Annotated in this window: 58 protein-coding genes (1 of these 58 cut by a window edge); 31 read left to right on the forward strand and 27 right to left on the reverse strand. The window is 66.6% G+C overall.

What is annotated here, in order from left to right; translation table 11 throughout:
- Positions 1 to 702 carry the 5' portion of an SAM-dependent methyltransferase gene (locus tag OU998_RS12895; protein WP_267513995.1) on the reverse strand. 324 nt of this gene lie to the left of the window's left edge, so the window shows 702 of its 1026 coding nt (coding positions 1-702); it begins with the start codon at positions 700 to 702; the stop codon falls past the left edge of the window.
- Positions 703 to 1022: 320 nt separating this feature from the next.
- Between OU998_RS12895 and OU998_RS12900 the strand changes: the two genes are divergently transcribed.
- From OU998_RS12900 to OU998_RS12915, 4 genes are all read left to right on the forward strand, one after another.
- Positions 1023 to 1742 (forward strand): CoA transferase subunit A, encoded by a 720-nt coding sequence (locus OU998_RS12900; protein WP_267513996.1) that lies wholly within the window; start codon positions 1023 to 1025, stop codon positions 1740 to 1742.
- Entirely contained in the window at positions 1742 to 1909 is a 168-nt protein-coding gene (locus OU998_RS12905; protein ID WP_267513998.1) for a hypothetical protein, read from the forward strand. Before OU998_RS12900 ends, OU998_RS12905 begins: the two co-directional genes overlap by 1 nt.
- Positions 1909 to 2565, forward strand: a complete 657-nt coding sequence (locus OU998_RS12910; protein ID WP_267513999.1) for a 3-oxoacid CoA-transferase subunit B — start codon at positions 1909 to 1911, stop codon at positions 2563 to 2565. Before OU998_RS12905 ends, OU998_RS12910 begins: the two co-directional genes overlap by 1 nt.
- Positions 2566 to 2721: 156 nt before the next feature.
- A complete protein-coding gene (locus OU998_RS12915; RefSeq protein ID WP_267514000.1) occupies positions 2722 to 3678 on the forward strand; it encodes a hypothetical protein in 957 nt (318 codons plus the stop codon).
- A gap of 6 nt (positions 3679 to 3684) precedes the next feature.
- On the opposite strand, the gene OU998_RS12920 is transcribed toward OU998_RS12915, so the two are convergent.
- The 6 genes from OU998_RS12920 to flgK all read right to left on the reverse strand — a co-directional run bounded on the left by OU998_RS12920 (position 3685) and on the right by flgK (position 10718).
- Positions 3685 to 4332, reverse strand: a complete 648-nt coding sequence (locus tag OU998_RS12920; protein WP_267514001.1) for an ABC-type transport auxiliary lipoprotein family protein — start codon at positions 4330 to 4332, stop codon at positions 3685 to 3687.
- Entirely contained in the window at positions 4329 to 5267 is a 939-nt protein-coding gene (locus OU998_RS12925; protein ID WP_267514003.1) for an MlaD family protein, read from the reverse strand. Before OU998_RS12925 ends, OU998_RS12920 begins: the two co-directional genes overlap by 4 nt.
- A gap of 12 nt (positions 5268 to 5279) precedes the next feature.
- Complete coding sequence (locus tag OU998_RS12930; RefSeq protein WP_267514004.1) at positions 5280 to 6083, reverse strand: ABC transporter ATP-binding protein; 804 nt, start codon at positions 6081 to 6083, stop codon at positions 5280 to 5282.
- Positions 6080 to 7198, reverse strand: a complete 1119-nt coding sequence (locus OU998_RS12935; protein WP_267514006.1) for an MlaE family ABC transporter permease — start codon at positions 7196 to 7198, stop codon at positions 6080 to 6082. The genes OU998_RS12930 and OU998_RS12935 overlap by 4 nt, the downstream gene beginning before the upstream one ends.
- A 440-nt stretch (positions 7199 to 7638) precedes the next feature.
- Positions 7639 to 8604: a flagellin gene (locus tag OU998_RS12940; protein ID WP_267514007.1), complete on the reverse strand. Its 966-nt coding sequence runs from the start codon at positions 8602 to 8604 to the stop codon at positions 7639 to 7641.
- Positions 8604 to 10718, reverse strand: coding sequence for a flagellar hook-associated protein FlgK (flgK, locus tag OU998_RS12945; protein ID WP_267514008.1), 2115 nt, complete (start codon positions 10716 to 10718; stop codon positions 8604 to 8606). The genes OU998_RS12940 and flgK overlap by 1 nt, the downstream gene beginning before the upstream one ends.
- 405 nt (positions 10719 to 11123) lie before the next feature.
- On the opposite strand from flgK, the gene OU998_RS12950 reads away from it, so the two are divergent.
- The 7 genes from OU998_RS12950 (at position 11124) to mnmA (ending at position 18037) form a co-directional block, all read left to right on the forward strand.
- Positions 11124 to 13073, forward strand: a complete 1950-nt coding sequence (locus OU998_RS12950; RefSeq protein ID WP_267514009.1) for a flagellar hook-length control protein FliK — start codon at positions 11124 to 11126, stop codon at positions 13071 to 13073.
- A gap of 4 nt (positions 13074 to 13077) precedes the next feature.
- Positions 13078 to 13800 carry a flagellar hook assembly protein FlgD gene (locus OU998_RS12955; protein ID WP_267514011.1) on the forward strand — a complete coding sequence of 241 codons (723 nt, stop codon included), beginning with the start codon at positions 13078 to 13080 and terminating at the stop codon, positions 13798 to 13800.
- A gap of 46 nt (positions 13801 to 13846) precedes the next feature.
- Positions 13847 to 15625 carry a flagellar hook protein FlgE gene (flgE, locus tag OU998_RS12960; RefSeq protein ID WP_267514012.1) on the forward strand — a complete coding sequence of 593 codons (1779 nt, stop codon included), beginning with the start codon at positions 13847 to 13849 and terminating at the stop codon, positions 15623 to 15625.
- Positions 15626 to 15797: 172 nt separating this feature from the next.
- On the forward strand, positions 15798 to 16082 hold the full coding sequence (locus OU998_RS12965) for a DUF1153 domain-containing protein (RefSeq protein ID WP_026108337.1): 285 nt from the start codon (positions 15798 to 15800) through the stop codon (positions 16080 to 16082).
- Between the two features lie 120 nt (positions 16083 to 16202).
- Entirely contained in the window at positions 16203 to 16445 is a 243-nt protein-coding gene (locus tag OU998_RS12970; protein ID WP_267514017.1) for a type II toxin-antitoxin system ParD family antitoxin, read from the forward strand.
- On the forward strand, positions 16421 to 16795 hold the full coding sequence (locus OU998_RS12975) for a type II toxin-antitoxin system RelE/ParE family toxin (protein WP_267514018.1): 375 nt from the start codon (positions 16421 to 16423) through the stop codon (positions 16793 to 16795). The genes OU998_RS12970 and OU998_RS12975 overlap by 25 nt, the downstream gene beginning before the upstream one ends.
- 39 nt (positions 16796 to 16834) lie before the next feature.
- Positions 16835 to 18037: a tRNA 2-thiouridine(34) synthase MnmA gene (mnmA, locus tag OU998_RS12980; protein ID WP_267514020.1), complete on the forward strand. Its 1203-nt coding sequence runs from the start codon at positions 16835 to 16837 to the stop codon at positions 18035 to 18037.
- Between the two features lie 3 nt (positions 18038 to 18040).
- Here the strand turns inward: mnmA and OU998_RS12985 are convergent, their stop codons facing one another.
- Entirely contained in the window at positions 18041 to 18805 is a 765-nt protein-coding gene (locus OU998_RS12985) for an energy transducer TonB family protein (protein ID WP_267514021.1), read from the reverse strand.
- A 113-nt stretch (positions 18806 to 18918) separates the two neighbouring features.
- Between OU998_RS12985 and OU998_RS12990 the strand changes: the two genes are divergently transcribed.
- Entirely contained in the window at positions 18919 to 21426 is a 2508-nt protein-coding gene (locus OU998_RS12990; protein WP_267514023.1) for a TonB-dependent receptor plug domain-containing protein, read from the forward strand.
- Between the two features lie 5 nt (positions 21427 to 21431).
- Positions 21432 to 22532, forward strand: a complete 1101-nt coding sequence (locus tag OU998_RS12995; protein WP_267514024.1) for a cytochrome-c peroxidase — start codon at positions 21432 to 21434, stop codon at positions 22530 to 22532.
- A 1-nt stretch (position 22533) separates the two neighbouring features.
- Here OU998_RS12995 and OU998_RS13000 read toward each other — a convergent pair whose 3' ends face one another.
- The 3 genes from OU998_RS13000 to OU998_RS13010 are packed head-to-tail and all read right to left on the reverse strand — an operon-like array spanning position 22534 to position 24363.
- On the reverse strand, positions 22534 to 22884 hold the full coding sequence (locus tag OU998_RS13000; RefSeq protein WP_267514025.1) for a VOC family protein: 351 nt from the start codon (positions 22882 to 22884) through the stop codon (positions 22534 to 22536).
- Positions 22885 to 22940: 56 nt separating this feature from the next.
- Entirely contained in the window at positions 22941 to 23642 is a 702-nt protein-coding gene (locus OU998_RS13005) for a helix-turn-helix transcriptional regulator (protein WP_267514026.1), read from the reverse strand.
- Between the two features lie 49 nt (positions 23643 to 23691).
- Positions 23692 to 24363 carry an MBL fold metallo-hydrolase gene (locus OU998_RS13010; RefSeq protein WP_267514027.1) on the reverse strand — a complete coding sequence of 224 codons (672 nt, stop codon included), beginning with the start codon at positions 24361 to 24363 and terminating at the stop codon, positions 23692 to 23694.
- Positions 24364 to 24555: 192 nt separating this feature from the next.
- Between OU998_RS13010 and OU998_RS13015 the strand changes: the two genes are divergently transcribed.
- The 4 genes from OU998_RS13015 (at position 24556) to OU998_RS13030 (ending at position 27127) form a co-directional block, all read left to right on the forward strand.
- Positions 24556 to 25494 carry an IS110 family transposase gene (locus OU998_RS13015; protein WP_267514029.1) on the forward strand — a complete coding sequence of 313 codons (939 nt, stop codon included), beginning with the start codon at positions 24556 to 24558 and terminating at the stop codon, positions 25492 to 25494.
- Between the two features lie 360 nt (positions 25495 to 25854).
- Positions 25855 to 26457, forward strand: coding sequence for a DUF2975 domain-containing protein (locus tag OU998_RS13020; RefSeq protein ID WP_267514030.1), 603 nt, complete (start codon positions 25855 to 25857; stop codon positions 26455 to 26457).
- A complete protein-coding gene (locus OU998_RS13025; RefSeq protein WP_267514031.1) occupies positions 26457 to 26732 on the forward strand; it encodes a helix-turn-helix domain-containing protein in 276 nt (91 codons plus the stop codon). The genes OU998_RS13020 and OU998_RS13025 overlap by 1 nt, the downstream gene beginning before the upstream one ends.
- Before the next feature lie 170 nt (positions 26733 to 26902).
- Positions 26903 to 27127 (forward strand): hypothetical protein, encoded by a 225-nt coding sequence (locus OU998_RS13030; protein ID WP_267514032.1) that lies wholly within the window; start codon positions 26903 to 26905, stop codon positions 27125 to 27127.
- On the opposite strand, the gene OU998_RS13035 is transcribed toward OU998_RS13030, so the two are convergent.
- Complete coding sequence (locus OU998_RS13035) at positions 27124 to 27615, reverse strand: winged helix-turn-helix transcriptional regulator (protein ID WP_267514033.1); 492 nt, start codon at positions 27613 to 27615, stop codon at positions 27124 to 27126. The genes OU998_RS13030 and OU998_RS13035 overlap by 4 nt on opposite strands.
- Before the next feature lie 179 nt (positions 27616 to 27794).
- On the opposite strand from OU998_RS13035, the gene OU998_RS13040 reads away from it, so the two are divergent.
- The 3 genes from OU998_RS13040 (at position 27795) to OU998_RS13050 (ending at position 29770) form a co-directional block, all read left to right on the forward strand.
- Positions 27795 to 28652, forward strand: coding sequence for an acyl-CoA thioesterase (locus tag OU998_RS13040; RefSeq protein WP_267514034.1), 858 nt, complete (start codon positions 27795 to 27797; stop codon positions 28650 to 28652).
- A 67-nt stretch (positions 28653 to 28719) separates the two neighbouring features.
- Positions 28720 to 28995: a hypothetical protein gene (locus OU998_RS13045; protein ID WP_267514035.1), complete on the forward strand. Its 276-nt coding sequence runs from the start codon at positions 28720 to 28722 to the stop codon at positions 28993 to 28995.
- A gap of 70 nt (positions 28996 to 29065) precedes the next feature.
- On the forward strand, positions 29066 to 29770 hold the full coding sequence (locus OU998_RS13050; RefSeq protein WP_267514036.1) for an alpha/beta fold hydrolase: 705 nt from the start codon (positions 29066 to 29068) through the stop codon (positions 29768 to 29770).
- A gap of 127 nt (positions 29771 to 29897) precedes the next feature.
- Here the strand turns inward: OU998_RS13050 and OU998_RS13055 are convergent, their stop codons facing one another.
- Genes OU998_RS13055 through queC form a run of 3 tightly spaced genes read right to left on the reverse strand, consistent with a single transcriptional unit; the run spans position 29898 to position 31641 of the window.
- A complete protein-coding gene (locus tag OU998_RS13055) occupies positions 29898 to 30266 on the reverse strand; it encodes a 6-pyruvoyl trahydropterin synthase family protein (RefSeq protein WP_267514037.1) in 369 nt (122 codons plus the stop codon).
- The gene (gene queE / locus OU998_RS13060; protein WP_267514038.1) at positions 30266 to 30901 is read right to left on the reverse strand and encodes a 7-carboxy-7-deazaguanine synthase; all 636 of its coding nucleotides are present in this window, start codon (positions 30899 to 30901) and stop codon (positions 30266 to 30268) included. The genes OU998_RS13055 and queE overlap by 1 nt, the downstream gene beginning before the upstream one ends.
- On the reverse strand, positions 30898 to 31641 hold the full coding sequence (queC, locus tag OU998_RS13065) for a 7-cyano-7-deazaguanine synthase QueC (RefSeq protein WP_267514039.1): 744 nt from the start codon (positions 31639 to 31641) through the stop codon (positions 30898 to 30900). Before queC ends, queE begins: the two co-directional genes overlap by 4 nt.
- Positions 31642 to 31851: 210 nt before the next feature.
- Between queC and OU998_RS13070 the strand changes: the two genes are divergently transcribed.
- Complete coding sequence (locus OU998_RS13070) at positions 31852 to 33480, forward strand: response regulator (protein ID WP_267514040.1); 1629 nt, start codon at positions 31852 to 31854, stop codon at positions 33478 to 33480.
- 7 nt (positions 33481 to 33487) lie between these two features.
- Here the strand turns inward: OU998_RS13070 and OU998_RS13075 are convergent, their stop codons facing one another.
- Entirely contained in the window at positions 33488 to 34519 is a 1032-nt protein-coding gene (locus tag OU998_RS13075; RefSeq protein ID WP_267514042.1) for a ligase-associated DNA damage response exonuclease, read from the reverse strand.
- A 79-nt stretch (positions 34520 to 34598) separates the two neighbouring features.
- On the opposite strand from OU998_RS13075, the gene OU998_RS13080 reads away from it, so the two are divergent.
- The 5 genes from OU998_RS13080 to OU998_RS13100 all read left to right on the forward strand — a co-directional run bounded on the left by OU998_RS13080 (position 34599) and on the right by OU998_RS13100 (position 37177).
- On the forward strand, positions 34599 to 35051 hold the full coding sequence (locus OU998_RS13080; protein WP_267514043.1) for a PaaI family thioesterase: 453 nt from the start codon (positions 34599 to 34601) through the stop codon (positions 35049 to 35051).
- On the forward strand, positions 35048 to 35440 hold the full coding sequence (locus tag OU998_RS13085; RefSeq protein ID WP_267514044.1) for a PaaI family thioesterase: 393 nt from the start codon (positions 35048 to 35050) through the stop codon (positions 35438 to 35440). The genes OU998_RS13080 and OU998_RS13085 overlap by 4 nt, the downstream gene beginning before the upstream one ends.
- Positions 35441 to 35608: 168 nt before the next feature.
- On the forward strand, positions 35609 to 35959 hold the full coding sequence (locus OU998_RS13090) for a hypothetical protein (protein ID WP_267514045.1): 351 nt from the start codon (positions 35609 to 35611) through the stop codon (positions 35957 to 35959).
- An 89-nt stretch (positions 35960 to 36048) separates the two neighbouring features.
- Entirely contained in the window at positions 36049 to 36495 is a 447-nt protein-coding gene (locus tag OU998_RS13095) for a hypothetical protein (RefSeq protein ID WP_267514047.1), read from the forward strand.
- A 52-nt stretch (positions 36496 to 36547) separates the two neighbouring features.
- Entirely contained in the window at positions 36548 to 37177 is a 630-nt protein-coding gene (locus OU998_RS13100; protein WP_267514050.1) for a S24 family peptidase, read from the forward strand.
- A 135-nt stretch (positions 37178 to 37312) separates the two neighbouring features.
- On the opposite strand, the gene OU998_RS13105 is transcribed toward OU998_RS13100, so the two are convergent.
- The 5 genes from OU998_RS13105 to OU998_RS13125 form a co-directional block, all read right to left on the reverse strand.
- On the reverse strand, positions 37313 to 37783 hold the full coding sequence (locus tag OU998_RS13105; RefSeq protein WP_267514052.1) for an SH3 domain-containing protein: 471 nt from the start codon (positions 37781 to 37783) through the stop codon (positions 37313 to 37315).
- An 89-nt stretch (positions 37784 to 37872) separates the two neighbouring features.
- Positions 37873 to 38250, reverse strand: coding sequence for a hypothetical protein (locus OU998_RS13110; protein WP_267514054.1), 378 nt, complete (start codon positions 38248 to 38250; stop codon positions 37873 to 37875).
- Positions 38251 to 38310: 60 nt separating this feature from the next.
- Complete coding sequence (locus OU998_RS13115; protein ID WP_267514055.1) at positions 38311 to 39984, reverse strand: lysine--tRNA ligase; 1674 nt, start codon at positions 39982 to 39984, stop codon at positions 38311 to 38313.
- A gap of 55 nt (positions 39985 to 40039) precedes the next feature.
- Positions 40040 to 40384 carry a RidA family protein gene (locus tag OU998_RS13120; RefSeq protein ID WP_267514057.1) on the reverse strand — a complete coding sequence of 115 codons (345 nt, stop codon included), beginning with the start codon at positions 40382 to 40384 and terminating at the stop codon, positions 40040 to 40042.
- 41 nt (positions 40385 to 40425) lie between these two features.
- Entirely contained in the window at positions 40426 to 40905 is a 480-nt protein-coding gene (locus tag OU998_RS13125; RefSeq protein WP_267514059.1) for a hypothetical protein, read from the reverse strand.
- Positions 40906 to 41035: 130 nt separating this feature from the next.
- Between OU998_RS13125 and OU998_RS13130 the strand changes: the two genes are divergently transcribed.
- The 4 genes from OU998_RS13130 to OU998_RS13145 all read left to right on the forward strand — a co-directional run bounded on the left by OU998_RS13130 (position 41036) and on the right by OU998_RS13145 (position 46456).
- A complete protein-coding gene (locus tag OU998_RS13130; RefSeq protein ID WP_267514061.1) occupies positions 41036 to 41548 on the forward strand; it encodes a hypothetical protein in 513 nt (170 codons plus the stop codon).
- 211 nt (positions 41549 to 41759) lie between these two features.
- Complete coding sequence (queA, locus tag OU998_RS13135; protein WP_267514063.1) at positions 41760 to 42839, forward strand: tRNA preQ1(34) S-adenosylmethionine ribosyltransferase-isomerase QueA; 1080 nt, start codon at positions 41760 to 41762, stop codon at positions 42837 to 42839.
- 180 nt (positions 42840 to 43019) lie between these two features.
- The gene (gene ppdK / locus OU998_RS13140) at positions 43020 to 45698 is read left to right on the forward strand and encodes a pyruvate, phosphate dikinase (protein WP_267514064.1); all 2679 of its coding nucleotides are present in this window, start codon (positions 43020 to 43022) and stop codon (positions 45696 to 45698) included.
- A gap of 230 nt (positions 45699 to 45928) precedes the next feature.
- Positions 45929 to 46456, forward strand: a complete 528-nt coding sequence (locus OU998_RS13145; RefSeq protein WP_267514065.1) for a porin family protein — start codon at positions 45929 to 45931, stop codon at positions 46454 to 46456.
- Between the two features lie 64 nt (positions 46457 to 46520).
- Here the strand turns inward: OU998_RS13145 and OU998_RS13150 are convergent, their stop codons facing one another.
- Entirely contained in the window at positions 46521 to 46781 is a 261-nt protein-coding gene (locus tag OU998_RS13150; protein ID WP_267514068.1) for a hypothetical protein, read from the reverse strand.
- Positions 46782 to 46928: 147 nt separating this feature from the next.
- Between OU998_RS13150 and OU998_RS13155 the strand changes: the two genes are divergently transcribed.
- Entirely contained in the window at positions 46929 to 48122 is a 1194-nt protein-coding gene (locus tag OU998_RS13155; RefSeq protein WP_267514070.1) for a M48 family metallopeptidase, read from the forward strand.
- Here OU998_RS13155 and OU998_RS13160 read toward each other — a convergent pair.
- The 5 genes from OU998_RS13160 to OU998_RS13180 all read right to left on the reverse strand — a co-directional run bounded on the left by OU998_RS13160 (position 48119) and on the right by OU998_RS13180 (position 55749).
- The gene (locus OU998_RS13160) at positions 48119 to 49270 is read right to left on the reverse strand and encodes a beta-ketoacyl-ACP synthase III (protein WP_267514072.1); all 1152 of its coding nucleotides are present in this window, start codon (positions 49268 to 49270) and stop codon (positions 48119 to 48121) included. The genes OU998_RS13155 and OU998_RS13160 overlap by 4 nt on opposite strands.
- A 28-nt stretch (positions 49271 to 49298) precedes the next feature.
- Entirely contained in the window at positions 49299 to 51353 is a 2055-nt protein-coding gene (locus tag OU998_RS13165; protein WP_267514073.1) for a capsular polysaccharide biosynthesis protein, read from the reverse strand.
- A 214-nt stretch (positions 51354 to 51567) separates the two neighbouring features.
- Positions 51568 to 53898 (reverse strand): glycine--tRNA ligase subunit beta, encoded by a 2331-nt coding sequence (gene glyS / locus OU998_RS13170; RefSeq protein WP_267514075.1) that lies wholly within the window; start codon positions 53896 to 53898, stop codon positions 51568 to 51570.
- Positions 53898 to 54791 carry a glycine--tRNA ligase subunit alpha gene (locus OU998_RS13175; protein WP_267514077.1) on the reverse strand — a complete coding sequence of 298 codons (894 nt, stop codon included), beginning with the start codon at positions 54789 to 54791 and terminating at the stop codon, positions 53898 to 53900. Before OU998_RS13175 ends, glyS begins: the two co-directional genes overlap by 1 nt.
- A gap of 85 nt (positions 54792 to 54876) precedes the next feature.
- Complete coding sequence (locus OU998_RS13180; protein WP_267514079.1) at positions 54877 to 55749, reverse strand: 4-(cytidine 5'-diphospho)-2-C-methyl-D-erythritol kinase; 873 nt, start codon at positions 55747 to 55749, stop codon at positions 54877 to 54879.
- Positions 55750 to 55779 lie beyond the last annotated feature (30 nt).

Genomic DNA, 55779 nt, shown 5'->3' on the forward strand with positions numbered 1-55779 from the left:
GTCGGTGTGGTCGAACCGATAGGGGGCGTCGCGGTGGGTGAAGACATGGATGAACATCCGCCCCTCCGGCTTCAGCCAGGACTTCGCCTTGGTCAGCAGGGCGCGCCAGTTGGCCATATGCTCGAACATCTCGACCGAGACGATCCGGTCGAACCTCTGGTCGGTGTCGAACAGGTTCATGTCCTGGGTCACGACCGTCAGATTGCTCAGCCCCCGCGCCCTGGCCTGGGCCTCGATATGGCCCCGCTGGCCGTGGCTGTTCGACACGGCCGTGATCCGCGCGCGTGGATAGGTCTCGGCCATCCACAGCGACAGCGAACCCCAGCCGCAGCCCATTTCCAGAATGGTCTGACCGTCGGCCAGATCGGCGTGGGCGCAGGTCTCCAACAAGGCCGCGACCTCGGCCTGGTCCAGCGTCTCCGTTCCCGTCGGATACAGACAGCAGGAGTATTTCAGCCGCTCGCCCAGGCACAGGCGGAAGAACTCGGGCGGCAGTTCGTAGTGCTGCCGGTTCGCCGCATCCGCATGTTCGGCGATGACCCGCTCGGCCATCTCGCGCGCAAAGGCCGCCTGATCGTGGGGACCGTCGCGATCCAGCCGCTTGCGCGCCTCCGTCACCAGGCTGTCGATCGCCGGGCGGGTCACGAAGTCGGGAAAGGGCGCATCCTGCAACTGGCGAATGGCGACATTGGTCAGGCTCATGGGGCGTCCGTGGTCAGGCTTGTCCTCTCAATACGCCCGACCGTCATTTACGGATGCACGGACCTTGAACGGCGGGCGGCAGAGCCCACATCCGGGATCACGCGAACAAGGTTCTATGAGGCAGGCCCCACGCAGATTTCCGACACGTCCGTCCCCGGCTCCGCATGTCGGAAAATACACGAAAATAGACTCAAAAATTATCGAGTGGATTCCGTGTAAAATGCAGCGCCTCCCCCGCCTCCCGACTTGCCCCCCGCCCCCCTCCGCGTTACGCGTGGTCAAACGCGCCAATATTCATCAGGCAGTGAAAAGGGAGAGCGATGGGTAAGATCTACGCTGACGTCACATCCGCGCTGGAGGGTCTGACCTTCGACGGCATGACGGTCATGTCCGGCGGCTTCGGCCTGTGCGGCATCCCCGAAAACCTGATCGCCGCTCTACGCGACAGCGGCGTCAAGGGCCTGACGGTCATCTCCAACAACGCCGGGGTCGACGGCTTCGGCCTGGGCCAGCTGCTTGGCACCCACCAGATCGCCAAGATGATCTCGTCCTACGTCGGCGAGAACAAGGAGTTCGAGCGCCAGTATCTGGCCGGCGAGCTGGAGCTGGAGTTCAACCCCCAGGGCACCCTGGCCGAGCGCATCCGCGCGGGCGGCGCCGGCATCCCCGCCTTCTTCACCGCCACCGGCGTCGGCACCCTGGTCGCCGAGGGCAAGGAGGTCCGCAACTTCAACGGCCGCGACTACGTCATGGAGACCGGCCTGATCGCCGACCTCTCCATCGTCAAGGCCTGGAAGGCCGACGAACGCGGCAACCTCGTCTTCCGCAAGACCGCCCGCAACTTCAACCCGATGATGGCCACGGCCGGCAAGGTCACGGTCGTCGAGGTCGAGGAAATCGTCCCCGTCGGCTCGCTCGATCCCGACCAAATCCACACGCCGGGCGTCTACGTCGACCGCCTGGTCCAGACCGTGTCCGAAAAGCGCATCGAACAGCAGACGGTGCGTCAGCGTCCAGAAACTGTCGGAGCCGTTGGCTGATGACCAAGCTGAACATCATCGCCATCGTGGCCGTCTGCCTGTGCGGCATTGCGGGTCTGGCCTTAGCCGTCCTGTCGAGCATGAGCCTGGACAAGGTGGCTGTTGGGGTCGGCCTTTTTGGGCTGCTCCTGACCTATTCCGCTCGTCTCATCGCGAGGAAGAACTGATGCCCCGTAGTCGCGAACAACTCGCCGAACGCGCCGCTCAAGAGCTGCAGGACGGTTTCTATGTGAACCTCGGGATCGGCATCCCGACCCTGGTGGCGAACTACATCCCCGAAGGCATCACTGTAACGCTACAGAGCGAGAACGGTATGCTCGGCATGGGTCCGTTTCCTTATGAAGACCAGATCGACCCCGACCTGGTCAACGCCGGGAAACAGACGATCACCGAGATCCCGGAGTCGTCCTACTTCAGCAGCGCCGACAGCTTCGCCATGATCCGCGGCGGCCACATCAACCTGTCCATTCTGGGCGCCATGGAAGTGGCCCAGAACGGCGACATCGCCAACTGGATGATCCCCGGCAAGCTGGTGAAGGGCATGGGCGGCGCCATGGACCTGGTCGCGGGCGTCAAGCGCGTGGTGGTGGTCATGGAGCACGCCAACAAGCACGGCCAGTCCAAGGTATTGAAATCCTGCACCCTTCCTCTGACCGGAACGGGCGTGGTCAGCCGCATCATCACCGACCTGGCCACCTTCGACGTCAAGCCGAACGGCGGGGGGCTTGAACTGATCGAACTGGCCGACGGCGTCACCCTGGACGAAGTCGCCGCCAAGACCGAGGCCGCCTACATCGTGGCGGAGAGGCTCAAGGGGGGCTAATCGCCGCAGTCGGGGCGGCCCAATCGAACCTTGTTGGGTCACGACGCGCCCGCTAGGGTCGAATGGCCGCACGATTCCGTGATCGATGGGGCGCGACCCCGGGGCGCCAGACCCCCGTTCCCGACGCCTCCGACGGCGAGAACAGGCCCCCGTCACATGCCGACCCTGCTCCAGACGCGGCCAGCAGACTCCGACGGGCCTGTCTCGCCAGAGCCCCTGCTTGACCTCGGCGCGCGTCTGATGGCGCGCCAGCCCGGCGACCGCCGCTTCGGCGCGCCGATCCACGCCTGGTACCCCGTACGCGCCGCACGGGTCCGCACAGCCTCTCGGGCTCAGCTTCACGGCGAGTGGATCGACCTGCCCGCCACGGTGGCCCCGGACGCCGTCCAGACCACGGCCTGCGGCGGCTGGCGACTGATCAACCGCCTGGGACTGATCTGGGCCTGCCCCGCCGGTTCAGTCGCGCCGCCGGACCTGCCTCCGACGCCCGAGGCGCCCCTGGCCCTGATCGCCTACTCCAAGGCCCCCGCGCGTGCGGACTATGACCAGGCGGTCCTGGGCCTGCTGGACCCGGCCCATGTGCCGATGATCCATAACGCCTGGTGGTGGCGCAGCCAGGCGCGTCGCACCAAGACCAAGAGCTACAGCCCCTCGCCCTTCGGCTTCACCGCCGTCGCGGCGGACGCCTTCGCCTCCACCCCCGCCTATGATCTGGTGTCCGAGGACCGCAAGGTCAGTATCGAGTTCCGCCTGCCGTCGATCCGGCTGGAGCGCGTCACCGCCCGCGGGTTCGAACTGATCAACTTGACCACCGTCACGCCTCAAGCTGAAGGCGATGTCGTGATCCGCAACCTGATCCTCTGCTCGGTCGCCGCCTTGCGGTTCGGCAGCCCGCTGCTGTCGGCCTGGGGCCGGACCTTCCTGCGTCAGGACGTGGCCATACTGGAGCGGCTGGAAGGCCGCAGTCCGCACCTGCCCCTGGTCTTCGCCGGCGACCCGGATCGCCCGTCCGCCTTCTACTTCGCCTCCAAGGCCGCCCTTCTCCGCGCCCAGCGCGAAGATGCCCCCTACAGGAACCCGGTCGAGGCCGAGTCCCTCCAGTGGGTCACCTGAGAGCCCTTACTTCGCCGACTGAATCGTCCAGTCGGCGATCTGGGTGTTGATGTCCCGCGTCGCCGTATCGAAGGCGGCGACGATGGCCGAGACCCGGTTCTCGCCCGCCGGCTGGGTCACCGTGAAGACGCGCTCCACCGACCGCGCCTGTTCGGGACGGATCGCAGCGCCGCTCGCCTGGCGTTCCGGCGTCGAACGCAACTGGGCCCGGGCCGTGATCACCACGTCCGGCGTCGCCCCCGGCGCAGCATAGCGCGCTTCGAACGTCGTCACCGACACCTGGAGCACCAACGGCGGCGTGCCGGGCTCGCGCCGGCCCAGGACGCGGATCTGGTCCGCCCGATTGGCGAAGGCCGCCTTGAGGCTATCGTCGAACAGGGTCGAGGCCGGCGACACCCAGCGCGCGCCGCCGATATAGGCGGTCTCGGTCCCGGTGACGCCCAGGATCCGGTCGTCGCCGCTCGCGGCCGGAAACTCGATCCGCCGGATCGACACCGACAGGGGCGCGGGCGTGTCGCCCTCGGCCGAGGGCGCGTCCAGCGGCAGGCCGAACCGATAGTTCTGCACCGGATCCGGCGTGGACAGCAGCGAACAACCGCTCAGCGACACGACGACGCCGGCGACGGCGCCCAGTTGAACCAGGGAACGGATCACGGCTGCACCTCCAGCTCTTTCGATTGCGGTTTCCCGATGAAGTCGCGCGGGCTGGCGCGGACATCGTCGATCAGGGCCTGAAGCGACTGGGTCGCCTCCTGTAGCTCTTCTATGGTGCCACTCAGTTGCGGCAGGCTGTTGCTGGTGAAATCACCCAGCGGCTGCTCCAGACCCGAGATAGAGCGGTTAGCCGAGGCGATGGCGACCCGCGCCTCCGCCGTGGCCTGGTTGATATTGGCGATGGCCGCGCGGCCGTCGGTGTTGACGACGGCGCGCAGATCCGCAGCCAGTCCCTGGTATTCCAGGATGGTGGCGTTGGCGTTCTTCACCGCCGCTTCCAACTCGGCGAAGATGGCCTTGCGCGCCTCCAGCTCGGTCGTCAGCGCCTCGACGTTCTTCACGCTGGTCGAGAAGCTGCGGATATTGTCGTCGGACATGACCCGGTTGATCCGGTTCAGCGCATCCACAGTCTGGGCCAGCACCGTGCCCGACCCGCTCAGCAGTTCGGCGATCGGCGACGGCTGGCTTTGCAGCACCGGCACCACATTGTCCGGATACTGGTCCTTCAGCAGGGCGCTGTTGGGCGAACCGGCGGTGATCTGGATATAGTTCAGGCCCGTGATGCCCTGCGGCTCCAGCTGGGCGCGCGAGGTCACGCGGACCGGCGTCGTGCCGTCCACCCGCACCCGGGCGATGACCTGGTCGCCGCGCTTGGTGTCGATGTTAAGGTCCGTCACCTCTCCGACGCGGATGCCGTTGAAGTGCACCTCCCCGCCTTCAGACAGCCCGTTGACCGGCCCATAGAAGACGATGTCGTACAGGTCGTAGTCGCTGTTGAACTGTAACCGGGCCAGCCAGATGGTGAACACCGCCAGCGCCGCCAAAAGGCAGACTGTGGCGATGCCGACAGCGGCGTAGTGTGCGTCTCTTTCCATACGTGGCTCTCCTCAAGCCGCCTTGGTGGCCGCGCGACCGCGCGGCCCCAGGAAGTATTCCTTGATCCACGGATGGTCGGAGCGTTCCAGCTCCTGCACCGTGGCTTTTTCCACGACCCGCTTGTCCGCCAGCACCGCCACCTTGTCGCAGATGGCGTACAGGCTATCGAGGTCGTGTGTGATCATGAAGACGGACAGGCCCAGGTCGTCCGACAGTTGCCGGATCAGTTCGTCGAAGGCCGCCGCCCCGATCGGGTCCAGCCCCGCCGTCGGCTCGTCCAGAAACACCAGTTCGGGATCAAGCGCCAAGGCCCGCGCCAAGCCCGCCCGTTTCTTCATCCCGCCCGACAGTTCGGCCGGCTTCAGATGGTGATGTTCGGGCTTCAAACCCACCATCGAGATCTTCAGCTCGGCCAGCTCATAGATGGCCGTCTTGGGCAGTTTGGTATGCTCCACCAGCGGCGAAGCCACATTCTCCAGCACGCTCAACGACGAGAACAACGCCCCCTGCTGAAACAGGATACCCGTCCTCTGCTCGATGTCCGCCGCCTCATCGCTGGTCAGGGTGGCGCGGTCATAGCCCAGCACCTTCACCGACCCGCCCTCGGGCTCCTTCAAACCGATGATGGTGTTCAACAGCACCGTCTTGCCCGCGCCCGACCCGCCGACCACGCCCATGACCTCGCCCCTCTTGAGGTCGATATCCAGGTTCTCATGGATGGTCCGGTCGCCGAACTGGCTCAGCAGACCGCGCACCTCGATCAGGTTCTCGACCTTGTCTTCCGGCGCGGCGGCCGGCATCGTCGCATCGGTCATATGTCCAGCTCCAGGAAGACCAGGGCGAAGACCGCGTCCAACAAGATGATGGCGAAGATCGCCTGCACCACCGCCGCCGTCACACGCCGGCCCAGGCTTTCGACATCGCCCGCCACCGACATGCCCTGACGGCAGCCGATGGCCGCGATCACCAGAGCGAAGACCGGCGCCTTCACCAGGCCCACCATCATATGCTGGGCCATGGTCCCGTCCTCGACCAGGCGCTGGAAGAAGAAGGCCGGCCCTAAGTTCAGCGAGCTCCAGCACACGACCAAACCGCCCATCAGCCCGCCGATCATGCCCATGAAGGTCAGCAACGGCAGCATCAGCACCAGGGCCGCCACGCGCGGCACCACCAGGGCCTGGAACGGGTTGACGCCCATCACCTGCATGGCGTCGACCTCCTGGTTCATCCGCATCGAGCCGATCTCGGCTGCAAAGGCCGAGGCCGAACGCCCCGCCAGCAGAACCGAGGCGATCACCACCGCGAACTCGCGGAACATGGCCACGCCGATCAGCTGGACCGCAAACACCTGGGCGCCGAAGTCGGTCAGCAGGTCCACGCCGATGAAGGCCACGACCGCGCCGATGAAGAAGTTGGTGACCATGACGATCGGGATCGCGTCCAGACCCGCCCGCTCGCCCTGACTGACCCAGGCGGGCCAGCGGATGCCGCGGGGGTGTTTCGCCGCCTCGACCACGGCCGTCATCAGCCGACCCAGAAACGCCAGGGACAACATGGCCTCGGCGCCGAAATCATAGACGCCCCGGCCGATCTTGGCGAAGCTTCGGGTGAAGGCGTCCGCCCGTTGGGGTGGCGGCGCGCTCCTGCGCTCAAGCGCCTCGATCATCGTGTAGATGCGGCCGGCTTCGGGCCGATCCTTCCAGGCCGACTTGGGCACGCCGCACTGCGACGCCTGGACCAGAGCCAAGGCCCCGGCCGTATCAAACCTGCCCAAACGGCTGGTGTCGATGCTGTCGACCTTGCGCCCGTTCAGTTCCTTGTCCAGCCGCTGCGGCACCCGCCCCAGGGCCGTCGTCGTCCAATCGCCGATAAGGCGCAGCTTCGCCGCGCCTTGGCCGGCGTCCGTGATTTCGTAACCGGTCTGGCTCATTGCGCCCCGAAAGTCAGAACGGGCCTCGGACAATCCCCTTCTACGCGGGGATCAGCCGAAATCCAGACTCGCCTAATGGTCAAGCCTCCGAATGAAGTCAACGCACGATGACATTCGTGCGCCGCTTTAGTCTCGCACTGTGTCGAACCTGCGCGGCTCATCTCATCTCCCCGAACCGCCACGCTGGCGGCCTATCCAAACGCCATCGACCGGGATTCGTTCGGCCATCAGCCTATAAGGCGCCGCGCAGCGATCAGATCAGCGATAAATCCACGGCGCGCCTCGGCTTTCGCCGCCGCGTCGGGCAGACGCAGCAGATAGGCGGGTTGGACGGTCACCATGCCGACCGACCCGTCGTCCCGAGGGCCAGAACCACCTTCGGCCGGATCAGCCGTCGCTCGGCGTCTTGTGCAGCCTTCGCTTGCCGCCACACCGACCGCTTAGCGAAGAATATCCAGCAGCGACGTATTGCGGAGCGAGTTGATCACCTGGGCCGACGCCTCGATCGCCACCTGGGCCGCCTGTAGGTCGGTGATGGCTTGCGCGGGATCGTATCCCGCCTTGTCGGTCATCAGCTTGTCGAGGGCCAGCTTCTGGGATTCGTGCGCATCCAGCGCCGACTCGACCTGATTTTGAACCAGTCCGTTCTTGGCCGTCTGGTTCGTCAGCCCCTCGTTCGCGTTGCCGAACTCCCCCATCTGGGCGGTCAGGAAGGCGACGACATTCGCACCCGGCTGGCCGGTCAGAGTGCCCGCTCCAGTCGGCGTATAGGTGACGCTGCCGATCGTGACCGGGATTCCGTTCTGATAGGCCTGCATGTTCCGGAACACCTCGGTCAGAGGCCCGCCGATCTCGTTGGCCAAAAAGCCCGTCTCGACCATGGTGTTTTCGTCGATGCGCGACTTCTGCTTCAGGTCGTCATTGGCGAAGGTCGAGGCGGTCGAAGGCGCGGCGGCCAGGGCCGCCATTGTCGCGGCTGTCGCCGGCGGCGCATCGCCGCGTCCGCCACCAAACAGATAGGCCCCCTGGTGTTCGGCGTTCAGCCCGCTCTGAACAGTCTGATACTGAAGACCCAGCTCAGTCATCATATTGGTGATGTTGCCCGCCGCGATGCCGTTGGCGATGGCCTCCCGCGCCGCCACGCCGGCGTCGTAGATGCGGTTCATGGCTAGGTCCTGCGCGCTCAGCCGCGCCGCAGCACTCTCTCCGGCGCCGATGAACCCCTCCAGCCGCGCCTGGGTCGAAGTCAGACTGGTCAGTTGCTCGGCGCCCCGGCCATAGCCGGACATGTCGGTGGCGATGGTGCCGCTGTCGATCCGTTCCTGAGCCTGCTCGGCGCGGTTCTGGGCGCTCATCAGATTCAGAAGCGCCGACTGATAATTTCCGAAGGTGGCGACACGCGTCATTATAGGATCCCGATCAGCACGTCGTACATGTCCTTGCTCGCCTGGATCAGACGGGCGGAGGCGTTGTAGGCCTGTTGGAAGGTGGTCATGTTGACCAGTTCCTCGTCCATATTGACCCCCTCGGAGGCGTTGCGACGATTATCGGCTTCCTGGGCGATGGCCGTGGCAGTCTCGCTGGCGGTCTTCGCCGCCGAGGCCTTGCCCCCGATGTCGCCCGCGAAGTCCGCCGCATAGGCCGACAGGCTCTTGGTCCCGCCGCTGTTGCCGCCGGCGGCGGCGAAGCTGACGTTCTTGCGGCCAGCGTCCGCCAGCAGTAGTCCGCCGCGGCCGTCGTTCTTGCTCAAGGCCGAGGTTCCCGCCGCCGCCGACAGGTTCAACTGGGCCAGGGCCAGCTTTTCCGGATCACTCTGGATGTCGCTGCGGACAGAATAGGCGCCCGCCCGCGTCGCCCCCGTCTCGCCCAGGCCGAACAGTTGCGACATCGACACCCCCGAAGGGGTTTGGGTCGTATTGTCCTTAACCACGCTCAGGGTCGTGGAGGCCGAGTCATAGGCCTTGAAGCTCAGCGTCCCGGCCGCGTTCAGGCTGAAGGCGCCGTAGCGCCCCACGCCGCCGACCGGATCGTTCAGCGCCGTCAGCAGTTCGCCCATGGTGCCGGTGCCCGTCGGGACGGCGATGGTGACATCCCGCAACCGGGCGCCGGAAGCGCTGCCGATGCGGAAGGTCAAGCTTTCTCCCGTGTCGAAGCCATGCTGCGACGTCAGGGTCAGGCCGGTGTCATAGAAGGTGGGCGTCGTGGTGCTGACCAGGTCGTTCAACCCGAACCAGTGGGAAAAGCCCCGCCCGCCCTTGCTGCTGGGGCTTGTCGCGTCGTCGGCCACCGCGACGCCGTTGCCGCCCTGCCCCTCAATCCGCAGCTGCCCGTCGAAGAACCCGACCGTGGCCTCGCCCCCCAGTTGCGCATTGACCGTGGCGAGGAAGGTGGTCGGATCGGCGGCGACGCCGTTCACGGTCATGGTGGCGCCCGAGAAGACGATCTCGGCCGAGGCCTGGATCACACCTGCGCTGTCCACCGCCGTGATCGTCGTCGTGCCGGTAAAGCCCGTCAGGGCCGTCGTCAGCGACTGACCGGTGTTTCGACCGCTCAGCAGGGTCGGGGCCGGCACGCTGCTGTTGGCGTTGTGCGCCCGGTTCAGCTCGTCCGCCAGCTTGGCCGTCAGTTCGCCCAGGCGGGCCGCCGCCGCCGGGGCGTCGGTGTCGCGCAGCTCGATGAGGCCGCGAATTTCACCCGACGACACCCCGTCCAGCAGGGGCCAGCGCGTACCGTTCGGCTCGGTCACCATGATGTCCGAGAAGGCCGTCATGGAATCGACGGTCCCTGCGGCCTTGTAGGACAGCACCGCATGCCCGTCGCCGACCAGGGTCATGCCCGTGCCGGTGCGCAACGTCACGCCGCCGTTCGCCCGCGTCTCGATCTTGACGTCCATGTACTGGGACAGTTCGTTGATCAACGTCTGCTGCGCGTTCTGGGCCCCGGTCACATCCTGACTGATGATCGAGCCGGCGGCGATCGTCTTGTTCAGCTTGTCGATCTGCTCCAGCAGCGGATTGACCGTGTCGACGGCGCTCAGCAGACGACTGTCCGCCTCCTGCCGCGCCGTCTGGATCTGCGCCGCGATGTTCGCCGCTTCGTTGAACATCGCTTGGGTCTTGTAGACCGTGTCCTGCCGCGCCGCAGACGACGTCGGGCTTTCGCCCAGGGTCGCATAGCTGGCGAACAGTTTGTCGATCTTGGCGAAGAAGCCGCCGTCGCCGCTGGGGTCGCCGAACTGGGTCTGGATCTGGTCGTACAGTTCGTACCGCACATTCTGGCGGGCGGCGTCGGCATTGGCGCTCATGCCCGCGGCTTGCAGGAAGCGATTGGTGGCTAGACGAACGCGCGAGACATCCACGCCCGCGCCATAGCCTTCGGTCACCGCGGCGGTCTGATCGGCGATCTTGCGGACGTAGCCGGCGGTATTGACGTTGGCGAGGTTGTCCGACGTCACGCGCAACTGGGTCTGCGCGGCCTGCAGACCCGTCGTCGCGATGTTCATGATGGACGTCAGCGACATGGAACCGTCTCCCTCGCCTCACCCGGCAGGCCCTGCCCTGCAGCGCGCAAATCTTGCCCGGCCACGCGTCGCCGACGCTCAGGCAGAGCGTTGTTTTTAAACGACATCGCTGATCGCGCGGTCTTCATGACCCGCAAGGTGCGCAAGGCTCGGGCCAAATATGTCGCTTGCGACACCTGACCCGCCACTTCCTGACATCACCGACACAGATCCGATGCATTCAGTGCCGGGCAAAAAGTAGCGAAGGGACGGCAAGAAACGCCGCGCTGCGCGCCAGCCCAACGCTCACTTCCGATTTTCTCCTGCAATATCAATAATGAACAAACTGGCCCGTCCCTTGCGACAGGCGACGGGAATAGCCAGGCGCAGCAGGCGCCGCCCAGACCTGAAAGTCGCCTGCGCCCCATGTCGTCCGCATTCGCCCTGTTCGCCTCAGCGCCTCCGGCCTCCGCCGGAACGTCTGCTGCTGCGCCTAGCGGCCAGGACGGCGAGACGGCCGATCTGTTCTCTTCCAAACTCGCCGAAGCCTTCTCCGGCCTGGGCCAATCCAGGAGCGAGGCGGCAAAGTCCGACACGTCTCTGCGCACGCCTGGGCGGCTCTCGCTTCCGACGATCTCCGCCACCGAGCTTGCTGCTGTAGAAGCAGAGAGCGCCACAAACCTGACGGTAGAGGTCGCAGCGGCGGAGGCGGCTGACATCGTGGCCGCACCGTCGGCGTCCGAGTCCCCGCCGTCGGAAGATGATGTGGAATCGGCTGCCCCCCCTGTCGGGGCAGACGCCGCTGCGATCATCCCACAACCCATCGCCCTGCAAGTCATCGTTCCGGTGACCGTCGAGCCGCCCTCGGCCGACGCCGTCGTCACGGGCGGCGCGATCGAAGCGGCCGGCCTGGTCCCGGCGCCCTCCGCTCCGGACGACCAGGAGGCGGCCGTTGCCGATCTGGCGGCGTCCATGGCGGCCGGCGACGCCGCGCCGACGGCCAAGCCTGTTGAAACCGCTGAAAAGCCGGCTCCGGTTCAGCAGCCCGTCGCCCAAGCCGCCGCGCCGTCCGTTGACGCCGTACTGACTTCGACAACCGGCGTCGAGGCCGCGCCGTCGGCGCAGACCGCCACCCCGGCGCCCCAGGGCGCGCCCACCGAAATGGCGGCAGCGCTACAGCCGCAACCGCAGACCAAGTCGGCAGAGCCGACGACCGCCAAGGCCGAACGCGCCGAGACCGCAGCGCCCGTGGCCTCAGGCCCGTCCAGCCAAACGAAGACCGCGACCGACGCAGCATCCCTGCTGATGGCGCTGGAAAAGCCGGCGCCGCAGCCCACCTCGAACACGATCAAGACCGAGTCCCTTGAGACGGCGCGCCTGACCGATCCTGCCCTGCCCAAACCTGAGGTGAAGGTCACCGTCCAATCGGCCGTCACAGGCGTCCAGACGCCGACGACCGTTCAAACCGTCGCCGCCGTCTCGAACCTGGCGGTCGCAGAAGCCGTCAAGGCGGTCGAAGCCCAGGTCGAGACCCAGGCCGAAACCGCTCCGCAAGACGATCTCTCTCTTCCCGTGATCGAGACGACGCCATCGACACAGACCCCGCCGACGAAGGCCCCAGCGACGACGCCTGCGCCCTTGCGCGCGGCGCCGGCCAATGCGGCGCCGACCGACGGCGCCGCCCAGACGTCAGATGGATCGAACGTCCTGCCGACCGATCACGTCGTGATGGCCGACGCCGGCTCTAACCTGGGCCAGACCCGCCAGGCGAGCCTGGGGCAGACCGCGCCGACCGCCGACGACGCGACGACCGCCGCCGCGCCGGTCACCGACACCGCGCCGCTCGACCCGACGACGCCCGTGGATACGCCGACGGAGGTCCGCGCACTCGACGCGGCGACCACAACGACGCAGACGGCCGCGTCTTCCCTCTCCCGCGCCACCATCGAGACGACCGCCCAGATCGCCGCCCAGATCGCCCGCAAGCTGGAAGGCCGCTCGACCCGGTTCGACATGGTCCTGACGCCTGAGGACCTGGGTCGCGTGGACGTCAGCCTCGAGATCGGCGCCGACGGCCAGTTGGCCGCGCGCCTAGCCTTCGACAATCCGGCCGCCGCCGCAGAGCTGCGCGGCCGCGCCGACGAACTGCGCCGTCAGCTTCAGGACGCCGGCTTCCAGGTCGCCAGCGACTCGCTCGACTTCACTCAGCGCGACACGTCATCCGGCGGCGGCTTCGACCGTCAGCAGCAGCAGCGTCAGTCCCTGTTCGCGGGAGCTGGGCGCCTGACCAACCAGGCCGACCTTTCCGTCACGCCCCCTCCGGGCGCCTGGACCAACCATTCCCAGACGCGCGACCGCGTCGATGTGAGGGTCTGACCCTATGGCCACCGCCATTTCATCCGTCGATGCCCAAGGCCGCTTGACCAGCGGCACTACGGCTTTGGCGTCGAATATGGAGACCTTCCTGACGCTGCTGACCACGCAGATGAAAAATCAGGACCCGCTGTCGCCGCTCGACTCCAACGAGTTCACCGCCCAGCTGACGCAGATGTCAGGGGTGGAGCAGCAACTGCTGACCAATGACCTGCTGACCAGCCTGGTCGCCGCCCAATCGGCCGGCGGTCTGGACAACGCCTCCAACTATATCGGCAAGGAAGTGACCGCCGCCTGGACCGCCACCTCGCTGGAAGACGGCAAGGCGAGCTGGAGCTACGAACTGGCCGCCGCCGCCGACAAGGTGAAGCTGCAGGTGGTCGACAGCACCGGCAAGGTGGTCTGGGAAGGCGACGGCCCAGAGAAGGGCATCGGCTTGCACGACTTCGTCTGGGACGGCAAGATGACCAGCGGCGACACGGCTGAGGACGGCGGCGTCTATACGCTGAAGGTCGCCGCGACCGACGCCAAGAACGCCAAGATCGACAGCCAGGCCCTGATCCGCGGCCGCGTCACCGGCGTCGAGATGTACGACGGCGCCCCCTATCTGGTGATCGGCGATTCCATACTTCCGCTGTCGACGGTGATCTCGCTGAACGAGATCACCGAAAAGGCAGACAATGACGATACGGAGAATCCGAACGTCCCGACCGAGGAGGCGGCCGCATGATGCGCTCCGCCGCCTTCCCGATGACTTCCACTCAAGGAGCGTATTCATGAGCTTGAACAGCGCAATGCTGGCCGGCGTGTCCGGCCTGGCCGCCAACTCCGCCGCCCTGGCGGCGATTTCCCAGAACATCGCCAACGTCAACACCGTCGGCTACAAACGCTCGCAGGGCGAGTTCCAGACCCTGGTCAACAGCCAGACCCGCGCGGGCGGCTCCTTCTCCGCCGGCGGCGTCATGTCCGCCACTCGGTCGTACATCAGCCAGGAAGGCCAGCTCCAGCGCACGACCGAGAACACCGATCTCGCCGTCAGCGGCCAGGGCTTCTTCGTCACCACGACCCAGGCCGAAAACGTCGGTGCCACCGATACGCGCCTGTTCACCCGCGCCGGCGCCTTCCGCGTCGACAACCTCGGCTATCTACAGAACAGCGCCGGCCTGTACCTGCAGGGCTGGCCTGTTGATTCCAACGGCGATATCTCGACCGACCCGTCCGACCTTACGCGCCTTCGCTCGATCAATATCGGCCAGGTCGGCGGTACGGCTGAACCCACAACCCGCGTCCAAATCAACGCCAACCTGAGCTCGGGGACGGTCGTGTCGAGCGCCGCCGCCGCTAACAAGTACACCGGTGTCTCTGACGCAGCCGTACCGCCAGTAGACCATGACGTGGCGGTGTCCTATGTCCGCACCGGCACCAACACTTACACCGTGACGATCGAGACCGGCATCACCAAGATCACCGGCACAGCGACCTATGCAGCCGGCGTTCTGACCGGCTTCGTCCCGACCGGCGGCGCCAATGGTTCAGCGACCGCCACGGCGACCGACATCACCATCACACCGACCAGCGGCTCTGCACCAGTGGTCGTCGGGACGCCTTTCGTCCTCGATTTCGCGGACATCGGCATGGCGAGCGACGGCATCGCCGAGACCAAATACGATCCGACAGTCAATTCGATGGCGATGTACAATGCCGACGACGACTCGCCTGTCGGCGTCAAGCCAGACTTCAAGATGAACATCCCCGTGTCGGACTCCAAGGGCGGACAGCGAAATCTGGAAATCCGCTTCCTGAAGAGCGCAGGAGCCAACGAGTGGTATGCCGAAATCGTAGCGGTCCCGGCCGAGGATGTCGTCACCGGCGCTCCTTATTCCAACGGTCAGATCAAGACCGGCCTGATCGCCTTCACGCCGTCGGGTCGTCTGGACATCGAGACGATGCAGACTTGGCCGGCGGGCAAGGGTCTTTTCGACGATCCCGAACAGGCGAGTCTGTCCTTCCTGGAGTCCGACGCTAGCAACACCATCGACCCCGCTGACTCGACTGACGACTACAAGGTCAAATGGGCCGACGGCCTTGGCATCGCTGCCCAGACGGTGACCTTGGATCTGAACACCTCGGCCGGCGGGCTCAGCCAGTTGAACACCGCCTCGGTGGTGCAATCGACCGTCACCAACGGCACAGCCTTCGGCAATCTGAGCGAAATCACCATCGACGAGAGCGGCTTCGTCACCGCCATCTTCGACAACGGCGTCATGCGCCGCATCGCCCAGGTCGCCATCGCCACCTTCCCCAGCCCCGACAGCCTGAAAGAGGTGTCCGGCAACGCCTTCGCCGTCAGCCTGGAAAGCGGCACCTTCAACCTGAAGGCGGCCGGCACTGGCGGCGCAGGCACGGTGGCGGCCCAGCAACTGGAGAGCTCGACCGTCGATCTGTCGGCCGAGTTCACGGGCCTGATCACGACCCAGCGGGCCTATTCCGCCTCATCCAAGATCATCACCACGGCGGACGAAATGCTCGCCGAGCTGATCAACATCAAACGCTGATCGGCGAGTAACTAAGCGTTAGTTTCAATGAATCGTCGCTCAAGGAAGGTTTACAGAGTCGTTCGGGCCGGGAGGGATTTTATTCGTTCCTTCACCACGACGCTTAAACCGACCTTAGCGGGCCCCGCCTACATTCATGACACTACGGTGTTGGTGAAAGAGGCATAAGCCCATGTTGCAAGAGCGACGCCTGAATAGCAAAGGCGAACAATACGTGGTCGGACCGACTGGCACGCCCCTGACCCTGAACGATCTGCCGCCGTCCAACACGGACCGGTGGGTGATCCGCCGCAAGGCCGAAGTCGTCGCCGCCGTCCGCGGCGGCCTGCTCAGCCTTGACGACGCCCTGGCGAAGTACCGCCTGACGGCGGAAGAATTCCTCGCCTGGCAGAAGGCCATCGACAAATGGGGCATGCAGGGCCTGCGCACGACGCGGATCCAGAGCTACCGCTCCTAAGGCTTCTCCCCGAAGACGACCCAAGAAGGGCCGCATCCGGAAACGGACGCGGCCCTTTTCGTTGGGGTGCGCGGACCAGAGATTTCTTGTCGTTTTGGAGCCGCATGTTAAATTGCAGACATGAGCACCGTGTCGATCCAGCTTGACGAACGCATGGAGGCCTTCGTCGATGAGAAGGTTCGTTCTGGCGCGTTCCGCGATCGGTCCGAAGTGCTGATAAAGGCGCTGGGCGACATGAAACAGTCCGATGCGCAGCTGACCGCCCTTAAAGCGAAGATCCAGCAAGGGCTCGACGAGTTGGACGCGGGCTTTGGCATTCAGGTGGACGACGTCGAGCAGTGGCTGAACGGGCTCGGCCGCTGATCACGCGCCGACGGATTGTCGTCGCACCCTTGGCTCAAAGCCAGATCGACTCAGTGCTTCGAGACAGTCGGACGCGCTTCGGCGACACGACGGCGGACCGTTACTCAGCCCTGATCCAGAGCGCCCTCGACATACTCGCAAGCCAGCCCGGCTCGAGGCTCTCCAAGATCATGGAAATCGATCAGGCCGAGATCCATCTGTTCCATCTTCGTCACGCCAAATCCCACCTTCGATCAAGCGAGACCGTCCGCTCGCCTCGCCACGTCATCGCCTATCGCTTCAATGAAGCCGTCGTAGAGGTGGCGCAGTTGCTGCACGAACGCATGGATTTGCCCGGCCATTTGCGCTGAAGCCTCGAAATTGCGCCAGTTCCGCACTAAATGGCGGCCATGACCCTGGTCGAAGACCTCTGCCCCGTTCCTGACATTCGCCGCACCGACATGGATGCAGCGGTCGAGAGCGCGCGGGCGGCGGTCGGCCTGCCGGTCGGGGCGCGCATCGTCGCGGCCATGTCGGGCGGGGTGGACTCCACCGTCGTCGCCGCCCTACTGCACAAGGCGGGCTATGACGTCGTCGGCGTGACCTTGCAGCTCTACGACCACGGCGCGGCCCTGAAAAAGAAGGGCGCCTGCTGCGCGGGCCAGGACATTCACGACGCGCGTCTGGCGGCCGAGATGATCGGCATCCCCCACTATGTCCTGGACTACGAAAGCCGCTTCAAGGACGCGGTGATCGACCAGTTCGCCGACTCCTATCTGAAGGGCCAGACCCCGGTCCCCTGCATCCGCTGTAATCAGACGGTCAAGTTTCGCGACCTGCTGGACGTCGCTCGCGACCTGGGCGCCGAAGCCATGGCGACGGGCCACTACGTCCGCCGCGCCGCCGTCGGCAATCGCTCGCAGATGCGCAAGGCGATCGACCACTCGCGCGACCAGTCCTATTTCCTGTTCGCCACCACCCAGAACCAGCTCGACTATCTGCGCTTCCCCCTAGCCGATCTGGAAAAGCCCCAGGTGCGCGGCGTCGCCGCCGAACTGGGGCTGAAGATCGCCGCCAAGCCGGACAGCCAGGACATCTGCTTCGTCCCCTCGGGCGACTATCGCACCCTGATCGACCGCCTGCGTCCGCAGGGCCGCGAGGCCGGCGAGATCGTGCACATGGACGGGCGCGTGCTGGGAAGCCACGCCGGCATCACCGACTACACCATCGGCCAGCGCCGGGGCCTGAACGTCGCGGTGGGCGAGCCCCTGTTCGTCGTAAAGCTTGAGCCTGAAACCCGCCGCGTGATCGTCGGCCCGCGCGAAGCCCTGCTGACCGCGTCCCTGACGCTGGAAGAAACCAACTGGCTGGGCGACGAAGCCACGATCCAGGAGGCCGCAACCTCCGGCCTCCCCGTGCTGGCCCGCGTCCGCTCCACCCGCCAGCCCTCGCCCGCCCGTCTGGCCCTGATCGACGGCGACGTCCGCATCGTCTTCGACGAGGGCGAAGAAGGCGTCGCCCCCGGCCAGGCCTGCGCCCTGTACGACCCCGCCGACCCCGACCGCGTCCTGGGCGGCGGCTTCATCCGCGATACGACGGCCGTCGCGGTCTGAGTCTTAACGGGCGGCGCGCCCGCCTTCGCGCGGCCGATAGTCCAACCGCACCCGGAACTCGCGCGTGCGCCAGGTCGTGTCCGACGACGGCCGGGGGAAGGGTTCCGCCGCTTTGATCTGGCTGAGGGTCGCGGCGTCCAGCGCCGAACGGCCGCTGCCCGTCAATATGCGTTCGTTGCTGACCCGCCCCCGACGATCCAGGGTGAAGACCACCGTCACCACGCCCGTCACGCCGCCAGGATGGCGCTTGTGCGTCTCCACCCACCGCAGGACCTGGGCGTAATAGTCGTCCACCTGCGCCCCCGCATTGGCGCCGGACGTCGCCGCCGCGCCGCCCCCCGTCATACCCCGCCGTGAATCCCGCGCCCCATCCGCGCTCGCTTCTCCCCGGCCCGCTCCTTCGGTCAGGATCGTCGCCAGCGGCGCCGGCGCGCCAGACGCCAGGGCGACGGGCGTCGTCTCCAGCGCAGGCAACGGTGTCGGCGCCACCCGCGCCTCCAGTGGGGTCGGCGCCGTCTTGAGCGTCGGCTTCCGAGGCGTTTCGGCGGCGTCTTCAGCCTTGGCCGCCGTCGAATCCGTCGATCCGTTCTCGCGGTTAAAGGCCGCACGGGGCGTCAGCGTCAGCTCAATCACCGGCGCCCCGCCTTGGTCCGGCGCAGGCGCGCGTACGGCGTCTAAGGTCAGAAGGACCAGCAGGCCCATCTGGACAACGGCGACGACCGCTCCGGTCCCCGCCTTGGCGAGTGGGGAAACAAACTCGGACGGCATGCGCGACCGAATAGAACCGGATTGTTGAGAACGCAACTGCGAATGAGTTGCAGCTTGATCTCATCAAGCGTACCTCGCGCCCCCTTCAGTTTGGGCTTGGGATCATCATCATCATGCGTTTCGCACTCGTCTCTTCCGCCAGCGCGGCGGCGCTTCTATTGGCCGGCGCCGCCCAGGCCCAAACCACGGCCCAACCCAAGGCCCAGACCGACGAAGCCATTCCCACCGTGGTCGTCACCGACGAGTCCAAGGCCTCCGCCGCCTACAGCTTCGGCTCCGCCGTCGATTCCGGCACCACGGTCTTCAGCGGAGAGTCGATCCAGGACCGCGCCCCCGGCTCAGGCGACGCCAACCAACTTCTGAAGTTGGCGCCGACCGTCCAGTTCAGCGCGGACGAAGGCATGGCCGACGACGAGAGCCTTCAGGACCTGCGGCCCTCGCGCATCTCGATTTCCGGGTCCAGCTACCTGGACAACCTCTTCGTCCTGGACGGCGTCGGCGTGAACTCGCGCCTCGACACATTCAACACGACGGCGGCGTCCTATGATGAGGTCGCCGGCGGCGCGTCCGCTCAGTCCATCTGGGTCGATTCCAGCCTGATCGGGTCGATCAAGCTGATCGATTCCAACGTCTCGGCGGAATACGGCGGCTTCCTGGGCGGTGTTGTCGACATCAATACCCGCGCTCCGGCCCATGCCTATGGCGCGACAGCCTATTACGGCTTCACCCAGACCGACATGGCCAGCTACCGGATGACGGACGCCGTGCGCGCCGAGCTTAATGGAGTCTACCCGGAGAAGCCTGACTACGAAAAATCGCGCTACGGCTTCACCGTCGATTTGCCGATCACTGAACGTCTGCGCCTGCTCGCCGCATATAACTTGGCTGAAGCAACAGTCACCTACTACCGTATCGCGACCTATGGCGGCGCCCCTTATGGCCAGCACAGCCGCAGTGAGAACCTCCTGCTCAAGGGCGAATACGACCTGGCGACTGATCTTGTCCTGGACGGGCAGATCACCTGGAGCCCGTATGAGAGCATGAACGCCAACGACAACGGCTTCGACAACCAGATGTACCAGCACGGCGGCGGACTGGTCTCGAACATTGGCCTAAGAGGCAAGCGCGGCGTCGCCGACTGGAGCATTCAACTCAGCTATGCCGACTCGGACAATTCTCGAGACGCACCCCCTATCAGTCTCAGCATCCCATCCGCCGCCGGCAATGTTAACGGAGATGGCGACTGGTGCTCCTCCACCAATTGCACCATCGGCAGCTTTGGCGACCTGGAACAATCACAGCAGGACTACGCCCTGAAAACACGCTGGTCCCAGCCGCTGTGGAACGGCGACTTGACGGCGGGCTTCGACTTCACCCACACAGCGGCGACCAAGGCTCGCGAAGAAGACAACTACAACTACTCCAGGGGCACAGTCAGCAGCACGGTTCAGTGCCTCTACCCCGAAGAGGAAGCAGCGCTAACCTGTGTTCCTGGCCTCTATGCACTGACCCAATATGCGATCTACGCCGCTTATGAGACGAAGGTGGATCTCCAGACCTACAGCCTCTGGAGCGATTACAACTTCGACTGGCGCGGCTTCGACATCCGCACCGGCCTCCGCTACGACTACGAGACCTTCCTCGGCAATCATGACTTCTCACCGCGCATCTCGGTCGCCCATGACCTGCCCTGGTTCGGCATGACCGCGACGGTCGGTCTGAACCGCTACTACAGCCGCGGTTTCCTAGGTTACGCCCTCCGTGAGAACGCCCCAAGCAACGACATTTATCGCCGCACACCCGTCAGCGGCGTCTATGGCGATTGGACCCTGTATTCGAGCTCGTCGTCCACCCGTTACACCGGAGTGGATCTGGCGACCCCCTATTCCGACGAGCTGACGGCCGCCCTAACCGGCGACTTCCTGGGCGGCCAGTACCGTATCAAGGGCATTCTGCGTGAGGGCAGCGATCAGTTTTCGATGACGGAAGTCAGCGAAACCTATCAGACCGCCACAGGCGCCACGCGCACCCGTGATGTCGCCTACGCCAACAACGACGGCTACTCCAGCTATCGCGGCCTGTCGGTCGAATGGCTGCGGAACTTCGGCCGCCACACGATCTCGTTCAACGGCAACTTCTCCCACACCGAAACCTCGGCGATGGAATACTATGACGAACTCGAGGATACGGCGTCCGAGATGGTCTATTACAACGGCGAGGTCGTCTCGCTGTGGAAGGCTCTGGCCGACAACCAGCGCCCCGACTACGCCTCCCCCATCATCATCAACGCGGACTGGGGATCGACCTGGCTGGACGGTCGGATCCGCACCAACCTCAACGCCCGCTTCAAGGACGAGTTCACCCAGATCGAGGACACGGGTGAAAACATCACCGTCGATGGGTCGGCCTACGACGTCTACGGCGAGGTCCAGTACGACGCCTCCATCGACGCCAATCTGTCGCTTCAGGCCGAGATCGCCCGTACCCAGTTCGGCACGACGACCCTGGACCTGCGCGTCAACAACCTGTTCGACACCATCCGGAACAACAACTCGACCGCCACGACCCAGCCCTATCAGCTGGGCCGGAACATCTGGGTCACGCTGAAGTACAAGTACTGAAGACATTGAAGCCCGCCCGCGACATCACTGCCCTCGTCGTCGCCGTCCTCGCGCTCCATCTGGGTGTGGGGGCGGCGGTGTCGAGGGTCCAGACGCCGTCCAGCGACGGCGAACTGCGCCTCGCCTACGCCGGGCCTCCCGAGACCTGGCCGCGACCGCTCCTGCAAGAGGGCGCGACCTTTGCCGAGTTCGCCCCCCTGCCCCCGGCGCCCGAGCCGGCTGACAATCCGACCACGCCGGAAAAGGCCGCCCTAGGCCAGCGCCTGTTCGAGGATCCGAAGCTGTCCGCCTCGGGCCAGATCGCCTGCGCCTCCTGCCATGCGCGGGAACTGGGCTTCGCCGACGGGCTCAGCACCTCCTTCGGCCATGACCGTCAGAGGGGCCGGCGCAACGCCCCCTCGGTCGCCACCGCCGCCTGGGCGACCAGTCTGTTCTGGGACGGTCGGGTGAAGACCCTGGAAGAGCAGAGCCTGCACCCCATCGTCGACGCCAAGGAGATGGCCGCCGACCTGCCCATGGTCACCGCCCGGATCGCCGCCGACCCATCCTACGCCGCCCCCTTCGCCCAGACCTTCGGCTCGCCTGAGGTCACGACCGACCGCATCGCCAAGGCCCTGGCCGCCTTCCAGCGCACCCTGAAGCCCCGCAGCGGCCCCTACGCCCGCTTCCTGGCCGGCCGAGCCGACGCCCTGAACGACCAGCAACTGCGCGGCCTGCACCTGTTCCGCACCAAGGCCGGCTGCGCCAACTGCCACTCCGGCCCCCTGCTCAGCGACCAGAAGTTCCACAATCTGGGCCTCAGCTTCTACGGCCGCGCGCGCCAGGATCTGGGCCGCTATGAAGTCACCCACGCCCCCGCCGACGTCGGCGCCTTCCGCACCCCCTCCCTGCTGAACATCAGCCGCACCGGCCCCTGGATGCACAACGGCCTGTTGCCGACGCTGGAGGGCGTGGTCGCCTTCTACGACGCCGGCGGCGCCCGCCCCCGCCCCGGCCCGGACCAGAAGGACGATCCCCTCTTCCCCACCACCGATCCCTTGCTGATCAAGCGCGACCTGACGGCCCAGGAACGCGCCGACCTCGTCGCCTTCCTGGAGGCGCTTTAGTCTAGGCCGCCGCGAACACCCTCAGCCGGTTGCCGTCCGGGTCGCGCGCCACGAAGCCGCGCCCGGCCTCCATCTCCGTCGGGGGTATCAGGATGCGCGCGCCTCTGTCCCAGCAGTCAATGTGGGCCTGTTCGACGGCGGCCGGATCGTCGAGCGGGAACTCCAGTTCGCGCCCCTCTCCCGCATCGGCATGGGCCCGCCGCATCAGGCCCAGCGCCCGGCCCGAGCGCATCATGAACAGGGCGCGGTCCGGCCCGGCCATCAAGGGACGGCGCCCCAGAAGGCCCGAGTAGAAGCGGGCGCTGGCTTCGGGATCGGCCACCGCCAGAAGAATATCGTCGATGTCAGTCATGTTCGCCCTCCGCCTTCTACGAGAACAAACCTAGACCGGACTACTGCCAGTTCCTGTCAGCATGATCCCGCCTCACCCCGCTTTTCCTGCGCCTCGCGCCAGGTCTTCAGCAGGGCCTGGCGCCGCGGGGGATAGCGGGCCTCCATCACCTCGGCCTCGACGATCCGGTCGGTGCGGAAATTGCGGAAATCCCCACGCAGTTCACACCAGGCGATCAGCAGCCGGACCCGATCAAAGAAGGCCAGGGCGAAGGGCCAGACCACCCGTTCCGACGCCGCCCCAGCCTCATCGCGATAACACAGCCTCAGCCGCCGCTCGGTGCGGATCGCCTTCCTCAGCAGGGCGGGATCGACCAGATCGACCGGAAACGGCGCGCCGGGCACGACCAGCAAGGCCGAGGTCTCCATCTCGTCGCGCAGGTCCGGCGGCACCACCGCCGCGATCCGCGCCAGCGCCCCCAGGGCCGCCTCGCGCATCCGCGCATCGGCCCGATCCGCCACCCAGCGCGACCCCAGCACCAGGGCCTCCACCTCCTCCGGCGTGAACATCAACGGCGGCAGCAGAAAGCCCGGCTTCAGCACATAGCCGACCCCCGCCTCCCCCTCGATCGTCGCCCCCTGGGCCTGCAAGCTGGCGATGTCGCGATACAGGGTGCGAAGACTGATCCCCATCTCAGCGGCCAGCGCACGACCGCTCACGGGCCGGCGATGCCGCCGCAGCAGGTTCAGCAGATCGAGAAGACGTTCGGAGCGGGACACGGGAAAAGCTTATCACGGCTGCTGCCAGAAAACGGCAGCAGGGTTCGCCTCAGTCCCCCTGCCCTGTTCGCGGCTGGTGCCCCAGGAAGACTTCGATCTGGGGATGAGCGGCGGCGAAACGGCGCAGACGATCCGCAGACAACTCCGCGTCGGCACGGGCTGAAGCCGGCAGCGGCTGGGGCATGGCCTGTTCCCAGCCCAGCCGCGTTGACACCGCGTCGCCGACCACCAGTTTCGGGCCGTCCACCGCGTTGATCAGATAGCCGGTCGAGCCTGGTGAATGACCCGGCAGGCTCAAGGCCCAGACCGACCCGTCGCCGAAGACGTCGATGATCCCGGCGAAGGCCCCGTCGGGATCGGCCGCGAACGCCCACTCGTGCAACGGCCCCTTCCCCTCCAGTGCAATATCCGCCGGCCGTCCGATCAGACGGTATGTCCAGCTTCGCTCCTCCGCGTCCCCGCGACCGACATAGACCGGGGTGTCCGCCGGCATGTCCAACAGCCCGCCCACATGGTCGAAATGCAGATGGGTCAGGAAGACGGCGCGCGGCGGTGATCGTCCTTGAAGCCACTCGGCCGTCGTCCGCTCGATCCGGATGTTCAGATCACGCAAGGCGCGCCGCATCAGCGGATTGAGACGTGGCTCCAGATCAGTGGAGACGCCGCTGTCGATCAGATACCGGCCGAACCGGGGGTGGTCGATGACATAGGCGTAGATCACCGCCTCCTTGTGTGTCGATTTTCGGTTAGTTTGCGAATGCGGGCGGTTGTTAGCGCAACCGCCCGCCGCGGCCTTGAACCCGCATGCCCCCTGGCTTTGATGCCGTGACGGAGCCTGGGTCAGGCTGTGATCTTCCAAACCCGAACAGTTGCACGGGACGAGGATCCCGCACTGGCAAGGAAGGGTCGCAAGATGACACAGGATAGAGTGTTTGTCGGCATTGATGTGAGCAAGGCGAGGCTGGATGTCGCCTTGACGACGGGCGAGGCCTGGTCGGTGAGCAATGATCGGGCGGGCTGGCGCGCCTTAGTCGACCAGCTCCAGACGATCCGGCCTGAAGCCGTCGGGCTAGAGCCTTCGGGCGGCTACGAACGGGGCCTGGTCGAGGCCTTGACGCAGGCCGGCCTTGCGGTGCGGCGGGTGGAGGCCGGTCGGGTCCGCGCCTTCGCGGGTGTTCTGGGCTTGAAGGCCAAGACCGATCTGATCGACGCCCAGCTGATCGCCCGCTTCGTCCAGACCCTGCCGGGACGGACGGTGGAGCCCAACGCCCGCGCCCAGGCTCTGGCTGAGTTGGTCGATGCCCGCCGCGCCCTGTGCGAGGAACAGGTTCGGGTCCGCAATCAAGCCGAACAGGTGCGCGACCCGATGCTGCGTCGCATGGCCGCCCGCCGCCTGAACCGGATGAAGGCCGACGTCGTGCTGCTGGAGAAGCGTCTGGCCGCCACCGTCGCCGCCGATCCCGACCTGGCCGAGCGCGACAGGTTGATGCGCTCGGTCCCCGGCGTCGGCCCGGTGTTGAGCTGGACCCTGATGGCCCACCTGCCCGAACTTGGTCGGCTGAGCCACAAGCAGATCGCCGCCCTCGTCGGCGTCGCCCCCTATGACCGCCAGAGCGGATCCTTGAAGGGCCGAAGCATGATCCGAGGCGGACGCGCCGTGGTCCGCAACGTCGCCTATATGGCCGCACTGATCGGGGCCCGCCACAACCCTGTCCTGGCCGCTATGAAACAGCGCCTCGCCGCAAAGGGAAAACCCGGAAAGGTCATCCTCGTCGCCCTGATCAACAAGCTGATGACCCTGCTCAACGCCGTCGTCCGCGACCGTTCCGAATGGAGAATCGCAACCCACTGACAAACACAGTTGCTCCGTCCCCTTGGGAACGCCGGCGGTGCGGGGGTCATCGCGATCGATGAACGCCCCGCGTCCGGCCGTCCATCGCGCGAAGACAACCCGTTCGAAGGTCACGACGCCACGCTGGGACAGGCTGGCTTCCAGGGCGGAGGCGCGTGAGGGCGCGCCCAGTTCGGAGGCGACGACAGGGTGTACCGCCGCCACGGTGGCGCATCCGCCGGACGCAAACAGGACGACGGGCATGACAAGCCCGATCCATCGTGAAATCCTCGGCGATCCCATGCGGCGTCTCCCCTGCTTGCTTAACGTCACATATCGAAATACATAAAAATATATCTGTCAATCAAAGAGACCGTGGTTATGGCCACTATCGTGGAACTCCCGCCCCCGGTTCCGACCGAGGCCGCCTCCTTGACGAGGATCCGAGGTCTCAGCCGCCCGCTGGAATGGCTGTTCGCCGCCCTCTTCGTCATCGGCGCCGTGATCCTGGCCACGGCCGTCGTCGGCGTTCTGGCCTATGAAGGGCCGAGACTTCAGGTCCGGCCGGGCGGGATGCAGATCATGCTGGGCCGCGACGTGCCGCCCCTGCCCTCCGGCTGGACCACGGTCGGGGTGCTGCCCTTCACCCGTAAGCTGGCCCTGGCGGGTTCGGCCACCTTGATGATCGGTCCAGCCCTGGCCGTTCTGTGGGAGTTGCGGCGGCTGTTCGGCCTCTACCACGCGGGAATCGTGCTTGCGGCGGAGAACGCCCGCTGCATCGGCCGGATCGCCCTCTGGCTCCTGGCCTATGCCGTGGCGCCGACGCTGGGACATATACTGGTCAGCGCCAGCGGCTTCGACGATGACGGCTGGCTCAGGCTCGACAGCGCCAAGGCCCTCTGCCTGGGCCTGGTCCTATTGGTCATCGCCCGCGTGATGCAGCTGGGCGCCGAGGTCCACGACGACGCTTCGAGGTTTGTCTGATGCCCATCATCCTGCGTCTCGACGTGGTCATGGCCCGACGCAAGGTGCGCTCCAATGTCCTGGCGCGCGCCATCGGCATTTCGGAAACCAATCTGTCCCTGCTGAAATCGGGCAAGGTGCGGGGGCTGAGGTTCGACACCCTGGACGCCCTCTGCCGCTATCTGGACTGCGCGCCGGGCGATATCCTCGAATATGCGACCGATGAGGAGGAGGAGGAGGAGGATGAGACGCTGATCCCGACATCGACAGCCCGTCGCCTATCCCGATCCCGTTAGGATTGATCGTTTCTACGCCGCCTAGCCCTTTGCATTATCCCCCTAACTTCGCCGGCTCTAGTCGTCTGAAGTCACTGCTTAGGTGGATCGACCGTCCAACTGGTTACATAGTCGGGATTTGAGATCACCTCGCCCGTTGACCTCAGTCGGTATTCCCCAGGCGACGCGGGATGGAGCGCACGAAGATCTGGTGGCAACTGGTAGGTTTCGCCTTTGCGTTTTCCCTCAAGACGAAGCGTGATCCCATCGCTGGCGCTCGCGGCCAACACGACGCCGTGGAACTGCTCCTGCTTATGACCAAAGAAGGTACGGCGCGTGAGACCGACCAGAACGACTGCGCCGACAAGGTCTTCTGCGAAGGCCTCATCCCACCCGGACTGACCTTCCTTCATTAAGCCGCCTCGTCCTTCGGCATCACATCCCCCACCGTCGGCCGGTTCTCCGCGCGAGTCAGCAGTATCTCCTTCGGCTTGACGATTTCGTTGCAGCAGCCGCAGGCGATGCGCGGCGTCAGGGTCTGGCCGCAGGTCGAGTGGACCATTTCGATGCCGCAGTCGGTCTCGCCATAGACGTGTTTGACGCCCCAGCCGTGCAGGGTCACCAGAACCCCGTACAGATCCTTGCCCTTGGCCGTCAGCACATATTCGTTGCGCGGCGGGCGCTCGGAATAGGGGCGCGGCTCCAGCACCCCGTGCTGGACCAGGCTTTTCAGCCGCGCGGCCAGGACGTTGCGCGCCACGCCCAGATTGTCCTGCCACTGCTCGAATCGGCGCACCCCGTTGAAGGCGTCGCGGATGACCAGCAGGGTCCACGGGTCGCCGATCACCTCCAGCGTGGCGGCGATGGAGCAGCTTTGGCGGCTGTAGTCTGCGGTGCGTCCCATGCGACAAAAGTGACCTCGCGTCAGCCGCTTGGCAAGAGGGTTGCCAAACCGAACCCGCTAAGTCAGTCTTGTTTGGCAACGGACTGACGGACCTCCCGGTTCGCCGACCTTGTTCCCGACTGGCGGAAGGCTGTCTTTTAGCCTTCCGCCTCTTCTTCGCCTGACGCAGGATCGCGCCCATGGCCCATATGACGACTCCCATCTCCCTCGACGCCGCCCTGGCCTTCCACACCCTGGACGACGGCGGTCTTTCGGCGCCGGTGCCGGGTCATTTCTCCAACGGCCCGTCGGGCCTGGCGCCGGAGAGGGGCTTCCCGTTCGGCGGCCTGCTGGCGGCCCTGTGCGCCCAGTCGATGCGTCAGGGCCTGTCCCTGACCGCGCCGCTGCGCACCTTGTCGGTCCAGTATTTGTCGGCGGCCAAGTTCGGCCAACAAGTCGCCTTTCGCCCCCGCCTGCTGAAGGGCGGTCGCAATGTCGTCTATGCGGCGGTCGAGGCCGAGCAGGAAGGCCGCATGACCCACCACGCCACCGGCACCTACGGACTGGACGGCGACAGCCCGCCCCTGACCCCGCTTCATCTGCCGCCGCCCCCGTTGGACAGTCTGAACCCCGCCGCCACCATCCAGGGCCCGATGTCGCCCCACTTCGCCCAACACGTCGAATACCGTTTCGACGGCGGCCCCAATATCCTGGGCGGCAATACGGGCAAGCCGGTGATCGAGCGCACCTGGATGCGGATGGCCGACCGCCGGCCGCTGGACGAGGTCGGGCTCTGCTATCTGCTGGACGCCCTCTACCCCCCGGCCTGGACCGCCACGTCCACCCCGGCCCCCATGACCACCGTCGATCTGCGCATCGACATCCTGATCGACCCCACGCCGGAAACAGCGCCCGAGGGCTGGGCCTTCTTCGAGTTCCGGATGCTGGACCTGGGCCTGGGCTGGACGGTGGACGAGGCGACCGCCTGGGGCGCCGACGGAACCCCGCTGGCGATCGCGCGACAACGCCGCAAACTGCTCCCGCAACGGGGCGCGTGACCCCAGCGGCGGTCAGGCCCCGTTCACCATTGGGCTGTATCTTCGACATCTCACGAGAGAGTCCCCGATGACCGACCGCCGCCCCCTGCGCGCCGCCGCCCTCCCGATCCTTCTGGGCGCCGCGCTGATGCTCCAGGGCTGCGTCGTCGGCGCCGTGGTCGGCGGCACCGCCGCCGTCGTGGGCGGGACGGCCAAGGCCGGCGGCGCGGTCGTCGGCGCCGGCTTCGACGCCGTCACCACCTCCGACGAGGAAACCCGCGCCCGCCGCGAACGCGAACAGCGCGACCACGAACGCGAGCAACGCCGCTGCGAACAGCGGCAGCGTCAAGGCAAGACCTGCTGATCGACTGAGCCGACCCAACCTCATTCGGCCCCTGCGCGGGCGGGAGAGGTTTCGTGCTACGGTCCCTCACATGACCCCGACCGTCCTGATCCCCGGCCTCGCCTGCACGGCCGAAATGTTCACCTCCCAGACCGTCGCCCTGTGGCCCCACGGCCCCGTCACGGTCGCCTCGACGCTGGAGGGCGACAGCATCGCCGCCATGGCGACCGCCGTCCTGCGCGACGCCCCAGCCCGTTTCGCGCTCGGAGGCATCTCGATGGGGGGCTATATCGCCATGGAGATCCTGCGCCAGGCGCCGGAACGGGTCATCAAACTGGCCCTGCTCAATACCTCGGCCCGTGCAGACACCCCTGAACAGATCGAGGCGCGACGCCTGCTTATTGAACGGGTTCAGAACGGCGAACTGGAAGCGGTCCTGGCCCAGGTCACGCCCAACCTGCTTCACCCCAACCATCGCGGCCGTCAGGACCTGATCGACACCCAGATCCGCATGGGCCGCGATGTCGGATCAGACGGTTTCATCCGCCAGGAAGCGGCGATTACGAAGCGGATCGACTCGCGTCCCCACCTCGCCCACATCGGGGTTCCGACCCTCGTCCTGGTCGGCGACCGCGACCCGCTGACCCCGCCGGACCGCGCAAAGGAAATCGCCGACGCCATCCCTGGCGCCGACCTCGTCATCATCCCCGACTGCGGCCACGCCTCGACCCTGGAACAGCCCGAGGCGGTCAGCGCGGCGCTGGTGGAGTGGTTGTCTAATCCCCCGTCATCCTAGGCCTTGTGCCTAGGATCCATAGGCTCTGGCGTCGCCGCAGGAGTTTCAGCTTCGACCACCGGGGGTCTGGATCCTAGGCACAAGGCCTAGGATGACGACTTCAATAGCAATGCGTGAGACGTTCCGCCTACAGCGACAACACGCACCGCTCGTTGATCGTCGGCCGCGCCACCTGCACCCGGCAAAGGCCGGGCCAGTCCGGCTGCAGCGTCTTCACGAACCACAGGCACAGGTTCTCCAGGCTGGGCAGTTCCAGCCCCGCGTGCTCGTTCAACATGCCGTGGTCCAGTTGTTCCGCCGCCGCCTTCAACGCCCGGTCCAGCGCGCCCAGGTCCGCGACCCAGTTGTGCTCGGCGTCCAGGGTCTCGGAGCGGATCGTCGCTTCGACCGTGAAGGAATGGCCGTGGACGCGGCGATAGATGCTGCCCTCGGGTTCGTTGGGGAAGTGGTGGGCGGCGTCGAAGGTCGCCTGTTTGGTGATTTCAAAAACGGGCATTAGCGGACGCCGATGTACTTGTGGGTCTGGACGCTCAGGCGCCACTGGGGATGGGTCAGGCAGTATTCGATGGCGGCGGCGGTGTTCGCCGCCTGTTCGGGGCCGTCCATGGGCTGGAGCCAGAACCGCTCGAACTCCAGGTGCTCGAACCGCTCCGGCAGGGCCTTGGGCTGCGGATAGACCAGCTTCAACTCCTGGCCCTTGATCTGGATCACCTCGGCGTCCGCCTTGGGACTGACGCAGATCCAGTCGATCCCGTCCGGCGCCGCCAGGGTGCCGTTGCTCTCTATGGCGATCTCGAAACCGCGCGCGTGCAGGGCCGCGACCAGGGCCGTATCCAGTTGCAACAGGGGCTCGCCCCCGGTGCAGACCACCAGTTTCGGATCGCCCGCCCGCCCCCGCCACATCGCCGCGACATGATCGGCCAACAGGTCCGGCGTGGCGAACTTGCCGCCGCCGTCACCGTTCACGCCGACGAAGTCCGTATCGCAGAAGCTGCAGACGGCGCTCGCCCGATCCTGCTCGCGCCCGCTCCACAGATTGCAGCCGGCGAAACGCAGAAAGACCGCCGGCCGGCCCGCCTGTCCGCCCTCGCCCTGCACCGTCAGGAAGACTTCCTTGGCCGAATAGGTCACGTCGCGGCGCCTTGGGACGCGACCCAGTCTTCATATCCCGCCGCGCGCAGTTCGCAGGCCGGGCATTCGCCGCAGCCATAGCCCCAGGCGTGCCGATGGGTCCGGTCCCCCAGATAACAGGTGTGGCTGTCCTCAATGATCAGTTCGACCAGGGCCTCGCCCCCGATCCGGTCGGCCAGCGCCCAGGTCTGGCCCTTGGTCAGCCACATCAGCGGAGTGTCGATCACTACCGGCTTGTCCAGCCCCAGCGACAGGGCCCGCGCCATGGCCTCCATCGTCTCGTGGCGACAGTCGGGATAGCCGGAATAGTCGGTCTCGCACATGCCGCCGACCAGCACCTCCAACCCGCGCCGGTCCGCCAGGGCCGCCGCAGCCACCAGGAAGATCAGGTTGCGCCCCGGCACGAAGGTCGTCGGCAGGCCGCGCGCGTCCATCTCGATCTTGCGGTCGGCGGTCAGGGCGCTCTCGGCGATCCGGCCGTATCCGGTCAGGTCCACCACATGATCATCGCCCAGCCGGTCGGCCCATTGCGGCAGGGCCGTCTTGATCCCGACCCGCACCGCCTGGCGCGCCTCCATCTCGACCAGATGACGCTGGCCATAGTCGAAGCCGACCGTCTCGACCCGGTCGAACCGCTCCAGCGCCCAGGCCAGACAGGTGGCGCTGTCCTGCCCGCCCGAGAACAGGACCAGGGCGGTCTTGGCGGCGATTTGGGCGGGCTTTTCCAGGATGACGCTCATGACGAATCTGCGGTCGGCCGGACGGCCGCGCGCATGCACAAAGGGATGGGGACCCCAGATGGGTCGGGCCGGCCTTCTACACCAGACCCGGCCTCGGCGCAAAATCCGCCTATGACACCGCTTGTAACGCCCGAAACTTTTTGATCCGGCTTAACTAATCCGCAAGCGCTACCGGTGCATAAGGGGGTCGAGTAAGGAGTTCCAGGCAGTATGCCGATTATCGCGACCCTTTCAGAGCAGACGCAACCGGTCGCCCCGTCGACCCTCGGTTGCCAGGTCTTGGCCCGGTTCGAACGCGAACCCGACACTCTGGTGATCCCTGTCGTCGAGAACGACCGCCCCGTCGGCCTGGTCGAACGCACAGCCTTCCTGCAAAAAATCGCCGGCCGTTTCGGCCACGCCCTTTACGACGGTCGCCCCATCACTTTCGCCATGGACCCAGAGCCGGCCGTGGTCGAGGGCGACGTCCAGATGGACGCCTTCTGCGACATCATGCTGAAGGGCGGCCCCGCCGCCCTGCTGCGCGGCTTCATCGTCACCAAGAACGGCCGCTATCATGGGGTCGGCACCGCCGCCACCCTGCTCAAGGTCGCCACAGACCGCCAGCGTGCGCACGACGCCCAGATGGCCGACCAGGCCGCCATCCTCGACGACACCCGCGCCCAGGCCCTCGCCGCCGCCCGCGCCAAGAGCCAGTTCCTGGCCATCATGAGCCACGAACTGCGCACCCCGATGAACGGCGTGCTCGCCGTCGCCGAACTGCTGCGCCGCCAGCCTCTGAACGCGGCGGCTCAGGCCCACGTCCAGACCATCGTCGAGTCTTCCGAAAGCCTGCTGCGCATTCTCCAGGACGCGGTGGACCTATCCAAGGCCGAGGCCGGCGAGCTGGAACTCAGCCCTGCGCCCACCCCGCTGCGCGCCCTCATGGACGATGTCCAGTCCCTGTGGGAGCCGCGCGCCTCCCAGGACGGCGTGACCCTGATGGTGGGCTACGAAGGCGACACCGAATTGGCCGCCGTCATCGACGGCGTGCGCCTGAAACAGGTGTTCAACAACCTGATCGGCAATGCGCTGAAATTCGCCCGCAACGGTCTGGTCGAGGCCGGACTCAAGGCCTGGGTCGAGGGGGATCAGGTCTGCATGGAGGCCCGCGTCCGCGACGACGGCCCCGGCGTGGACGCCGACCGCGTCGATTCCATCTTCGAACCCTTCGTCCATGGATCCGGCCGCGACGGCGCGGGCCTGGGCCTGTCCATCTGCCGTCAGGTGATCGACCGGATGGGCGGCCGCATCTGGGCCGAGAACAACAAGGGCCGCGGCGCCACCTTCGCCTTCGACCTGACCGCCCGACGCGCCATCGCCGCCGTCGAGACGCCCTCGAACGTGTCGGACCTGTCCGAACTGAACCTGCAATCGACCCCGCACATCCTGATCGTCGACGACAACGCCACAAACCGCGTCGTGGCCCAGGCCCTGTGTGAAATGTTCGGCTGCAGCTCCGAACTGGCCGAAGACGGGCTCGAAGCGCTCCAGGCCGTTCAGGAAAACCGCTACGACCTGATCCTGATGGACATCAAGATGCCGCGCATGGACGGCGTTCAGGCCACCCAGGCCATCCGCGCCCTGGACGGTCCCGTCAGCCGCATTCCCATCGTCGCCCTGACCGCCAACGCCGATCCCGAAGACGCCAGACACTATCTGTCCGTCGGCATGGCGGCCGTGGTCGAAAAGCCGATCAAGCCGGAACGTCTGCGCATGGCCATGAACGCCGCCCTGACCAAGCCCGAACAGGCCGAACGGCGCCAATCCGCGCCCGCACTCAAGCGCAAGGCGGGCTGACCCGCCTTCAGTCCGGCTGGACCTCCAGCGTCTCTTCGTCCTCCTCGTCGTACCCGACCAGGCGCAGCGCCCGCGCCCTCTGGCCGTTCAACTCGGCCCAGCGCAGCAGCCCCTCTTCGCGGCCATGGGTGATCCACACTTCGTCCGGCTTCAACTCCTCGAAGGTGGTGATCAGCTCGCCCCAGTCGGCGTGGTCCGAGATTACCAGCGGCAGCTCCACCCCCTTCTGACGCGCCCGCGCCCGCACACCCATCCAGCCGGAGGCGAAGGCCGTCACCGGATCGGCGAAACTGCGCGCCCACCGGTCCTGGATCGCCGACGGCGGGGCGATCACCACCTCGCCGCCCAAGGCTCCCTTGCCCAGCCCCCGCGCCGGCAGGATCGGCCCCAGGGCGATCCCCTCGCGTTCATACAGGGCGTTCAGCCGCTCCATCGCCCCGTGGACATAGATCGGCCGGTCCCACCCCGCCTCGCGCAGGCTCATGATGATCCGCTGCGCCTTGCCCAGGGCGTAGGCGCCGACCAGATGCGCCCGCTCCGGGAACTGGCCCAGCGACTGCACCAGCCGCGCGACCTCCTCCTCGGCCGGCGGATGGCGGAACACCGGCAGGCCGAAGGTCGCCTCCGAAATGAAGACGTGACAGGGCGTGGGCTCGAACGCCGGACAGGTCGGATCGCGTCGGCGCTTGTAGTCGCCTGACACCACCATGGTCAGGCCCTTCCACCTCACCTCGACCTGGGCCGAGCCCAACACATGGCCGGCCGGGACCAGCCTCAGGTCCACGCCGTTGATTGCAGAGGCCTCGCCGTATTCGACCGCCTGCTCCCGCCCGGCGAACGCCACGCCGTATCGTTCGGCCATGATGGCCAGGGTCTGGCGCGTGGCCAGGACCGCGCCATGCCCCGCCCGCGCATGGTCCGAATGGCCGTGGGTGATCACCGCCCGATCCACCGGCCGCACCGGATCGACGTAGAAATCCCCCGGCGGGCAGTACAGGCCGGCGGGCGTGGGGTGCAGCAGATCTTCAGGTCGGATCATGGGACCGTAACGCTCTCGACGTTGTCGGGTCCCCCCTCCATACAGGAGACGATCATCGGCTTCACGGACGTCCGTTCGCATGCACGACAGTTTCGTCGACACCATCCTGCCCCAGCTCGCGGCGGGGGCGGCCCACACCGGGGCCCTGGGCTTCAGCTTCGACGGGCTGCACGACGGCGAGCCCCGTATCCGCGTCCCCTGGCGCGAAGACCTGGTCGGAGATCCGGACACAGGCGTCCTGGCCGGCGGCCTCGTCACCACCCTGCTCGACCATATCGGCGGCCTGGCGGTCTGGACGGCCATGGACGAGTTCCAGCCCGTCGCCACCCTGGACTTGCGGGTGGACTATATGCGCGCCGCCCATCCGCGCAGGGACCTGCTGGCCCAGGCGAAATGCTATCGTCTGACGCCGACCATCGCCTTCGTCCGCGCCTGGGCCTTCGAGGTCGATCCGTCGGACCCGGTCGCCGCCGCCCAGTCCGCCTATGTGCTGAACCGCACGCGCGTCGCGCGAGACGAGGTTGCAGCATGAGCGACCTTCTCGACCGCATCCCCTACGCCCGGTTCCTGAACCTTCAGACCCTGGTCAGCGGCGACGAGATCACCGTCATCCTGCCCTTCGCCGACCGGCTGATCGGCAACCCCATGCTGCCGGCCCTGCACGGCGGCTCGACGGCGGCCCTGCTCGAGATGACGGCCATGGCCCAGGTCGCCCTGGCCTTCCCCAGCCCGCGCCTGCCGCGCCCGATCAATGTCACCGTCGCCTATCTGCGCACCGGCCGCCCGATCGACGTCTTCGCCCGCGCCAGCATCAGCCGCGCCGGCCGCCGCGTCGCCCACGTCCAGGCCGAGGCCTGGCAGGAGGCCCGCAGCCAGCCCATCGCCTCCCTCACCGCCCATTTTCTTCTGGACAATCTCTAGGGATTTCCAAGCGCTCCGCCGCAACCCGCCAAAGCTTTACAAGACAAGGATCGCCGAACACCGGACGCCGCCACGCTTTTGCTTAAAAGGTTAACAAGACTCTATCGGATATGGTTAAGCCGTGTTAAGATTCATCCATTGTAAACCTTAGTTTGAGGGGCTTTTCTAATGGAACGGACTGAAGTCATCGCCAGCGTCGCTGGTGATCTGCACGCGACTGAACACGCCATCGACGCCGCCATCACCCAGGCGACCGTTCTGGTGCAATCCTTCATCGGCGCCCGCGCCGCCCTCTCGCTTTCGCCCGTCGCCGCCACGGCGTCGCAAGCCAAGGCCATGGAAACCATCGCCGCCCTTGCCGCCGCGCGCGAATCCATCGTCGCCTGCCACGCCGAGCTCCAAAAAGACCACCGCCGCATGGGCTTCGGAACCTACGCCATCGGCCCCGTGGCCAAGCCCGACGATTGGCTCGACCCGAAGGAAGCGCGTTCCACAAACCATCTCCGCTCGGTTGGATGAATTCGTGGTAAGCCTAGCAAACTGACATTTCCGCTTAACCGGAATTGCGTCATGTTCGCCCTCGTGCACACAGCGCGGGGGCGATTTGCATGTTGAACGTAGGTTATGCGATCGCGGGCGCGATCTTTATGGTCGCCATGGTCCTGTTTGCTTTCCTGAAGGGCGGGAGCCGCGAAAAGATCGGCGCCGGTTATCTCATCCTCGCCTGGTTCACGTCTCTACTTGTTCAAGAAGACAATGATTTTCGAGGCATGCCAATCGGCATGTTTGTGATCGATCTCTTCTCTCTTGCCTTTTTCGCAGCCCTCGCTTGGCGCGCACCCCAGTCCTGGCCCGTATGGGTGACAGGCCTGCAACTGATCACCGTCATGGGCCACATCATGATCTTGACCATGAAGACAGCGCCCATCACGTCACTCTACACGGTCATGAACCTCATCGGCTATCTCATCATAGGCTTTATCGGCGTCGGCACCTTCTGGGTTTGGCAAGACCACAAGGCCGCCGCCGAGTATGAGCAACGAACAGCTAGGTAGATATTCCTAACGCCTTCCCCTAAACTCCCGCCGACTCACTGTCGGGATCCCCATGCCCCTGTCGCACGCCAAGCTGTGGAAAGCCGTGGACGCCCTGGCGCGGCGCGAGGGGTTGTCGCCGTCGGGGTTGGCGCGGCGGGCGGGGCTGGATGCGACCAGTTTCAATCCGTCGAAACGGTTCGGCGCCGGCGATCCGCCGCGCCCCCGCTGGCCCTCGACCGAGAGCATGACCCTGATCCTTCAGGCGACAGGCGTCTCCCTGGCCCAGTTCGCGGCCCTGGCCGACGACGCGCCGGCGTCGAGCGTGCCGATGCTGGGCCTGGCCCGCGCGGGTCTGGACGGCTTCTTCGACGATGCCGGCCTGCCGACCGGCGACGGCTGGGACCAGACCGACCTGCCCCAGGTCACCCCCACCACCTTCAGCCTGAGGATCAGCGGGGATTCGATGGCGCCCCTGTACCGCGAGGGCGACCGCGTCATCGTCGACCGGGGCGACCCCGCCGTGAGGCGCGGCGACCGGGTCGTGGCTCGCCTGACCTCGGGCGAGGTCGTGGCCAAGGAGCTGACGGCCCTCACCGCCCGCGCCGCCACCCTGTCCTCCATCAACCCCGACTATCCGTCCCGCGTCGTGCCCCGGCGCGAGATCGAATGGATAGCGCGCATCCTGTGGGTCAGCCAGTAGAAGGCCCCGCCCGGCGAACCGGACGGGGCCAGAGGCTCCAACGGCGAACCGCGAGCCTTGCGACTGTCCCGGCGGCGGGAACTGGACGGGGCGTGAACGGCCCCGCCGCCGAAACGGTCTTTCGAAAAGCGACCCTTAGCGGGTCACATAGTTGGCGTTGACCCAACCGCCGCCGGCGATCTGGATCCAGTCGCCTTGCGAGGCGACGGCCGTGAACTGTTGGCCGGCCGACAGGCTGCCCGCCTGACGGAAGCCAGTGCCGGGGCCGCTGCGGATGCGCAGGTTCGCGCCGGCGCGATAGGTATTGGCGTTGGCCTGGGCCGCGGCGCGGGTGCGTTGCTGGTTGCAGCCGATATAGGAACCGGCCGCCGCGCCGGCGCCGGCGCCGACCACGGTCCCGGCCGTCCGCTCGTTACGCGCCAGGTTCGACCCGACCACGCCGCCGACCACGGCGCCGATCAGGGCGCCCGCGCGCTGGCGACCGCCGGGGGCGTCGCAGTTGGTCACGCCATTGGCCTGGGCCTGGGCGGCCATAGGGGCGGCGGTCACCAGGGCGGCCAGAGCCGCAGCCGTGGCCAGACCCGTCTTCAGAAACTTGCTCGACATCACTGTATCTCCTGTCATCGGGTTTGCCGATGAGGAGACAATGCCGGGCCGAACCTGAAGGCTCCCGGAGCTTCGCCGTTATTTTCGGTTCATCTTAGGGGCCGCAGCGCGCGTCGGCGTTCGATCAATCGGCGCGCGGCCTCTATGTCGCGCTCGACCAGGTGCTTTCGTCGCACGAACTGAAAGTCCATCACCCGGGCCCACAGGTGCAACAGCCGATCCTGGGTGACGAAGACCGTGAACGCCTCCACCTCCGGCGGTGGCCCCCAAGCCTCGGACAGCTGGGCCAGATGCTGGGTTCCGGCGTCGTCGGGCAAGGGCTCGCATTCGACGATCCAGTCCCAGCCGCACAGCTCCGGACGTGCGGCGATCAACCCCAGGAGCACGGCCAGAATTCTATCCGCCGCGCCGCCTGAGACGAGGTCCATCCACAAGATCCGCGCCTGCTCGTCGATTTCGTACCGCACGTCGCCTCCCCGGCCACGCCCACATACCACCGCGTTACAGTTAAGAAATATTACCCGACGTCAAGCTTGCGTCAGTTCGCCGCGCGCCCCCGCCTCGATCAGGTCTATGGTCTGCGGCAGGCCGTAGATGGCCGCGAACGAACCGAAGCGCGGCCCCTGCGACGCGCCCAGCAGCACCTCGTACAGCGCCCCGAACCAGGCCCGCAGCGGCTCGAACTCATGCGCCTTGCCCACCGCATAGACCTCGTTCTGGATCAGCTCGCCGTCCGTAGTGTCGGCCGGCAGGGCCTTCAGCCGTTCGGCCAAGTCCAGCAGCGCCGCCTTCTCCTTGTCGTCCGGCAGTCGGTACGACTTCGAGGGCTTCACGAAGTCCTCGTAATAGTTCAGCGCCCGGTCCATCAGCTGGTCCAGCAGGGGCTCGTTCTGCGGCGTCGCCTCCGGCAGATATTTGGCGAAATAGGCCCACAGCTGGTCCTTGGTCGAGGCGTTGGCCACCCCCACCAGGTTCAGCAGCAGCGCAAACGACACCGGCGAGGTATGGGTCGGCGGTTCACCCGCATGGATCGACCAGACCGCATTGTCGATCCGCTTGGCCGGCTCCTGGGTCTTGTAGCTCTCGATGAAGGCCAGATAGTCGTCGATGGCGCGGGGAATGACGTTGAAGTGCAGGCTCTTGGCCGACTTCGGCGACTGGAACATGTACCAGCTCAGACTCTCCGGCGTGCCGTAGCGCAGCCATTCGTCCATCGTCAGGCCGTTGCCCTTGGACTTGGAGATCTTCTTGCCTTCGATATCCAGGAACAGTTCATAGTTGAACCCTTCCGGCGGCGTGCCGCCCAGGGCGCGACAGATCTTGCCGCTCTCGCGCACGCTCTCGATCAGGTCCTTGCCCGACATCTCGTAGTCGACGTCCAGCGCGACCCAGCGCATGGCCCAGTCCGGCTTCCACTGCAGCTTCACATGGCCGCCCGTGACCGGCAGCTCGGTGCGTCCGCCGGCTGGGTCGTCGAAGACGATGGTCCCCGTCTCGACGTTCCGCTCCAGCGTCGGAACCTGCAACACATGGCCCGTGATCGGGCTGACCGGCAGGAAGGGCGAATAGGTCGCCCGCCGCTCTTCGCCCAGGGTCGGCAGCATGATGGCCATGACCGCGTCGAACCGCTCCAGCAGGGTCAACAGGGTCGCGTCGAATGCGCCGGACTTGTAGGTCTCGGTCGAGCTCATGAACTCATAGTCAAAGCCGAACCCGTCCAGAAACACCCTCAGCCGCGCATTATTGTGCGCCCCGAAACTGTCGTGCGTGCCGAACGGATCGCGCACCCGCGTCAGCGACAGGTTCAGGTCCTCGCGCAGCATCTCCGGGTTCGGCACGCCTTCCGGCACCTTTCTCAGCCCGTCCATGTCGTCGCTGAAGGCGATCAGTCGCGTGCGCCAGTGGTCGCCGGTCAGCGCCCGGAAGGCGTTGCGCACCATGGTGGTCCGCGCCACCTCGCCGAAGGTGCCCATGTGCGGCAGACCCGATGGGCCATAACCGGTCTCCAGCACCACCGGCCGGCGCAGGGCCTCGAACTTCGCCAGGGCCTCGTCGGCCTTGCCCGCATCGATCAGCGCCCGCGCCTCGGCTCGCTCGCTTTCGCCCAGCCGCTTTTTCAGAACATGGGCCAGCAGATTGCGAGCTTGTTCGAACGGCCAGGACTTGGCCTCACGGGCGAGGGTTTCGAGGTTCTGAAGCATGGCGGCGGTTTGCAGTCTGCAAACCGCCGGGTCAACCGCCTTATCCCCCGCCCCGTCAGCCCCTGGCGGCGATGACGATCACCTCGACCTTGTAGTCCGGCGAGGCCAGCCGGCTCTCGCCCGTGGCGCGGGCCGGCGGATTGGCCGTGTCGACCCAGGCGTCCCAGACGCTGTTCATCGCGTCGAAATCGGCGATATCGGCCAGCCAGATCTGGGCCATTAGGATCTTGGACTTGTCACTGCCCGCCTGGGCCAGCAGGGCGTCGACCTCGGCCAGCGCCGTCTTCGTCTGGGCGATCACATCATCGCCGGGCTCTCCGACCTGGCCGGCCAGATAGACGGTGTCGCCGTGAACCACGGCTTCGCTCATACGGGCGCCGGGCTGGATGCGGGTGATCATGGGGAGGGCTCCTGATTATTTGGCGCTCTCGCCATACACCGTCAGCCTCGTCGGTCGAACGCTCCGACCGCCCAACTCACCACCGCAGCCCCCGCCGCCACGATGATCGCATCCTCAATCAGGCCGCTCTTCGACTGCCCGATCCGCTTCATCGCCCTCTTGCGCCCCGCCAGCCCCAGATAGGCCAGGGGCACGGCCGTCCCGACCGCCAGGGCCGCACCCAGTTTTTCACGCCCGCGCGGCGCCAGGGCCGAGCCCGCGATCCCCGCGCTCATCACCCGCGCCAGCAGGCCCAGGAACACCGTCCGGTCAGGCGCCGACTTCATCTTGTCGCCGAACAGCTCGCCCACCCCCATGGCCAGGCCGCCGAACTTGAACAGCGGATGATCCAGCAACAGCAATCGCCCCGGCGTGTTCCGGTGCGCCAGCCGCACCCCGGCTATGGCGGCCATGGGCGTCATGGATCGGGCGCTGGCGACGGCGCCGATGAGGACGGACGGGAGGAGTGCGAGGCTTTTCATGCCCCATCAACACCGAAAGGGGACGGAGGTTCAGGCTGAGCGCGAACTCCACCTAGAGGAGAACTGAGACTAACCCTAGATTGCCGGACATCCCCCTTCTGGGCTAAGTCCAATCAGAGGGGAGATCAACATGGATACACAGGACGTCCAGCGTCGCTATTGGGATCAATTCGCCCGCCTGAAACGCGACGCCATCTATATTTCCCGCTACCACTCGCGGGTCGAGACGATTGATCGCTGGATCAATATCTTCACCGCGATCATGTCCAGCGGCGCAATCGCAGGCTGGGCGATCTGGAACCACATCGGCTGGGTTTGGGGCGCCGCCATCGCTGCTGCCCAGGTGATCAGCGCGGTGAAACCCTACCTCCCCTTCCAGAACAGAAAGCGGATGCTGGCGAAATTCGGTGCTGATTTGGAGACCCTGGCGCTTGCGGCCGAAGCGGACTGGATGAAGGTCGCACGACTGACGATCAGCGAAGAAGAAATCCACAACCGGACCATGACCTTAAAACGGAAATGCCTGGCGGCTCAGAACCGGGCGTTCGCTGGCGCGTCGCTGCCGGAAAAGGTAAGATGGGTCGAGGCTGCGGACAGGGACGCCGCCGACTATATGAACAGCTACGTCATGGATGAGGGCTGAAATGTCGCCACACCCCTTGCAAGATGGTTCGCAGGCCGATGTCCGCCGACTGGAGGAAGGCCACGTCCTTCCGAATACACAGCCGCGTATTCCTATGCCGCCGGTGACGTCGCAACGGCCTCCGTCACAGCCACCGACGCCCCGCCCCCAACCGACGGGTTCGCGCTGAAGGGCCTTTCCACCTCGCGGCGATGACGTTACCTCCCGCCTGATGAAGACCGCCGATTTCGACTTCGACCTGCCCGAGGACCGCATCGCCCTGCGCCCCGCCGATCCGCGCGATTCCGCACGGCTGCTGGTGGTGAAGGACGGCGCGCTGGACGACCGGATCATCCGCGACCTGCCCGACTTCCTGAGGCCCGGCGACGCCCTGGTCTTCAACGACACCCGCGTCATCCCCGCCCGCCTGTCGGGCGTCCGCACCCGTCCCAACCCTGTTCCCGGCGCCGAGACGGAAACCCTGACTGTCGCCGTCGAGGCCACGCTTCACCACCGCGACGCCCCCGACGTCTGGTCCGCCTTCATGAAACCCGGCAAGCGGATCAAGCCGGGCGACAGGATTGCTTTCCAGACGCTGGAAGCCACCGTCGCCGACAAGGGCGACGACGGCCTGATCACCCTGAAGTTCGACCTGTCCGGCCTGGCCCTGGACGACGCGATCCGCGACGTCGGGGTCATGCCCCTGCCCCCCTATATCGCCGCCAAACGGCCCGAGGACGACCGCGACCGGTCGGACTATCAGACCGTCTTCGCCGAACACGACGGCTCGGTCGCCGCCCCCACGGCGGGCCTGCACTTCACCCCCGCCCTGCTCGAGGCGATCCGGGCCAGGGGCGTCTCGACCCACGCCGTCACCCTGCACGTCGGCGCCGGCACCTTCCTGCCGGTCAAGGCCGACGACCTGGCCGACCACAAGATGCACAGCGAATGGGGCGAGGTCTCGCCCAAGACCGCCGCCGCCCTGAACGCCGTCCACGCCGCCGGCGGCCGCATCGTCTGCGTCGGCACCACCTCGCTACGCCTGCTGGAATCCGCCACGACCGAGGCCGGCGAGATCCGCCCCTTCCACGGCGACACCGCCATCTTCATCACCCCCGGCTACCGCTTCCGCGCCGTGGACGTGCTGATGACCAATTTCCACCTGCCCAGATCCACCCTCTTCATGCTGGTCAGCGCCTTCGCCGGCCGCGCTGCGATGAAGACCGCCTACGCCCACGCCGTCGCTGACGGCTACCGCTTCTATTCCTACGGCGACGGGTCGTTGCTGTTCCGAGTCGGCGAAAACCGATGACCTCGCCTCCCCGTTCGCGAAGGCGAACGGGGGGTGACGCCGGCCCTGAGCATGGGAAACCGGTTTCCCGCTCACGCATTGTTACATCCGCCATGGTCAAGCCGGTTTTGCCGCGCTAGATCATGTTGCATCTGCGAGCGGGCCAACCCGCCGAACCTTCTCCTAGCTCAGGGGCTATAGATGACTCAGTGGGTTTACGGCTTCGGCGGCGGGTCCGCCGACGGCGACGCGTCGATGAAGAATCTTCTCGGCGGCAAGGGCGCGAACCTGGCGGAAATGTCCTCGCTCGGACTGCCCGTCCCGCCCGGTTTCACCATCACGACCGAGGTTTGCACCTATTTCTACACCAACGGCGAGACCTATCCCGCCGATCTGGAAGACCAGGTGAAGGCCGCCCTGGCCAAGGTCGAAGCCATCGTTGGCAAGACCTTCGGCGATGTCGAGAACCCGCTGCTGGTCTCGGTGCGATCGGGCGCGCGGGCGTCGATGCCGGGCATGATGGACACGGTCTTGAACCTGGGCCTGAACGACCAGACGGTCGAGGGTCTGGCCAAACTGTCGGGCGACCGGCGCTTCGCCTTCGACTCCTACCGCCGCTTCATCACCATGTATTCGAACGTGGTGCTGGGCCTGAGCCACGACGATTTCGAAGAGGTTCTGGACGCACACAAGGATCGGCTGGGCGTCAGCATCGACACCGATCTGAAGGCCGAGGACTGGGAACGGATCGTCGTCGACTACAAGGCCGTGGTCGAACGCGAACTGGGCCACCCCTTCCCGCAGGATCCTCGCGACCAGATGTGGGGCGCGGTCGGCGCCGTCTTCGCCAGCTGGATGAACGACCGGGCCAAATTCTATCGCCGCATGCACGACATCCCCGAGAGCTGGGGCACGGCCGTCAGCGTCCAGTCGATGGTGTTCGGCAATATGGGCGAGACCTCGGCCACCGGCGTGGCCTTCACCCGCAACCCCTCGACCGGCGAGGCGCGCCTGTACGGCGAGTTCCTGATCAACGCCCAGGGCGAAGACGTGGTCGCGGGCATCCGCACGCCGCAAAGCCTGACCAAGATCGGCCGCGAGGAGATGGGCGAGACCGCCCCCTCGATGGAAGAGGCCATGCCCGAGGTGTTCGGCCAGTTCGTCACGGTGGTGAACACGCTGGAGAGCCATTACCGCGACATGCAGGACATCGAGTTCACGGTCGAACAGGGCCGGCTCTGGATGCTGCAAACCCGCAACGGCAAGCGCACCGCCAAGTCGGCGCTGAAGGTGGCCGTGGATTTGGCGGCCGAAGGTGTGATCAGCCAGGAAGAGGCGATCAGCCGGGTCGAGCCGTCGGCGCTGGACCAACTGCTGCACCCGACCCTGGACCCGGACGCGGCCCGCACCGTGGTCGCCGCCGGCCTGCCCGCCTCGCCCGGCGCGGCGACCGGCAAGATCGTGTTCGACGCTGACGAGGCCGAACGGATGGCCGGCCTGGGCGAGGCCGTCATCCTGGTGCGCGAGGAGACCAGCCCGGAGGACATCCACGGCATGCACGCCGCCCGCGGCATCGTCACGGCGCGGGGCGGCATGACCAGCCACGCCGCCGTGGTGGCGCGCGGCATGGGCCGGGCCTGCGTCTCGGGCGCCGGCGAGATCCACATCGACGAGGCCAAGGGCGTCTTCACCGCACGCGGCCGCACCTTCAAGGCCGGCGAGATCATCACCATCGACGGCTCGAAGGGCGAGGTGCTGGACGGCGCCGTGCCGATGATCGAGCCGGAACTGACCGGCGACTTCCAGACCCTGATGGGCTGGGCCGACAAGGTGCGCCGCCTGAAGGTGCGGGCCAATGCCGAGACGCCGCTGGACGCCAAGACCGCGCGCGGTTTTGGCGCCGAGGGCATCGGCCTGTGCCGGACCGAGCACATGTTCTTCGACGACACCCGGATCGCCGCCGTGCGCGAGATGATCCTGGCCGACGACGAGGCGGGACGCCGCACGGCCCTGGCCAAGATCGCGCCGTTCCAGAAGTCTGACTTCGTCGAACTGTTCGAGATCATGGCCGGTCTGCCGGTGACGGTGCGCCTGCTGGACCCGCCGCTGCACGAGTTCATCCCCCACACGGACGAGGACATCGACGCCCTGGCCGCCTCGTCGGGCATCGACGCCGAGAAGCTGAAGCGCCGGGCCAAGGAGCTGCACGAGACCAACCCCATGCTGGGCCACCGCGGCTGCCGGCTGGGCGTGGCCTATCCCGAGATCTACGAGATGCAGGTGCGGGCCGTGCTGGAGGCCGCGCTGGCGGTGAAGAGGAGCTCGGGCGTGGCGCCGATCCCGGAGATCATGCACCCGCTGGTCGCCCTGGGTCTGGAGATGAAATATCTGCGTGAGCTGACCGACCGCACGGCCCAGGCCGTGTTCGCCGACGCCGGCGACAGCGTCGACTATCTGGTCGGGACCATGATCGAACTGCCCCGCGCCGCCATCCGCGCCGGGGACCTGGCCGAATACGCCCAGTTCTTCAGCTTCGGCACCAATGACCTGACCCAGACGACCTTCGGCATCAGCCGCGACGACTCGGGGCGGTTCCTGCAGGCCTATCTGGACAAGGGCATCTTCGAGACAGACCCCTTCGTGCGTCTGGACCAGGACGGCGTCGGCGGCCTGATCGAGATCGCGGCCGAGCGGGGTCGCGCCGTGCGGCCCGAGGTCAAGCTGGGCATCTGCGGCGAACATGGCGGCGACCCGTCGTCGATCGCCTTCTGCGAAAAGGCTGGGCTGGATTACGTCTCCTGCTCGCCCTACCGCGTGCCCATCGCCCGACTGGCGGCGGCCCAGGCGGCGCTGAATGTGGAGCGTGAAAAGGACCGCTGATCCGTCAATCAGGGTCTGGGACCAGGGGCGGCGCTGCGAGGCGCCGCCCCTTTTCGTTGGGCGTCGCATTTTCGTCGTACTTGACGGAACGCAGTGTGTGTCTCCGCGCGCACAGACGTCGGCCGCGTTTGACCCGCCATGGAACAGACGACGGCGTCATCTATTTAAGCATTCGCTGGATGGGGCCGATGATCCACCAGGTGATCACATCTAGGAGTTAATAAGAAACAATGCGTAACATTCTTCTCGCGGCTGTCGCCGTGTCTGCAATCGCTGCACCGGCCTTTGCGCAAACCAATCCAGAGCCGCGCGGTTACGGCTCGTTGGGCTACACTCATCTTGAAGGCGACAATGCAACCACGGGCGCCGTCACCGGTCGTCTGGGCGTAAACCTGAACCGTTACCTGGCCGTCGAGACCGAAGCCTCGGTCGGCGTGAAGGACGACGACTTTACCGTCGCCGGCGTCGACGGCTCGACCAAGCACGAGTGGGACGCCGCCGGCTATGTGGTCGGCAAATACCCGGTGTCGGACAAGTTGGAGCTGTTCGCGCGCGGCGGCTACGGCCACACCGAGCTGAAGCAGGAGTTCCCCGGCGCCAATACCGACGTGGGCGGCGACAGCTGGAACTATGGCGTGGGCGCCAACTACTACGTCGATGGCGTGAACGGCGTGCGGGCCGACTGGACCCGTCGCGACTACCGCGACGACGCGGGCGAAGCCGACGCCTATTCGGTCAGCTACATCCGCCGCTTCTGATCCCAGGGATCAGGCGAAATGAAGAAGGCGCGCTCCGCGAGGAGCGCGCCTTCTGCTGTGCGGTTTAGGCGAAGTCGCCGGCCAGGGCCCAGCGTTGCGAGCCTTCGCCGAACGGACGGATGAACCAGTCCCGATATTGTTCGAAGGTCTCGATGATCTTCTGGCGCAGATCAGGCGTGTTGACCGCCTCGCCGCGCTGACGTTTGAGGGCCGCGACGCAGTCCACGACCAGGTTCTGATGGGCCGAACCGCCCATGCTCTTGAGCACGGCGGCGATATCCTGGGCCAGGCTTTCCAGCACCGTCTTCGGTGTCGTCTGAGCCATCTGGGAACTCCCCTGTTCTCGACAAAGAAAGGCGTCGCAAAAACCCGTACAGGATTCAAGCGTGGCCGACCCGAAAATCATCATGGACAGGAATTAACCTGACATAACGCGGATCAAGCGCTCTGGTTCTTTAAAGGGAAGACTTTAATGACCGATTTCGATCCCGCTGCGGCGACCACTCAATGGCTGGCGACGCTGTCGCCGCAGGAGACCGCGCGGGCGGTGGCCTATACGCAAGGATCGCACTGGCTGATCCTGTGGGGCTTCCTGGTTTCCGCCCTCGTCGCCTGGATCATCGTGCGCACCGACCTGCTGGTCATGATCCGCAGCCGGATGGAGCGGAGGCGTCGCAGGCCTTTGGCCGTCAGCTTCGTCGTCGCCCTGATCTATTCGGTGATGAGCTGGGTGCTGACCCTGCCCTGGTCGATCTACGAAAGCTGGTGGCGCGAGAAGCAATACGGCCTGACCAGCCAGGCCCTGGGCGGATGGCTGGGCGAGGCGGCGATCGGGGCGGCGATCTCGGTCGTGGTGACGTCGCTGCTGCTGGTGGCCATCTATGCGCTGATCCGGCGCGCGCGGCGGTTCTGGTGGGCCTGGGCGTCCGGCGTCACGGCCGCCTTCATCGTGGTCGGCCTGATCGTTTCGCCCCTGGTGATCGAGCCGATCTTCAACACCTATACCCCCGCCCCCAACGGACCCGTGCGCGACGCCGTCGTGGCCCTGGCCGAGGAGACGGGCACGCCGTCGGACAAGATCTTCATCTATGACGGCTCCAAACAGTCCGACCGCTACACCGCCAATGTCTCGGGCCTGTTCGGCTCGGCGCGGGTGGCGATGAGCGACACCATGTTCAAGAAGGGCGCGGACCTGGCCGAGGTGCGCGGCGTGGTGGGCCACGAGATGGGCCATTATGCGCGCAGTCATGTGCTGTGGATGGTCGCGATACTGGTCGGGCTGACGGCCCTGGCCTTCTGGCTGACCGACCGGCTGTATCCGCTGGGGCGCAGGCTGCTGGGCGCCGACAGGGTGGGCGAGATCGCCGATCCGGCCGGCCTGCCGGTGCTGGCTCTGATCCTGGCCTTCCTGGGCGTGCTGGCGACGCCGGTGTTCGCGACCATGACCCGGACGATCGAAGAGGATGCGGACCATTTCTCGCTGGTCCACGCCAATGAGCCCGACGGCCTGTCCAAGGCCCTGGTCAAGACCGCCGAATACCGTGCGCCCTCGCCCTCGGCCGTCGAGGAGTTCCTGTTCTACGACCACCCCAGCGTCGAGAACCGCGTCCGGCGGGCGATGGAATGGAAGAAGGCTCACCCGCAGACGGGCAAGCCCGCCGCCTAGCCGCGCTTGCGCACGAACACCGTCCCGGCGGAATAGCCGGCGCCGAAGCTGCAGATCAGGCCGGTCTCGCCGGGGGCGAAGCCGTCGTTGTGCAGGTGGAAGGCGATGATCGAGCCGGCCGAGGAGGTGTTGGCGTAGTCGTCCAGGATAATGACATTCTCATCCGACGACGGCTCGCGGCCCAGCACCTTCTTGCCGATCATGGTGTTCATGTTGATGTTGGCCTGGTGCAGCCACAACCGCTTCAATTCGTGCGGGTTCAGGCCCAGTTCGCCGGCGTGGTCGATGATCATGTCCGACACCATCGGCACCACGTCGCGGAAGACCTTGCGGCCCTGCTGGATGAACAGCTTGTCGTTCTGGGCGCTGTCGTCGGCGACCGGCGAATCCAGATGGTCGGTGTCGCGGGCGTTGCGGTTCAGGAAGCCGAAATTATTGCGGATATTGTTCGAGAAGACCGTCTTCAGCCGCGACCCCAGCACGTCCCAGCCGCCCGGTCCGGCCGTCTCTGACGACTCCACGATCACCGCCGTGGCCACGTCGCCGAAGATGAAATGGCTGTCGCGGTCGGTGAAGTTCAGGTGGGCCGAACAGACCTCGGGGTTGACCATCAGCACGGCCTTGACCGACCCGCCGGCGATGAAATCGGCCGCCGTCTTGACGCCAAAGGTGGCGGAAGAACAGGCTACATTCATGTCGAAGGCGAAGCCCTCGATCCCCAGGGCCTGCTGCACCTCGATGGCCATGGCCGGATAGGGGCGTTGCATATTGGAGGCGGCGCAAAGGACGGCGCCGATCTCGCTGACCGGCTTGCCCCAGGCCTCAATGGCCTGGCGGGCGGCCTTGACCGCCATCTCGGCCAGGATCGACAGCTCGTCATTGCTGCGTTCCGGCAGGTTGGGCGCCATCCGTTCGGGGTCGATCACCCCGGCCTTGTCCAGCACGAACCGCTGTTTGATGCCCGAGGCCTTTTCGATGAACTCGGGCGAGGAGTGCGACTTCGCCTCCAGCTCGCCGGCCTCGATCTGGGCCGCGTGGCGGGCGTTCCAGCCGTCGGCCCAGGCGTTGTAGCTGTCGACCAGTTCGGCGTTGGAGACCGATTGTTCGGGGGTGAAGAGGCCGGTGGCGGCAATAACGGCGTGGGTCACGGGTAGACAGTTTCCTTTGCGAACGCCTTCAATAGGACGGCGGCGGCCTGCGGTCGAGACTGGCGATGATCCCCGCGGCCCAGCGTTGGATCTGGCCGCGCGGCGCCTTGGGCGGCGGCTGGTCGCGGGCGGCGATCAGGGCCTGGACCAGATCCTCGGCCTCGCAGGGCCAGCCCGTCGGGGTGACATAGAGGGGATAATGGATCAGGGCGGCCAGGATCAGATGATCGACGGTCGCCCGGCGGGTCCGGCGTTCAAACCCCAGCCGGTCGTCGGTCAGACCCCACCCCGCATAGAAGGGCCGGCCATAGACCGACACGGCCTTGCCCCGCATCAGGGCCTCGAACCCGGTCAGGGAAGTCAGGGTCGCCACCCGCGCGCAGGCGTTCAGGCAGTCGATGATGTCCAACCCGTCCGCGCTGGCGTCCACCGAGGCCAGGGCCGAGGCCTCCAGCCGACCCGGCCGGTTGCCGGCCAAAACGTCGGGGTGGTTGCGATAGACCAGGAAGGCGTCGGGATGATCGGCCCGCGCCGCCTCGACCAGGGCGGAGTTGGTGGCCAGATCGGGCTCGCAGCCCAGCAGGATCGACTTGTCGTTCTCGACCTGGCCGACGACCAGCAGGATGTCGCGATCCGCAGGCCAGTCGGCCGGCGCCTGGCCCTTCAGATTGTATTTCGACAGGCCCGCCTCGACGATGCGGGTCCGCAGGGCGGCGGCGCGGGCCAGTTGCTCCGGCGTGGCCTCGGTCGTCTCGATCAGGGTCTCCAGCCGCGACGGGCGCGACGGGTCGTAATAGACGCCCTGGTCGTCCAGGGCGACGGACAGGGCGCCGACGAAATCCGACCCCAGGCCGCGCGAGCGGATGAAGCCGTCCTCCATGCGGACGGTCGGGCCGCTAAAGTCGGCGGCGGCCTGGCGCACGGCCTCGCTCTCCTTGCCCGCCCACCAGATCAGCCGGCCGTTCGTGGCGGCGGCATGGGCGGCGGCGCGGGACGGCGACATGAAGTATCGCATCCGCGCCTTGGGCGAGTTCAGCAGGCGGCGCACCGGCGGCCGTTTGGCCGGGGCGAAGCCGACGGCGGACCAGGGCCCCGCCAGACGGTCGGCGCGGTCACGGAGCGCAATCAACCGCTCCAGCGCCTGTTCGGCCTCACACCGCTCGCCGGTGACGGGATCGACATAGCGGCTGTAGGCGATCAGGGCGGCGGCGGCGACCTGTTCCACCGTGCGGGCGACGCCGCGTCGGCCGGTGGCCACGGCGTCGGTCGTCAGCCCCCAGCCGGAATAGAAGGGCGCCCCGAAACAGCGCACCGGCAGGCCGCGCAACAGGGCCTCGAATCCGAGCGCAGAGGTGACGCAATAGACGGCGTCCACCGCCGCCAGCAGGTCGGCCGGCCGCACGTCGGCGTCCACCAGGGTGACGCCGGACAGGTCGGTGACGCAGCCCCGCTTCCTGCCCGCCGCCACCGCCGGGTGGCGTTTGACGATCAGTTGGGCCTCGGGTTCGTCACGCCGGGCGGCGGCGACCATGGCGTCGAAACTGTCTTGCGTCGCCAGCCCATAGCCGATGGAGGCGTCGCCGAAGGTCTGGTCCACGATCAGGACGCGGCGGCCGGGCCGCAGCAGGCCGGGGTCTAGCGGCCCGCCCATGTTTGTCTTGGACACGCCCGAGGCGACGATCCGGTCGATCAGGGCGCGGGCGCGGGTGGTCGTTGCGGCGTCGCACCAGGCGTCGGCGGTTTGGATCAGATGTTCGAGCCGGCTGGGCCGGGTGGCGTCATAATAGACGCCCAGATCATCGACGATCAGGCTGAGACTGGCCGCCCCCGCCTCCCCCAGGCCGACCGAGCGCAGGAAGCCATCCTCCAGCGCGACATAGGGGCGGTTGTTCGCTTCCGCCCAGCGACGACCGGCGGCGGCGGTGGGCTTCATGCCCCAGCCCAGCACGGCCTGAACCTCGGCGCCCGGCAGGCGACGCAGGTCGTATTCGTTCAGAAAGACGTCGAGAAACGGGACCTTCAGCACGCCGGGCGCGCAGACCCAGGCAGGGGTTTTGGCGGCGATGTCCGAAACTGGGGTCAAGGCGGGTCCGACGATGAAAGACTGAGTCTAGATATACCTAAAACCGCCCGCCCCTCCCTTCTCCCGTTGGGAGAAGGTGGCCCGAAGGGCCGGATGAGGGTCGGCCGGTGGGCCAAGTCGCACCACCGTGCCCCTCACCCTTTCGCGCGAAGACCGATCGCTGCGCTCTCGGGCGCTCAAGCCCTCTCCCGCCGGGAGAGGGAGGCGGTTTTGATCAGCCCGCGATCTGACCGAAGTCCGCCACCTGCCCCATCACGTCCCGCACCTGACCCAGCAGTTTCAGCCGGTTGTCGCGCTCCTCAGCCACGTCGGAGTTGACCAGCACGTCCTCGAAGAACCGGTCCACCGGGGCGCGCAGGCCGGCCAGGGCGGTCATGGCGGCGGCGAAGTCCTCGGTCTCCAGCGCGGTCTCCACGGCGGTGCGGGCGGCGCCGACGGCGAAGGCCAGGACGGTCTCGGGCTCGGGCTGGTTCAGCAGGCCGGTCTGGACCATGCCGGGTTTCCACCCCTTCTTCTCTTCCTTCTCAAGAAGAGAGGTTGCGCGCTTGTAGCCGGCCAGCAGATTGGCCCCGTCGTCGGTGGCGAGGAAGGCGGCCAGCGCTTCCACGCGGCGGACGATGCGGACGAGATCGTCGTCGGCCTTCCCAGCAATGGGGGCGAAGACGGCGGCGACGAGGTCGTGGCGCTGGCCATGGTCGCGGAGGAGGACGGTCAGGCGGTCGGCGAAGAAGGCGAGCACTGCGCTGACTAGCACCTCTTCGTCGCTCTGAATTCCCGACGCGAACCTCAGCCTTCTCAAAAGCTCCGTTTGATACTGAGCTATGTTGGAAATCCTGTTCCCTTCGTAGAACACGTCGCGCAGAGGCTGCCCATTGATATCCGTTAAAGCAGCCGTTCCTGCATTTAGGAGCGATCTCCTCAGCACAGGCGGAATGAGGGCTGAGAAACTAATCCGAACCCCATTCTCCAGCACCAGCCGGATCACCCCCAGCGCCGCACGCCGCAGCGCGAACGGGTCCTTCGACCCCGTGGGCTTCTCATCGATGGCGAAGAAGCCGACCAGGGTGTCCAGCTTGTCGGCCAGGGCGACGGCGACCGTAACGGGCGCCGTCGGCACCGTGTCGGCGGGGCCTTGCGGCTTATAGTGATCGCGGACGGCGTCGGCGATGCGGTCGCGCTGGTCACGGCCCCACCCGCGGTCGGCTTCGCCTCCCGGTCCCTCCCCATCAAGGGGAGGGAGAGGATCGAGCGCAACTTCTCCCTCCCCTTTATGGGGAGGGACGGCGGAGCGCAGCGAAGCCCGGGTGGGGAAGTTCGTTGCGGTGCGGGCGTAATAGCCGCCCATAATCCCCTGCAGTTCCGAGAATTCGCTGACCATGCCCGACAGCAGGTCGGCCTTGGACAGACGCGCCGTCATCTCGGCTTCGTCGGCGTCGGCGCCGACCAGGGGCGCGATCTCGCGGGCAAGGGCGGCGATACGCTCGACCCGCTCGGCCAATGTGCCCAGTTTGGCGTGGAAGGTGACGTCGGACAGTTTGGCGTTCCAGGCGTCGAAGCCGACCTTCTGGTCCTCGTCCCAGAAGAAGCGGGCGTCGTTCAGGCGGGCGGACAGGACGCGGCTGTTGCCGGCGGCCAGGGCCTTGCCGCCGTCGGTCGCCTCGACATTGGCGACGACGAGGAAGTTGGGGGCCAGACCCTCTTTCGAGGGATCGCGGACGGCGAAATACTTCTGGTGCACCTTCATCGACAGGCGCACGACCTCGGGCGGCAGGGCCAGGAACTGCGGGTCCATGTCGCCCAGGATCGGGGTCGGCCATTCGGCCAGGCCCGCCACCTCGTCCAGCAGGCCGTCGTCGTCGACCAGGCTGAGGCCGCGCGCGGCGCAGGCGGCCTTGGCCTGTTCCAGGATGCGCAGCTTGCGGTCGGCCACGTCGATCAGGACGAAGTTCTTTTCCAGCTGGGTGCGGTAGTCGACGAAGTCGCTGACCTTCAGCAACTGACCCGAACCCATGAAACGGTGGCCCTCGGTGATCGCGTCGGATTGAATCCCGTCGATCTCGAACGGCACGACCTTGCCGTCAAAAATGCACAGGATGCGCTTGATCGGGCGCACCCAGCGCAGGGTTCCCGAGCCCCAGCGCATCGACTTGGGCCAGGGGAAGGTGCGGATGACCTGGTCCACCGTCTCGGCGACCAGATCGGTCGTGGCCCTACCCTTGGACGACAGGACGGCGAACAGGACGCCGTCACGCTCGGTCAGTTGATCGCGGGTCAGGCCGGTCTTGCGCAGGAAGCCTTCAAGCGCCTGTTCCGGGGCCGAGGCGCGCGGGCCCTTGACCTCTTCCTCGCGGTCCGGCGTGGCGGCGGGTAGGCCGTCGATCACCAGGGTCAGGCGGCGCGGACCGGCATAGGTCGTCAGGGCGTCCCAGGTCAGGCCGGCGGCCTTCAGCCGGTCGGACACCATGCGCTCCAGATCGCGCGCGGCGCCCTGCTGCATGCGGGCGGGGATTTCTTCGGAGAAGATTTCGAGGAGGAGTTGGGGCATCAGGCGGTTTTCCGCTCTTGTTCAACGTAAGCGAGGGCGCAGGCTTTGCAGAGTTCGCGGATGCGGCCGATGTAGCTTTGGCGTTCGGCGACGGCGATGGCGCCGCGGGCGTCCATCAGGTTGAACAGGTGGCTGGCCTTCAGCACCTGATCATAGGCCGGCAGGACCAAGGGCTGGCCCTGGGGTCCGGTCATGGCCAGCAGGCGCGAGACCTCGGCCACCATATCCTCGAACCGGCGCTTCAGACCGTCCACGTCATAGCCATGGAAGTTGGCCGCCGACTGCTGGCGCTCGTTCTCCAGGAAGACCTCGCCATAGGTCAGGCCCTCCTTGGTGAACTTGAGGTCATAGACGTTGTCCACGCCCTGAACATACATGGCCAGACGCTCCAGCCCGTAGGTCAGCTCGCCCGAGACCACGTCCACCTCGATGCCGCCGACGCCCTGGAAATAGGTGAACTGCGTCACCTCCATCCCGTCGCACCACACCTCCCACCCCAGGCCCCAGGCCCCCACGGTCGGGTTCTCCCAGTCGTCCTCGACGAAGCGGATATCGTGCAGCTTCGGATCGATCCCGATCGCCGCCAGCGAGCCGAGATAGAGCTCCTGAAGATTGTCCGGGTTCGGTTTTAGTATCACCTGGTATTGGTAATAGTGTTGGAGGCGGTTCGGGTTTTCGCCATAGCGGCCGTCGCCGGGGCGGCGGCTGGGCTGGACATAGGCGGCCTTCCACGGCTTGGGGCCGAGCGCGCGCAGGACGGTGGCGGGGTGGAGGGTGCCCGCCCCGACTTCGATGTCATAGGGCTGAAGAATGGCGCAGCCCTGATCACCCCAATAGCGGTGCAGGGTCAGGATCAGATCCTGGAAGGCGAGCGGCTCGGTCGGGGTGGTCAAATCGGGCTCGAGAGGGGCTGGAAAAAGGACGGCGGACCATAGGGCCCGGCGCCGCGCGCTTCAACACGCGCTGGGGATTTATGGCTCAGGCGGCGGCGAGCCGGGTCGCGGCGACCCAGGCCGTGGGATGGGCGGCCGACAGAGAGGCTGCGGCAGCGGCCGCGTCCTCGCTGAACCGGCACAGGCCGAAGACGGTGGCGCCCGAGCCGGACATCCGCGCCAGGGCCACGCCGGGCGCCGCCGCCACGGCCTGAACCGCGCCGGCTATGGCGGGGGTCAGGGCCTCGGCGGGGGGCTGAAGATCATTGCGCAGGCCCGCCAGCCAGTCGATGACGGCCGCGGGGCTCCAGTCCACAGGCGGCGCGGGCCGGTCGGCGGCGCGAGTCGGGCCGGCGTCATAGGCGCGGTAGACGGCCCCCGTGGGGGACGGAACTCCCGGATTGAACAGCACAGCCCACAGCGGCGGCAGGCGCGGTTCGTCGGTCAGGACATCGCCCCGGCCCTCGGCCCAGGCGGTGCGCATCCGCAAGCACATGGGGCCGTCGGCGCCGATCACCCCCGCCACAGCCTCCAACGCCGCATCGTCGAGGTCCAGCCCCAGGGCCTGACGCGCCAGCTTCAGCGCCGCCCCCGCATCGGACGAGCCCCCGCCCAGGCCGGCGGCGATGGGCAGACACTTGTCCAGCGTGACCTTCAGCGGCGGTTCGCCGGTTCCCGTCGCCTCGCCCAGGGCGCGAAGGGCGCGCAGGATCAAATTATCTGGCTCGGCCGCCAGGCCTGCGCCGAACGGGCCGGTCACGGTCAGGGACAGGCGCTCCGCCGGTTCGACCGTCACCCGGTCGCCGACATCGGCGAAGGCGACCAGGCTGGACAGCGGATGATAGCCGTCGGCGTCCACCGGGCCGACGTGCAGGAACAGATTGATCTTGGCCGGAGCCAGGGCCGAAAGCGGGGGCATGGAGTAGGTCTTAGCGACTTGGGGGCTGGG

It is taken from the genome of Brevundimonas sp. SL130 (genome assembly GCF_026625805.1).
Lineage (GTDB): Bacteria > Pseudomonadota > Alphaproteobacteria > Caulobacterales > Caulobacteraceae > Brevundimonas.

Bases quoted from the DNA above. Each gene is read 5' to 3' on its own strand.
- OU998_RS13155 (WP_267514070.1), top strand. From the start codon at position 46,929: ATGACCGATTTCGATCCCGCTGCGGCGACCACTCAATGGCTGGCGACG.
- OU998_RS13070 (WP_267514040.1), top strand. From the start codon at position 31,852: ATGCCGATTATCGCGACCCTTTCAGAGCAGACGCAACCGGTCGCCCCG.
- OU998_RS13030 (WP_267514032.1), top strand. From the start codon at position 26,903: ATGGAGCGCACGAAGATCTGGTGGCAACTGGTAGGTTTCGCCTTTGCG.
- OU998_RS12990 (WP_267514023.1), top strand. From the start codon at position 18,919: ATGCGTTTCGCACTCGTCTCTTCCGCCAGCGCGGCGGCGCTTCTATTG.
- flgK (WP_267514008.1), bottom strand. From the start codon at position 10,718: ATGTCGCTGACGTCCATCATGAACATCGCGACGACGGGTCTGCAGGCC.
- OU998_RS13125 (WP_267514059.1), bottom strand. From the start codon at position 40,905: ATGAAAAGCCTCGCACTCCTCCCGTCCGTCCTCATCGGCGCCGTCGCC.
- OU998_RS12915 (WP_267514000.1), top strand. From the start codon at position 2,722: ATGCCGACCCTGCTCCAGACGCGGCCAGCAGACTCCGACGGGCCTGTC.
- OU998_RS12935 (WP_267514006.1), bottom strand. From the start codon at position 7,198: ATGAGCCAGACCGGTTACGAAATCACGGACGCCGGCCAAGGCGCGGCG.
- OU998_RS13075 (WP_267514042.1), bottom strand. From the start codon at position 34,519: ATGATCCGACCTGAAGATCTGCTGCACCCCACGCCCGCCGGCCTGTAC.
- OU998_RS12930 (WP_267514004.1), bottom strand. From the start codon at position 6,083: ATGACCGATGCGACGATGCCGGCCGCCGCGCCGGAAGACAAGGTCGAG.
- OU998_RS13040 (WP_267514034.1), top strand. From the start codon at position 27,795: ATGGCCCATATGACGACTCCCATCTCCCTCGACGCCGCCCTGGCCTTC.
- flgE (WP_267514012.1), top strand. From the start codon at position 13,847: ATGAGCTTGAACAGCGCAATGCTGGCCGGCGTGTCCGGCCTGGCCGCC.
- queA (WP_267514063.1), top strand. From the start codon at position 41,760: ATGAAGACCGCCGATTTCGACTTCGACCTGCCCGAGGACCGCATCGCC.
- OU998_RS12905 (WP_267513998.1), top strand. From the start codon at position 1,742: ATGACCAAGCTGAACATCATCGCCATCGTGGCCGTCTGCCTGTGCGGC.
- OU998_RS13180 (WP_267514079.1), bottom strand. From the start codon at position 55,749: ATGCCCCCGCTTTCGGCCCTGGCTCCGGCCAAGATCAATCTGTTCCTG.
- OU998_RS13085 (WP_267514044.1), top strand. From the start codon at position 35,048: ATGAGCGACCTTCTCGACCGCATCCCCTACGCCCGGTTCCTGAACCTT.
- OU998_RS13015 (WP_267514029.1), top strand. From the start codon at position 24,556: ATGACACAGGATAGAGTGTTTGTCGGCATTGATGTGAGCAAGGCGAGG.
- OU998_RS13000 (WP_267514025.1), bottom strand. From the start codon at position 22,884: ATGACTGACATCGACGATATTCTTCTGGCGGTGGCCGATCCCGAAGCC.
- OU998_RS13035 (WP_267514033.1), bottom strand. From the start codon at position 27,615: ATGGGACGCACCGCAGACTACAGCCGCCAAAGCTGCTCCATCGCCGCC.
- OU998_RS12965 (WP_026108337.1), top strand. From the start codon at position 15,798: ATGTTGCAAGAGCGACGCCTGAATAGCAAAGGCGAACAATACGTGGTC.
- ppdK (WP_267514064.1), top strand. From the start codon at position 43,020: ATGACTCAGTGGGTTTACGGCTTCGGCGGCGGGTCCGCCGACGGCGAC.
- mnmA (WP_267514020.1), top strand. From the start codon at position 16,835: ATGACCCTGGTCGAAGACCTCTGCCCCGTTCCTGACATTCGCCGCACC.
- OU998_RS13150 (WP_267514068.1), bottom strand. From the start codon at position 46,781: ATGGCTCAGACGACACCGAAGACGGTGCTGGAAAGCCTGGCCCAGGAT.
- OU998_RS13020 (WP_267514030.1), top strand. From the start codon at position 25,855: ATGGCCACTATCGTGGAACTCCCGCCCCCGGTTCCGACCGAGGCCGCC.
- OU998_RS13025 (WP_267514031.1), top strand. From the start codon at position 26,457: ATGCCCATCATCCTGCGTCTCGACGTGGTCATGGCCCGACGCAAGGTG.
- OU998_RS13105 (WP_267514052.1), bottom strand. From the start codon at position 37,783: ATGTCGAGCAAGTTTCTGAAGACGGGTCTGGCCACGGCTGCGGCTCTG.
- OU998_RS13080 (WP_267514043.1), top strand. From the start codon at position 34,599: ATGCACGACAGTTTCGTCGACACCATCCTGCCCCAGCTCGCGGCGGGG.
- OU998_RS12910 (WP_267513999.1), top strand. From the start codon at position 1,909: ATGCCCCGTAGTCGCGAACAACTCGCCGAACGCGCCGCTCAAGAGCTG.
- OU998_RS13145 (WP_267514065.1), top strand. From the start codon at position 45,929: ATGCGTAACATTCTTCTCGCGGCTGTCGCCGTGTCTGCAATCGCTGCA.
- queC (WP_267514039.1), bottom strand. From the start codon at position 31,641: ATGAGCGTCATCCTGGAAAAGCCCGCCCAAATCGCCGCCAAGACCGCC.
- OU998_RS12940 (WP_267514007.1), bottom strand. From the start codon at position 8,604: ATGACGCGTGTCGCCACCTTCGGAAATTATCAGTCGGCGCTTCTGAAT.
- OU998_RS13055 (WP_267514037.1), bottom strand. From the start codon at position 30,266: ATGCCCGTTTTTGAAATCACCAAACAGGCGACCTTCGACGCCGCCCAC.
- OU998_RS12925 (WP_267514003.1), bottom strand. From the start codon at position 5,267: ATGGAAAGAGACGCACACTACGCCGCTGTCGGCATCGCCACAGTCTGC.
- OU998_RS12970 (WP_267514017.1), top strand. From the start codon at position 16,203: ATGAGCACCGTGTCGATCCAGCTTGACGAACGCATGGAGGCCTTCGTC.
- glyS (WP_267514075.1), bottom strand. From the start codon at position 53,898: ATGCCCCAACTCCTCCTCGAAATCTTCTCCGAAGAAATCCCCGCCCGC.
- OU998_RS12900 (WP_267513996.1), top strand. From the start codon at position 1,023: ATGGGTAAGATCTACGCTGACGTCACATCCGCGCTGGAGGGTCTGACC.
- OU998_RS13045 (WP_267514035.1), top strand. From the start codon at position 28,720: ATGACCGACCGCCGCCCCCTGCGCGCCGCCGCCCTCCCGATCCTTCTG.
- OU998_RS13120 (WP_267514057.1), bottom strand. From the start codon at position 40,384: ATGATCACCCGCATCCAGCCCGGCGCCCGTATGAGCGAAGCCGTGGTT.
- OU998_RS13095 (WP_267514047.1), top strand. From the start codon at position 36,049: ATGTTGAACGTAGGTTATGCGATCGCGGGCGCGATCTTTATGGTCGCC.
- OU998_RS12950 (WP_267514009.1), top strand. From the start codon at position 11,124: ATGTCGTCCGCATTCGCCCTGTTCGCCTCAGCGCCTCCGGCCTCCGCC.
- OU998_RS13050 (WP_267514036.1), top strand. From the start codon at position 29,066: ATGACCCCGACCGTCCTGATCCCCGGCCTCGCCTGCACGGCCGAAATG.
- OU998_RS12985 (WP_267514021.1), bottom strand. From the start codon at position 18,805: ATGCCGTCCGAGTTTGTTTCCCCACTCGCCAAGGCGGGGACCGGAGCG.
- OU998_RS13090 (WP_267514045.1), top strand. From the start codon at position 35,609: ATGGAACGGACTGAAGTCATCGCCAGCGTCGCTGGTGATCTGCACGCG.
- OU998_RS13115 (WP_267514055.1), bottom strand. From the start codon at position 39,984: ATGCTTCAGAACCTCGAAACCCTCGCCCGTGAGGCCAAGTCCTGGCCG.
- OU998_RS13130 (WP_267514061.1), top strand. From the start codon at position 41,036: ATGGATACACAGGACGTCCAGCGTCGCTATTGGGATCAATTCGCCCGC.
- OU998_RS13100 (WP_267514050.1), top strand. From the start codon at position 36,548: ATGCCCCTGTCGCACGCCAAGCTGTGGAAAGCCGTGGACGCCCTGGCG.
- OU998_RS12955 (WP_267514011.1), top strand. From the start codon at position 13,078: ATGGCCACCGCCATTTCATCCGTCGATGCCCAAGGCCGCTTGACCAGC.